Source organism: Mastigocoleus testarum BC008, from assembly GCF_001456025.1.
Lineage (GTDB): Bacteria > Cyanobacteriota > Cyanobacteriia > Cyanobacteriales > Nostocaceae > Mastigocoleus > Mastigocoleus testarum.
Window position 1 is genome coordinate 1 of the sequence record NZ_LMTZ01000119.1, and the last position, 57,671, is coordinate 57,671.

Here is a 57,671-nt window from a genome sequence, read left to right on the forward strand (position 1 = left end):
GCGTCATGGGTCATATTCTACGACACATGCTCTACTTTTGTTCCTTCTTCTTTTTTCTTCTTACCCCGACTTACTGAGCGGATACGGTAAATAGGTAATAGGTAATGGGTAATAGGTAATGGGTAATAGGTAATAATTAATAGAAAAGGAAATAAATTAAGTTTGTGCAGCGCGTACAAATTACGTTAGCGCCTAGCGACAGCGTACCGGACCCGTGGGTAGCGCAGCTATAGGTATTGCGTGTCCGTTAGCCCGCACCTGACGGTGTTCAGCGTAGCTGCGTCAACAAACGGCTCCGTCGCGTACAATAGGACACATTACGTTCGTCCGTCAGGATGCGTGTCACTACGAACTACGAATTATAAATTATGTATTCCAAAGAGATATGCCATAGCTTGGATAATACTTAGATAAAAATTTCCTTCCTTTTCACGGAATAATTGAAATGGAGAACCTGGAGTACCAAAAAATGGTCTCAATGTCCAACCTAATTGACTCCCAACAAATGCATAAAGAAATAACCAGTATTGAATGATTTTACTGCGGGTATTACTTCCTTCCCCTTCCTGTTCTATAACTATTTTTGCTGATTTGTACAAAAACAATATACCTATTAACCCAGTAATTGCAAACAGAATTACATTTAATAAGATTAGGAATTGGTAATTGCTGGTGCTAATCATAAAAAATAGCGTTATTGGTGCAAAACTAAATAGCAAGACGCTAGTGATTGCGATCGCAGTCATGACCAAAGCAAAGTATTGACCAAAGCTTCGTTTAGAGCCAAAAATAATATTGGCAAAAAACAAAGTAGGCAAACAAATTATTAAAGTAATTAAATACAATGCGGGTAATTTTACTGCTGATGCTAAGGCTTGCATCCAGCTATGATAAGCTCCAATAATTCCACCATATATAGCTAAAAACAAGGAACTACAGACTAATAAAGAAGTTATCTTAATCATTAATCTGTGTCCCTGACGGATTTCCTCTAAGAAACCCTGACGTTCCCGCAATAAACCAGTTAATACTGCAAAATATTTTATTCCTTGAGATTCTTTATCTGCCATTTGATTTTATTGTTTCTTATATTTATAGGCTAACAATGAGAATTTTGCAGTATTTTTTTGATAAAGTTTTACATCTTTATTAACTATATATATTTGCAAAGATAGTTAACCTAATTGTGAATCATTTACTATCCAAATGATAATCACTTCCCGAGCCATATTTCCAAGCATCAAACCAACGACCCAAGTAATATTTGGGGACTCCCGGTAAACTGTTCAATAAGGGTTTTAACATCAAACTTAGTTTAAATAAAACCGAATAAACCCCTAAGTTGATATAATGTATTATCCAATGTAATAAAGCTCCCAAACCCACTTGAGGAAAAATTTGCAATACCAATTTGGGATGAAATATTCCGATAGTAAGTAAACTTTTTGTAAGGGCACTAAACTGGACTATATCTTGCAAAAAAGGTTTGAGTACAGATTCACCTAGTTTTTCCATCCTTTGAAAAACAACTGATAGTAATTGGTTGATTTGTTCGGGGTTAATTTTTTGATTTGCACCCACACTCATTGCTTTTTGAAATAACCAAGTTACTGTTAAGCTTGGCTGATAAGGTTGTAATAGTTTTAAGCCTTTGGCTGATAGTTGTTCTGTTTGCAATGCTTCTTCAATTCCTGAAGCCAAACGCGGTAGATGACGCACCATAGCCCCAAAACCCCCAAAGCTTAGGGGAGATTGACTTCCACTACTATCCCCTATCGGTAAAATTCGATCCCAAGGTGTTCTGAGGGGACTTTGACGATAGGAAGGGAAAAAGCCAAATAGCGCCCGCTTAAATTTCAATTGCGACAATTTTACACTCTGATATTCTGGCATCAGGCGTAGATAATCCTCATATAGCGTCTCTAAACTCTGACGTTGGGGATTTGTATCCATATAGGTAAACATGTAGGTCGTTCTACCATCCTTGGCTGGAAAAGCCTCCCAAAAGTACTGACACTGTTTTTGCACGGGGGTAAAAGATACAAACAAGTCGCCGGTCTTGTTTTCCGGAAAACCTTCAGCACAACTTCCCACTACTAAACAAATTGCATCCGGTTTCTTTCCCTTCCGAGCTTGCTGTGCAATAGGTGAAAAATGTCCCATCGCATCTATCAATAGCCTGGTTTTAAATTGATTGTTAACATTGACGCCATTGGGATGAACTACAGCATCGACAAAAGATGTACTTTCAAACAATTTTCCTCCAGCCTTTAAAAACTTTTGTTTTAAGGTTTCTAGTAAGTACACCGGGTACACCCCAATATTAAGAACCCCTTTAACCCAAATATCTGGACTACCTTGAAAGCCAACCCTTGCTGGATTGTATTCGGTAACGATAGCTGTTTCCAATTCTTCCTTAGTGAGTAAATTTAATTGTAAAAATACTTCTAATTCCTGGCGAGATATATTCCACTCCTGCTCTCTACCTTGTAAAGTACCGCGTTCAATTATCGCTACTCGCCAACCTTGCATAACTAAAGCACAACCGATTAAAATGCCTAATGTGCCACCAGAAATCACAACATCCCAGCTTACTTGTTCTAAGGGATGTGGATTTTCCTTCACTACCATTGGCACGGGTGCGCTACCTTCCCTGATGGATTTTAATACGCGATCGCCTTGGCGTAACTTTCCTAAAATATCGCCTGGTAATGTCTTGAGAACTTCTTCTGTTAAAGTCATATTAGTTTTTGTTAAGTAAGTTTACTTATTTTTATCCTACGCTAACTGAATCTTCTAACTGCAACATCTGCCAATATAAATGTTATTTTCCAACTAAACTAAAAAGTAAACTCAGTATTAAACATCAATCAAATTACCTAATATAATTCACATTAATATATAAATTTGAGAACGTGATGTATATTCATGTGTAAGTTTCATGAGTAAATCATGAGTCAATCTGATAGCTTGAGAGTTGCTATTGATGTTAATCCGCCTTGCATATCATTGGAAACGACTGTAGCTGAAGTCGTTTTGAGAATGAATCAAGGTTCCCTACCCAGGTTACGAAAATCTTCGATACTGGAAGAAAAATCGACTCAAAAACGTTATAGTTATGCGCTGGTTATGGGTGATGGCGAACTTCGAGGTATTCTTACCGAACGTGACATTGTTCGTCTTGCAGTCCAAAATCTTGATTTCGAGGGTACTCCAGTTAATCGGGTTATGAGTTCCCCCGTTAAGACTCTCCTGTTTCATCATATAGATTCTTCCCTTGCGGTAATAAATTTCTTCCGTATCCATCGCATACGTCACCTTCCCATACTTGACAAACAAGGGAATTTGATGGGAACCGTCACACCAGAAAGTATTCGCGCAACGATGCAGTCAACTGATTTATTACGGCTAAGAACGGTAGAAGAATCAATGACTGGAGAAGTGGTTACTGTTTCTTCTAACGCAACTATCATCACCGCAGTTAGTTTAATGTTAAAAAATCAGGTGAGTTGTGTAGTAATCATTGAAAATCAAGGGATAAATATATACTCGGCTGGGATTATTACCGAACGAGATTTGAAGTTAGTTCGTGAAATCTTTACTAATTTTCTGGTACGCAAACAAACTGATGAAGAATTACGGCAATATCAACATCATTTGGAAAGCTTAGTTGACTTGAGAACAAAATTGTGGAGAAGAAGTGCCGCATGCTATCAGCACCTATATGAGAATACCCCAGTAATGCTGCATTCAATAAATATTAAAGGGGAACTGGTCAGTGTTAGTAATATGTGGTTGCACAATCTTGGCTATGAACATCACGAAGTTATAGGACGTAAATATCTTGAATTCCTAACTCAGAAATCACAACAATACGCACAACAAAAATTTCCAGAATATTTACAAAATGGTATTTGTATAGATATTCCTTATCAAATGGTTTGTAAAAATGGTAAGGTCATTGATATTTTACTTAGTGCAATCGCCCAAAAGGATGAAACTGGTCAAATTGTCCGTTCATTAGCTGTTATGACTGATGTTACAGAACGTAATATTGCAGAAAAAGCTCTTCAGGAAAGCGAGCAACGTTTTCGGCGAATGGCTGACGCTGCACCTGTTTTGATTTGGAGTTCGAGAGCAGATAAATTTTGTGACTATTTGAGCAAGGGATGGCTGGATTTTACTGGACGCACTTTAGAACAAGAAATGGGTGATGGCTGGACAGAGGGTGTTCATCCAGATGACTTAAAACGCTGTTTGGATACTTACCTGTTGATTTCCTGAAAATTGATGGAAAATTCATTAGAGATATTTCCCAAGATCCCACAACCTATGCAATTGTGGAATCTATTAACCATGTTGGACATGTGATGGGTTTAGAAACCATTGCGGAAAATATTGAGAATATACAAACTATTCATATGCTACAAAATATTGGTGTTGATTATATCCAAGGATTTGCTGTTGCACAGCCAAAACCTTGGATATAAGGAAACAGCAAACAGGTAACCAATAACTGGGGATTGGGGATAGCACTGCGTGCCACCTTGCGGCATATAGCGACTGGGGATTGGGGATAGAAACTCATTACTATGCGCAATACCTAGAGCTTTTATGGCGACGGCAGAGTCTCTAGCTATAGCTGCGCTACCTACGGAACTGCTACCTTGCGGTTAAGCCTTACGGCAGAGCCTATGACTACGTCACCTTACGGATTCGGCGACGACAAAGCCTCTTGCTGCGCTAACGTCGTCAGACGCGTGCATTCGTCTTTAGACGCGTCCAAACCGGTACGCTTACGCTAGGCGCTAACATTACTTCTTACTCCTTACTTCCGCGTAGCGTTATCAGTTGGGTTTTTTGGCGATAATTGTTCGATGTCGGGGATCGCTTGCAACTGTTACTGGCTCTTTAAAACCAACCGAGTGTAATGTTTCCTCAATATCAAAGGTGTAATAATCATCGCTCCAAGGTTCTGTACTTTTCATTAATGTAAACAGTACCGGTGGGAGGTTTTGAATTACGGGAGACTTGGGGTTATTATCTACCAAAGCAATACAACCACCCGGACGCAACAAACGTAAAACTTCTTGAAAAATTTGCTTGCTAGCAGTTCCAGGGAGTTCGTGGGTGACAAATTGTAGAGTTACTAAGTCAAAGGAATCATCTGGAAGTCCTGTGTTTTCTGCTCGGGCGTGCAACCATTGAGATATTTCACCTTTAACATCTATTTCTTTGGCAACGGCTAGCATATAAGGGGATAGATCTAAGCCAACTGTACGAACGGCATCGGTTTGCTTATCTTGATAGTAGCGATGTAAGGTCAAAGTCGAAATACCCACCGAACAACCAATATCTAAAATATCTTTAACTTGCGGGGGATGATATTTTGAATTTGCTAGAACCTGATGGAAACTCGATCTCAATCGCTCTTGAGCAACTTCCCAAGTCAAATCTTTTTCTTTTGGCCAAACTCTCAATCCCATTGAATAGGTAGCGCTGGGAGCTTCAAAAGCAGCTTTCCAGCACAGGTTACCTTCAGGGTAAGCGTGGAAAGGTACTTGATAGTAATCTGGGTAAACTACATCTGGGTTTATAACTTCCCCTAACTTTTCTTTGATTCCCGATGCTTGGAATTTTTCGTAGTTTTCCCGCCAGGGAACACCCTTCTTCTCGGCAGTTTTTATTATTACTTGCCTTGCTTGATGTTTCATCAGGGCATAGATTGGTTTGGTCTGGATCATTAAGTTGACGCAGCGCGATAGCAAGTCTTCACCAGCCCAGTCAGGTTTAAGTTTTGCGTTCATCAATTAAATCGTAACAGCAAGACAACTCCCTTATTTTAAGATTGAGATTCATGGGAATATTCAAACAACAATTGAAAAAATAATTCTTTACTTGTAGGGGCGCACCAACGTGCGCCCTAATGATTAAAATGCTTCTACTACTACACCACATTAATTTTGATAGGTAAATTAAGGTTCGTAGTAGCGCTTTAGCGCTTTAATATCAAGACTTTACCGGGGCTATTAGCGTTAGCGTGTCCATCAGGACATAGCCCAACTACAAAACCCTCAGAACTTATGTGGTGGAGTACTACTTCTAATTTTGAACCTTCTGGAATTTACGACCTTCACTTGAGGCAATCGCTCTCCTAGTTATTTAACATGGGTGATGATCCCAATTAATTTATCTTGTTGTCGTAAAGATTCTAGAATTTGGTGAACAGTTTCTAATGTTTCTCCATCCAAAGTACCAAATCCCTCATCCAAAAGTAAGCTACTTCTAGTTTAACTTTTTGATTGTTGTAGTCTGCGATTTGTTTTTGCCAGGTTTTTTGATGCTTGGAATTATCCAGGGCATGCTTAAAACTTTCTTCAGTAAATTCAGAACTGACAAGTGCAGCTTGCCAATTTTGTTCTAATTCTGACTTTCTGATGGCTGTTTCTTCTGCGGATTTACTCGCTTCTTTATCCTTTGTTTCGTACTGAATTACTGTTTTATCAGCAACTTGATAAGATTCGTTAGCTTTTTGGAGTTGTTTTTCAAGCTTTTGTTTATCTTTTTCTAATTCAGCTTTTAAGTCCGCACAAGTTTTACCACCGGTAAGCTCGTGAAGTTTGATTTCAACTTCCTGTAATTGTTTTTCCCGACGTTCTACTTCTTGGTTTACGTCGTAATATTCCAATAATGCTGTTTTATGAGCATTTCTGTCAGCTTCTAAAATTTGTTCGGCTTGGATAAATATTGCAGCTAGGTCTTTTTTCTTTGCTAATTCAGCTTTTTCGGCTTGTTTTTGAGTATCTTGCAATTTAATTTCAGTCTGTTCTAATGATTTCTCTAGTTTGAATAAATTTTCTTGTCTCGTTGACTGATTTTTCTTATTCCTTTCTAGTTTTCCCTGATATTGTTGTCTTTGTTGTTCGTAATTTTCGGCAGATTTGAGAGCTTCTTCTCGTATTTTTATTTGAGGTGCTATTTTTTGCTGATGGACTTTTATTTGTTCGAGTTTTTGCTTGTGTTTTTCTAATTCCTGTTGAGCTTGGTTTAAGTATTTTTCTACTGAAATAACAGCAGCTTGAGCTTTTTTATCCTCATCTCTTGCTGCTTTTAGCAAAGCATAATTATCCTTAATTTGGTCAGCTGCTTGCACTTGTTGTAATTGCAATATCAAATTCTCAATTTCTCTATCTTTAACACACAGTTTACTTAAATCATTTTGTAATTGAGACAGACGTTTAATATTTTCAAATAATTTCTCTGCTCGATCTAATTCCTGTTGTGCTTTTAATACTTTTTCTGTTAACAGAGGTGTTTCCTTTTCAATTGCTATTAAGTTCTGCTTTTTCTCTGTAATTTCAGAATCGCTAGGTATTTCTAAATCATTTTGCTGATTTTCTAGGATTTTATATTTACCTCTAAATATTTTTGCTTTTTCGCTAGCTTGCTTTCGCGTCCTTTCAAAAACTTCAAAACCAGCTAATTTTCGTAATATTGCACGACGCTTATCTTTTCTTCCTTTGATAAACCTATCAAGCTTACCTTGGGGTAATAAAATGATCCGTGTGAACTTTTTAAAGTCCATTCCCAAGATTTCTTCTACCCGCTTGGTGACAGCTTTTTCTTTAATCTCTAACTTTTCCCACTTATCATGATTTAGTTTCTCCAACACAACATCATTTTTTGCGGTTTTACCGCAGTTATACCAAGTTCGAGTGACTCTATATTCTACCTCTGGCACCTCAAATCGAAAACTAACTTTAAGATTATCCCTACATTGACTCACTATTTGACTAGCTTTTGCATTCTTACCGAAACGCGGCACATTACCGTAAAGTGCAAATGTAATAGCATCTAGTAGGGAAGTTTTACCCGCACCCGTCGGTCCTGTAATTGCGAATAAGTCCAGTTTGGAAAAATCTAAAGTTTGACGAGAACGAAAACTGGTGAAATTTTCTAATTCTAATTCAAGTGATCGCATTGTTCATCTCCTGATGTAATTGTTTAAATGCTTCTAAAACTGCTGTTGGTACTTCTTCTATCCCTTTGGTATAGGAATAATAATTCTGGAATTCTTTGACAGCATCGAATTTATAGTCTTCTTGCAATTCAACTCGTTTTTTTGGTTCAACTTTTGGGTAGCTAGGTTCAACAATCAAAGCTTGGGGACAAAGCTTACGTACCATTTCTGCTAAACCCATTTTGGAAATATTTAGTTTTACAACCACTTTTAAAAATCCTGGATGTTCCCCTTGAGCTTCTAAAGTTTCTTCTAAATTATCTTCATTACGTTCAATGACTTTTAAAGGTTTCTAACAAGGAATAGATATAAATTCAACTTTAGCCGGACGTCCAGGTTCTGCTTCAACTAAATTAAATCCTTTTTCTTCTTCTGCTTTTAAGTGACCGATTTCCTCGCAAATACTCCACAAACGACGCATTAAAGCTTCTGCGGTTGAAGGTGCATTTCTCCCTAACCAATTTAGCATTTCCGTTTGTACCAGCTTTCTGCGGATTTCTGGTTTATTATCCAAATGCGGTTTCACTGGTAGGTAAACCAATTCTGCTTTATTTCCCCATGGACAGGGAATAAATGTTTCTTTTGGTGCTTTTTGGTTACCTCCAAATCCTAAAATGCGATGGACTAAAATGCGATCGCATTTAGCTGTATGTCTATTTCTATCTACAACTACTGCACCAACAGCAATAGTACCAAAGACACATAATTTACAGTGTTTCCACTACCACCGACTAATACCAAATTCGATTCTTAAAACCCCTTTATATTTTTTGGGATTTCCTCCCACACTTCCCCTCTCAAGGGTAGGTATTTCGTATTTGGTCATTTTTTGGACGTTTTAGGCGATGTTTAAATCCTGAAACGACCAAACCACGTTAAGCAGTTGATAATTTTCTCAACTATTTCTGCAATACCAAAAAACCTACCCTTGAGAGCCACACTTCCCTCTCTCATTCTGAAAAGAGGTAATTAACCCAGATTTAGTATAAGGCTGCATCCATACGGCGACGACCATCAATAAAAACTAGTTTTTTTTGGTAATTCGGGTGGAACCCTTTTCTTACTGAAATCACTCCAGTTTGTTTCCTCTACACTATGGTCGACCTCACTCTCAGATGAAGAGAGTTCCTGTATTTCAATGGGAGGTTGATAGTCAGTACTCCAAGGGTCGAGTCGAAAGTTATTTTCTAGCCAAAAATAAAGTGACACATCAGTTTTTGCCCCCTTTTCCCCTTTTCCAAAATATTCCAAGTATTTATTGAATTAAAATAACACGTATATTTACTATAGCTTATTTGCTGTATACATTGATCGTCAAATCATAATTAAAATATTGTTGAAAACTTTAATTTTTTTTCTATCTATGAAATTATGAGTTTTTTTATATCTAATAATACTTTAAATCATCGAAATATCATCAATATGTGGTATTGTATTACCCCTGCGTTGCATGCTTATGAGCTTTAGCCGAAAGTTTTGTCAGTTCCGATTATGAATTTTGGTGAAATGTTTGAAATAGCAAGTTTTAAATTGAGTGGAATCGTTTTGATTTTTTCTTTGTGTTGACTAATATATCCAATCTATGTTGACAAGTTATGACTACAGGTTTAATCAAGCTATCTTAAAAATTTAAGGTTCCTAATGTGACACTTTAAAATGCAGAATATAAGATTTAATGGTTATCAATGATTATTAGTGATTATTGCCTGATGGAGAAGTAGTAAGTATGTGTAACCCATCAAACTACCACAAATGAAAAAAGTCGCAGTATTTGGTAAGCCAGGTGGTGGAAAATCAACATTTAGTAAAAACTTATCTGTAGCTACCGGTATTCCTTTGTACCAGCTAGATAAAATTGAGTATCTTACTGGAGGCGAAAAAGTTGCCGAAAATATTTACTTACAAAAGCATAATGAAATCTTAAAATCTGAAGCTTGGATAATAGATGGCTTAGGTACGATCGCAACATTTAGAGAACGGTTATCTGAAGCTGATACCTTAATTTATATCGATCTTCCCCTAAGAGTTCATTATTGGTGGGTAACAAAAAGATTATTTAAAAGTCCTCTTTTCAAACCTGAAGGTTGGCCTGATAAAAGTCCAATGATACAAAGTACCATTACAAGTTGGGTAAATCTGCGAAATTCTCCCAAACTATGGACACCTGAATTTAGCAAAAAACTTGCAGGAATGTCTGAATACAAGTCGGTGTATCATATATCTTCAGTAAAAGAGCTTAAGAATTTTATTGATAATTTTATTAATAGGAAAACCAGTTCATAACAATTAATCTTTGTGGATGTTCAGTAATTGACATCTCCCCCGGTTAAAACACGGGGGATTCTAAGCTGATGTTGCTACGTCGGATGGAATCCGGACTACGCAACTGTTGTGAGTGCGAGACGTCTTCAACAATTGTGAGTTTCTCGGATAGCGTCCGGCTTAGACAACGCTTACGATACGATTTAGTTAAATCATTAAATAAGTCATAACGTTGTGGGAGTGTCAAAGCTCCCCTAACCACCTTGGTTAGATCTAGATCTAACTGTGCGGCTACTTTTCTTGCAATATTCGCAGCACCATTGCAATCAGCATTAATCAAAAAACATGAGCCAGTTTTATACAATCCGCGCTTAACTCTTGTTCCCGAGGGCTTCCAGTTCTTGGGTTTTTCACCATATCTCGGTAAGGAGTCATTATCTAAAAATGATGCCTTGGATGTGTAAGACTCTTCAGTGATTGTTAAAACTATTCCATACTCTGGGCAAAATTGTTTTAAGCGCTCAATCAATCTCCCTGTTGGGATTAGAACAAAATTTTGATTACTGCGCTTACTCATCTTAGAACGCTGCTTCTGTCCGTCGTTCCAGCCAATAATCAAATTGCCAATACCATCATCCAAACAGCGGCTAACAATAAATCTAGCAGCTTTGTTGATGGCATCTCTCATTTGGTTGTTACGTTTGCGTTGCACTCTGTCAAGGTTGGCATCCCAGTAAAAATCTGACTTACCTTGCTTGTACTTGGCAATTAAACGGCAGTAGCCCTGGTTCATCGATCTAAGCTTACGACCATTGACAATTAAGCTTTTCCCTTGAGTTGAGATACCTGTTAACCAATTAGACCCACCGTGGTCATAACTCCAGGCTTGGGAATAATCAAGGTTAGGGTTATGAGTTATGGGCTGCTTGCCGTCATCAATAACCCAATCGATCCAGAATTCACCCAGGTTAGGGCGTATTGTTACTTCCTTTACCCAGTCAAAATCAATGAACTCTGGTAAGCAAAAGGATATCTGGTCGATTAAATGTGGCTTGGTTTCTTTACTCACAGATGGGTAAACTCGTCCATCTTTGTAAGCCAGTGCTTGTGCGGGAAATGTTACAGCCGCCAATCCTCCAGCCTTACGGTATCTAAGCAACCTAGGTCTATTAACTTCTCCCTTGTAATAAGCCCTTACCAACCCGTTATAAGAGGTTATAGACTCACCAACAGACTTTAATGTTTGTTGTGCTGCTTGTGCTGCTAGTGCTTTATAGTGTGGATTTTCCTTTAGGTCAGCACAAAGCTTCGCGTAACTTATGTCTTTGCATTGATAGGTTTTCCACCCATTACGCAACTCGTCACCTCGCCAATACAAGGATCGTGAATTATCCATCTCAGCCAGAGCAGCGTAATGTTTTTGCTTGACATAGTAGATTGCACAATTAATTAAACTGTTAGCGTTGCGACACTGGTCAGCCCAGTAATCATTCTCCCAGTCATTAAAATTACCGTTAACCGGAATTGTTTTGTACAAAGTTGACTCACCTCCTTGCCTTTGCTAATCTATACCTAGGTTATACGGCATAGCTAAAAATGTCAATAAGAAAAGGTCAGAAGGGTTTAAAAAATACTCCCTATATTTATGACGAAGTGAAGAAGAAGCACACGCTTGCATTTACCCCTACAGCCTGGGAATTGTTACAAGTTAAAGCTAAAGAACAAGGTGTAAGTGTGAGCGAAATGATAGAACAATGGATAAGAAAGACGGCAGGATGAATCCTACCGTTCAGTTTTCCCCACTGAAGTGGTGCGCTTTAGCGTACATCCCCTGGTTAAAACTCAGGGGCTCTCAACTTCTCGCTAATTTCTGGTAGTATCCTGGAATAAACATTAAATTATTAGGGTCTTAAGCGTTTCAGGTGATGAATAGAACAAAATGGTCACCTCTTTATAAGTCTGAAGATTGGTGGGCTGTGTGGCTTGGTTTGCTACTATCAGTTATCTACATGAAGAAAAGTAAATCTAGGTTTTTGATGTTTGCAACGATTATTGTGAGTGTACCTTTAGTTTTATGGTGCTTAAATACTTTGATTCAAAGTGGTTATTTTGGTCCTATAGTTCAGAAAATCTACACTGAGAATCGTGATGCTTCTGCTATTTTTTGGACTGATACGGAAACTTCACCGGAATAAAATCATCATGAACTGCAGTTAGATTGTAATATTTGACAAATCTTCCTACCTACTAGTAGGATAGTAATGTTAGAAAAATAAATTCATGAAACAGACAGATACCAAAACCCTAATTCTGGATGTAGCTCAAGAGTTAATTCAACGTCTTGGCGTAAATTGCATGAGCTATCAAGATATTAGTAACAGCGTAGGGATTCGTAAGGCAAGTATCCACACACATTTTCCTCGAAAGGATGATTTGTTGGCTGCTCTGCTAGATCGTTATAGCGATCGCTTTCTACGGATGGTGGATGGTATTCTTGCTTCTAGCGATACACCCGAAGTTAAATTAAGGCGTTATTGCGGACTGTTTGAAACTACCCTTAGTAGTGGCGATCGGGATAAAGTTTGCCTGTGTGCGATGCTAGGGGCTGAACTAAAAACCTTAAATCATCCATTAGTAGAGCGGGTTCGCTGTTTCTATGAAGCTAACGAGGAACGGCTAGTAACTCTACTGAATGATGGTCGTGCTGATGGTAGTTTTCGCATTGATGAAGATGTACAGACCACAGCTAGTTTGATTTTTGGATTGCTGGAAGGGGGTATGTTAGTTGCTCGGGTTCGAGGAGGTTCTGACCAGTTCCACCAGGTAATAGAACAATTAATGCAGTTTATCAAAGTCTAATTTCTCAGGAAAAACTAATCTTTGATTTTTTTTAACGTGTTACCATCCAACTAGTAGGAAGTAGGTCAATCGTTATATTAACGAGTGATAGGTTTCTTTGCAATTAGTTTGATTTTGACTAGTGTAATTCGAATTTCTCATCTAGTAAACATTGACTTAGTAAATAGCAGAGGTATTGGTTATGGCGAATGTAGAAATCTACACCTGGAGTACTTGTCCATTTTGTATTCGTGCAAAACAACTCCTCAATCGAAAAGGTGTTGAATACACCGAATATGTTATTGATGGTGACGAAACAGCCAGAGATCGGATGGTGGTGAGGGGTACGGATGGTAAGCGTTCTGTACCGCAGATTTTTATTAATAACAAGCATATCGGTGGTAGCAATGACCTCTATGGCTTGGAAAGACAAGGAGAGTTAGATGCGTTGTTGAACCAAGATCCGGTACAAATGTCGTAATGATTTGACTCAGCAATAATATTTAAAATATCTATTGCTGTAAAGGGTGGATTGATAATGCAATAAGGTTAATATTTAACTTTTAGTTTTCAAGACACCCATATTTATGTTTCACATTTGTATTTCATCTTTATATCTAGAGAAACTGTATTGGGACAAGCACAATGATTAAGCTCTATGGTCACGAAATGTCTGGTAATAGTTATAAAGTGCGTCTGTTACTGGAGCTTTTAAATATCGAATACGAGTGGGTTAAGGTCGATCTGATGAAAGGCGAACATAAGTCTACCGAATACTTGACACTCAATCCTTTTGGACAAGTTCCTTTACTAATTGATGGGGATATCCAACTTGCAGATGCTCAGGCAATTTTGGTTTACTTAGGACGACAATATGGTGGAGATAAATGGCTTCCCTCAGATGCATCACCTCTAGCACAGGTATCTCGTTGGTTATCGATTGCAGCGGGAGAAGTTCGTCAAGGTCCTGAGAATGCGAGACTTTACCATTTGTTTAGGGTGACCAATATCAATATCGATCGCGCGCATCAAAAAGCCAAATATATTTTGAGCCAATTGGAAAAGCATTTAAGTATGCGTAAATGGCTAGAATTTGAGCGTCCCACGATTGCTGATATTGCTGTTTTTCCCTATGTTGCTCTGGCTAACGATGGCAAAATCGACCTTAAACCCTATCCAAACCTACTGAATTGGATTGAGCGTATTAAAAAGTTACCCAATTATATTCCAATGACAGGAATCTAGAAAAATATATTTAATCCAAACAATTGGTTAATTTTCAATTGATTATCAATAAATATCCATAAGTCTATTCAAATTAAAAGTAGGTGAGTTATGTTTCAATAATTTGGAGACCAAAAGTTAATTGTAGTTGGTGGTACGAGTGGTATTGGCAAAAGCATTGCTAACCGATAAAGCCTCTTGGGTAACGGGTGCAGTTTGGGATGTTGATGGTGGTATAATGGCAGGTCGCAATTAATACGACTAGTTTAGGTCAAAGCGGATATTTTGAGATTAATAATCAGATTAATTAAAAGATGGTAGGTAGGAAAGATGAATAAATATAAGTTAGTTGACTGTAATTTTCACGATGAACTGGAAGCTTTAGCAATACTCAGGCAACTGTGTAAAATTATTTATCAAACAGAGGATGATACTATCTTAGAAGTAGACAGCCAAATTGTAGATGTATATGCTGCCAATCAAGAGGAATTTCTAAAATTGAAAGATGGCAACGAAATTAGGCTCGATCGCTTGATTTCAGTCAATGGTAAATCGATTCAGTTTGCCTGTTAATAATTTCAAAAACACAAAAAATACATAATATATCCACACAATAGATAGTACTACTCAAATAAAAAATATCTAATATTTAATACACCACTGGAGAAATCTATGAAACTTTCAACACACAATCTTTCTCAACGCGCAGACCATATTTACGATGTTCTAATTGTTGGGGGTGGTCCAGCTGGACTTTCCGCAGGTATTTATCTACAACGCTATTTACTCTCCACCCTCATCATCGACAAAGGTAAAGCTCGATCCTTCTGGATGCAGGAATTACATAACTATCTAGGCTTACCTCCGGACACCTCTGGTAGACATTTGTTGAAACATGGGAAAGATCATTATCTTTCTGTGGATGGCGATCATCTCAACGCTTATGTAGAGAGTGTTGTAGAAGAAGGAGATATTTTTGTGGTGAAAGTCCGAATTGGACGGAATAATCCCACCTACACAACTTTTCGCACTCGCTATTTGATTGCAGCCAGTGGTATTATTGATAATTTGCCCGTCCTCGATGATATGCAAAATGTTTTCGACTATGCAGGACATAACTTACATGTATGTCTGATTTGTGATGCCTACGAAATTCGAGGTCAACGCGTGGGTGTTTTTGGTAGGAGTGAAGGTAGCTTAGAAGTAGCATTCCCACTGGGTTGGTTTACACCTAACATTACAGTATTTACCAATGGAGGATTTGAAGTTGGAACAGAATTACGCTATCGCCTCGATGCTGAAGGTTACAAACTCGTAGAAAAACCGATTAAACAATTCCTTGGTATAAAGCATGAGCATCAAATGACAGGAGTTGAACTAAAAGACGGTACAGTTGTAGAACTTGATGCAGGTTTAGTATCTATGGGATCGAAGTATCATGCCGACTATCTGAAGGAGATTGAGTTAGACTATCAAGGTGGTAATCTAATTACCGACAAAATGAATCGCACATCTCATCCTCGCATCTTTGCAGTTGGAGATTTGAAATTAGGCATGAATCAAGTAATCGTTGCAGCTGCCGATGGAGCAGTTGCGGCGACTCAAATTTGGCGAGATATTCGTCGTAGTGAAGGGCGTCGCTCTTTTAATATCTCCTCAACTGAAAAGGTAGCTTAGGGTTTCTGCTATTGAGATAGTACTCATCTGAGGAAAATCATAAATCGATGCTCTCCTGTATAGTGTGCAGGGGAGCATCGATTAGCTTGGTTTCCTACAATATCCTTTCTGTATCGAATGGCACTAAGAAAAGCTGTAAGCTATGCAGAATAAGTACCACAGCTTTTTAAGGTATTGAAAATAAAAAGATGGCTAGTACGCACTAGGTAAACAAAAGATTATCCTTGATGTAGTGTCATCTAAAAGATGCGAACGGTACGCGCAGCAGGTCGGCAAAGCCTCTAGCTGCAATAAGCCCGGAGGGCTGCCTCCCATAGCGATCGTTCATCTTAGGTGCGGTTCAGTGCATGGGGCATGCGCCATAAGCGAACTCAAACAAGTATGTAAGAGCGTTGTGAGAAAAATTTGTTGTGGGTAGAAAAGCTTACCAGGAAAGGCAGAAGTTCGTAGGCAGAAGGCAGAAGGCCGGTGCCGTAGAGCTTCTGGCGACCGGAGGGAGCAAGGGTTTAAGGCCCCCACCAAATTTAAAATTTGGTGGCCTGCAATTGGTAGCGGGTTGGAAGCCCCTACCATATTGCTCCCTTCTGCCTTCTGCCCTCTGCCCTCTGCCTTCTTCACTCGTTCATGAAATACTTTCTTTGATACGAGCAAGCCAACAGATAAATACTACTGTGACACTACGAGTACAAATCCTCAAGAATAAGTTTAATCAAAGTCTGGGATTACCTTTTAAAGAGTTATTACCATCCTCAGCAATCGAGCAAGCACTCGAGGAACTAAAAATAAAATACAAAAAGCGATTATTTGACCCATTCGTAACATTATGGGCATTTTTATCAGGAAAGGCAGAAGTTCGACGGCAGAAGGCAGAAGGACTATGCCGTAGAGCTTCTGGCGACCGGAGGGAGCAAGGGTTTAAGACCCCCACCAAATTTATTTTGGTGGCTTGCAATTGGTAGCGGGTCGGAAGCCCCTACCAATTGCTCCCTTCTGCCCTCTGCCTCCTGCCTTCTGCCTTCTTCACTAAACTTTATGGTAAACGTTGGCATGCAGAAATAGATTTAAAACATATCAAAACTACTCTGGGGATGGATATCTTACGTTGTAAAACTCCTTCTATGGTACGCAAAGAAATCTATGTTTATTTGCTAGCTTACAATTTACTTCGTAGCTTAATGTGGTCGGCAGGTACTACTCACGCTACTCCTCCATTACGCTTGTCATTGCAAGGTACTCGCCATCATTTAAATAACTTTATTCCTCAATTGCTAACCGCTTATTCTAAAAAACGTCTTCAAATTTATTCCACTTTACTTAAAGTTATTGCTCATAAGGCTGTTCCAGAACGCCCAGGCCGTAGTCAACCACGAGTCCGCAAACGCCGTCCAAAAGCTTACCCCTTAATGACTAAACCCCGGCATGAATTAAATAAGCAATTACAAACCGCTTAAACCACAAGGGTTCCAGCTTTTCTTAGTGCCATTCCTTTCTGTATCCTTTCTGTAGTTCTAGCCGCCATGAGAAGTGTTCGCGCGCGGTATTAAAAAAATTCAGCAAGAAGTTTCAAGCTATTAGGATTTACTCACTCGTTACTAATTTCCATTAGCGGATCCGTAAGGTAGCGGCTCCGCAGGTAGCGCAGCTATAGCTATAGCGTGACCGCAAGGTCATTTGTTTGGGGTGAACCGCACCTACGGTGAATGCTATTTCTTTGCGGAAACGTTAAACCGCGCTTATGGCGTAAGCGGAGTAATTCCGTTTACGCTTAAAGCTAGCCTTACGTCACAATAACCGTAATTACGTTACTGTGGTGTTAATTGCTGTTCTGTCTTACAATGAACGAGTAAAACAACATTTTTATATATCAATTGATATGATTAGGCACTAAAATTCAAGTGATCTACTCAGTGACTTAAGTTAAAAACAGTCAGGAACAAGATATGGAATTAGAAAACGAGTCGCAAAGTTTAGATACTTTAAATGCATCACCAACGAAAAGCTTTTTTGTGGAGATGCTTACTCGTGATATTGAGCTTCAAGATGCGATTCTTGATCTTCTAGATAATTGTGTAGATGGTATACAAAGAACTATTAGAGATACTCAACAGTTTGAAGACTCAGAAGAACCTTATAGAAAATTTTGGGCAAAAATAAATTTTTCATCAGATAATTTTACAATAGCAGATAATTGTGGTGGCATACCAATTGATACGGCAAAAAAGTATGCTTTTAGAATGGGAAGACCTGATAATAATTTTGATAATGATGTCTATACCATCGGAACTTATGGTATTGGAATGAAAAGGTCCATCTTCAAAATGGGACGTTCCAGTGAAGTAGTATCTCAAACAGAAAGTATACAAGCTTTAGCAGGTCACACCAATACAGTATGGTCAGTAGCATTCGCAAGAGATGATTCCATATTGGTTAGCGGTAGCTTAGATGAAACAATCAAAATTTGGGATATAAAAACGGGTGAATGCTTAAAGACATTAAGATACAGACCCTACGAACGCATGAATATCACAGGTGTTAAAGGCTTAACATCAGCCGAAATTCTCAGCCTAAAAGCACTAGGAGCAATAGAAAAAACCCGATAAAGCATTTATAGAATGCAAATATCAGGTTGATTTAATGACCCATAAAAAGTTTGTTTCGCACAACATCAATTAACCACTACACCAAGCATCAAAAACTCTACCTTGCATAGCTTCAGGAAACTCTTCACAGTATTCTTCAAAAGCAGTTTTGAATATTTTCTTTGATTGTTGATGGGCGATTTCTGCTTGTAGTTCATCAACTGTATCCCAAGCTGCTCCACATTCTCTCGAATTCGGTGAAGTGCGATCGCAAATACTGCGGGCGTTTTCCACTGCATCGTGTAGTTCTTCTTCTAAAAGTACCTCTTGGGGTTCTTCAACAAATTTACTTTCACTAATAATATCGCTAAGGGAAATAATACCTAATAGTTTTCCTTGAATTACAGGTGCTCTGAGTAAGTGATATTCGGCAAACAAACGCGCCACATATGCTACACCGAGATTAGGGTTAATTGCCATACAGGGCTTGCTCATTATTTCATGTACGCGCAATTTGGCAGGATCTTTACCAAAAGCAATTACCTTGTAAACTATATCAGCTTCGGTAATAATGCCATAAGCATCCTGGTCGTGGCGACGTTCTACAATTAATGCACGCCAACCTCTGGAATTCATTAACTCAACCGCTTGTGCTACAGTTGCCGAACTGCGAATAGTTGCAACATCTTTAGTCATTATGTCTGCGGCTTTTAGCATAACTACCTTCCCGTATTGCTTTGTAATTACGTTGTCTTGCTTTCCATCGCAAAACTCAGACCGTACCTGTAATAGAAGGGATTACAGTTGTTTAAAAAATTATTCTGGTTTGTAAGAACCAATATTGTTTGATTCCTGATAATTGACCTTTAGAATCCTTTAAACTCGACACCTTCCTTATAAACAAACAATTTGAGGAAATTGTGAGGTTTTTCTACTAAAATCAACTCCGGTCGTAATATTTCCAAGAATAAAGAGCCCGTAATTGGGGCATCTTTTTCAATTGATGTTCCTGTATCCTTTTGAGGATATCATCTAATATTCTTACTGCTTCTCCTTGATAACGTCCTTTATTTAACATGACGCATTCAGCCTTTTCCGACATAGCAGTATCAGTCATTTCAGCACGAGAAGGAATTCCTTGTTTCACCAGTTTTTCTAACACTTGTGTAGCCCAAATCACTGGGACATGAGCAGCTTCACATAGCCAGAGAATTTCCTCTTGCATTTCTGCTAAACGCTGATAACCAATTTCTACAGCTAGATCACCACGAGCAATCATCACACCAAAAGGATACTTACCTGCAGCATGAACTATTAATTCTGGAAGGTTTTGTATTGCTTGAGGTGTTTCAATTTTTGCAATTATTGCTAAAGGATTGGATCGTTTAATCTGACGAGTTTGTAACTCTTGCTCTAAAAGATCGATATCTGAAGTATTTTGAACGAAAGAATATCCCACAATATCTGCGTGGGATACAATAAAATCCAAATCTTGTTTATCTTTTTCTGTAAGGGGACACAAATTAAGTAAAGTATCAGGAAAATTGATTCCTTTATCTGGCAACAGTTTACTACCCTTATGGCTAGCATGGGTAACTTTTACCAGTACTCCCTCACCACTTAACGACTCAACACAAGCACCGATTCGTCCGTTATCAATCCAAACATTAGCACCTATTTTTAAACTATCTAGCACTTCTGGTATTGTGCAAGTTAATTGTGGATATCCAGTATCGCCAAAACTAGAATTATTTGCAGATTCTGCACCCAATAAATCGCGTCGTAAGAATAAATAATCTCCTGGGAATAAACGGTCAGACTCACAGAAGTTAATAGTTTGCTCGATACGAGGTTTTGGTCCAGCTAAATCCATCATAATTTTACAGGGTTGTCCTGTTTCGCCCTCCGCACGATGTACGTGATGAATCATTGCCTCCCAGAGTTCTGGTGTATCATGGGCACAGTTTATTCGGACACAATTAGTTCCTTGTTGTAGTAAACTTCTAACATACTCATAACTGCTAGCTGCTGACTTGGGTAATGTAACCATAATCCTTACCCAACGGTTATTCCATGGTTTTCCCAATACATCTTGTGTATGACGTCTGAGCAGACGATGTCCTTCTAAAAAAGATTGTATTGAAGGACGAGGTGGAAGAGGATATGATTCTGTTTGACAAATAGCAGCTAAAGTTGCGATCGCTGCGTCCAAGTTAGGTAGTACTCTGGCTTCAATTCTCCCCAAAGATGATAGTCCCCAGGGAATCAAAGCTGCTTGTAAAGGGCGTAGATCGTGACTTTGCAAAGCTAGATAGTATGCTAAATTTTGAGCACTTTTTCGGAAGGATCGACGTTTAATAAGGGGTTCCCATCGTTGAAAAATTTCTTCTCCCTGTTGATAAATTGATTGCCGAAGTTCTTGTAAAGTAGCAAGTAAAACTTCTGGGTTTTTTAAATCTATTGTTTTTATATCGGTTGTATTACTTTGAAGGGAGAACATAAAATCATCTCCTAGCTCGAAATCCAAAATTCAAAAATTACAATTCAAAACCTACAATTCAAAACCTACAGTTCAAAACCTAAAATTCTAAATCCCTATGTTAAACATCAGATTTACTTAGGCAACTGTATAAAACATGGACCATCGTTATGCTGTTTCATAAACACTCAATTTATGAAAACACTGGTAGTAAATTTAAAAATCTTGTAATCTGTACGTAAATAAAAACTCTTCATTTTTATTTATAAGTAAAAAACTTGAGAAACTTGTGAGGTCGCAGACGGAGTGATGAACTCACAAATTCCTCATTTTTTTAACCTATAAGAAAATTAGCCAATAATTATTGAGTATTCTGAATTTAATAAATTTAATAATTAATAAAAGGCATCCTTAAAATGAGACAACAACAACTCAAAGCTTATCTACAACTAATTCAAGAATTGCTAAGCTGTGCTCATGGAGAAGAATGGACGTTGCTAGAACGTAACGAACAACTAGTTACTCCCGATCTAGTACAGGTGATGGAAGAAATCGCCATGCAGTTAAAATCAGACGGAAGGTTGGATGCAGCCAAATACCTCCAACATTGGGCTGGACAAATCAACCATCTGTTTGAACAAGCAGTTCACCACCAAAGTAATGATGAAAAATCCCAAGCCTATCTCCAGCTTATTCAAGACTTATTGGATTGTCCCAGTGGTTCAGAAGCCGATATTTTAGAATCTCATCAAAATTTAATTGACCCCAATTTGGTGCGAATGATGAAACAAGTAGCAGTTCAAATGGCTACACGTCAAGAAAAGGGAGCAGCTCGTTTCTTAAGTAATCTAGCTGCAGAAATTAGTCGAAATCTAGTACCGGTAAAGAATTTCAAAGCAAACTTACAAAAGGATGCCAAAGAGGCTATTTTAGATACAAATCATCATTTTCCAGATTTTAAATTAGATGATGAGTCTGCCTTAGAAGATATTGATGGAGAAATTCCACAATTTGACCCACTCAATGAAACCTTTGCCAAAACTGAGAATATCACTCCACAATCTATCCATTTTGAAGAACGTTTAACGGAAATCACTCAGTCATTAATTAATCTACAAGAAATATTATTTTCACGATTGCAACCAGTAAACCCACTTTGGTACATGGATATATTAGAACGCGCCTATACTTTGGGTTGGGTACTAACTACCGAAGAAGTGGAAGAGTTAATTGGGGTCAAGCCTAGATGTGAAGCCGGTAAAAATTCTTATCAACGTGGATGCTGGATGTTTGTGAAAGCCGGTAAGATGGGTTTACATACAGGTTGGCGCGTTATTAAGGAAGAAGTTGAGGTTTCTGAAGAAGTTTAAAAATAGCTTGGTATCGAACAAATTAGACGCTTTTCCCAAATATTAGTAAAGTGCGATTGAATTAAATCCAATCGCACCCACTTACAAGTCATGTTTGCAAGTCATTGACAACTATGATTAACAACACGAACAAAGTTAAATCCTTTTCTCAAAAACGGAAACCAACTCCTGCTTGCAAACTCACAGCATCAGCAGAACTGTCTTCATAAGCATCAATACCCCATTTCGCATCACCATATACGACGACGCGATCGCTAACTTCTGATTCTGCACCAAGAGTAATCACAGCTGCATCCCTATTACCTAAAGGGCTATTTTCGCCTTCATCTGTGACAAAGGAATAACCAGCACCAATATAAACATTAGTATTATCAGCAATGGGTACATCGTAAGTTAGCATTGGCATGATGGCTGTAGAGTCGCCACCGAATAGAACTGCACCCCTAGCGGAAACTGGTGTTTCAGGAATCGCATAACGTCCTTGAACATTACCACCTAATACTGCTGCATCGTTATCTTGTCCACCATTGGTAACGCCAGCAGAAACACCAGCACCAATGTAACTACCATCCATACCTGTTGGCTTTGCTGCTGCAATTCCGCCCGAAAGAAGAATGGAGGAAGCAACAAGCGTACTCACCATTACACTAGTAAGTCTCATATTACCCTCCTAATAAAAGTTAAGCGGAAGATTTTCTATATCTGCTTATCTTTTACTTGGTGTTAACTCTTAAAATATTGTTTTTTTGACAGAAGTAATGTCTACTACCTATCTATTTTTAGGTTAACAATTTAATGTGAGGAAATTGTGATTATTGTAATTAAAATTAATTTTTATAGTGCATTTATATGCATTGAGCCATAAAATATGAATCCAGTTCAGGAAACTCTTTAAAAGTCATTCAACTCCTAGAGAAAATCGTTAACATTTCTTCACTTTGCGATTACGGAGTATAATTTATCCGATACAAGACTGACTGACTAAATTTGTATGAATACTTAATTATTTATAGTATCTACAAATACTCGTAAAGCTCGAGCGTGAAAAAACTATGTTATGTAAATATTAATACTTGCTTGTGTTTTAACTTAATTATATTTGAACCCGATCAATTATTTAAGTCACGTTAATGTTTTGAAAAACCCCTTTCCCTTTTTTACTTAAATGTGGGAAAAATATAACAACCGGACATGAACTCAGCAGGATATGAGATTCAATTTATCGTCCTTACTTTGACTCGTAAGCACCCACATCAATGGCTTTACCTTGATTTCGTTTTTTACCATCTTTGTCAAACTCTACGTCTGGGTCAATCCTAAAACCACTATCAACTGCTGCTGAATCAGATTTGAGATGGAAATCATGACCGGAAGAATCCATAAATCTGATTGAGTTAACTTCAGTATTATCAGAAGATTTCACGTTTGTGGTTCTCTTACCACCATCGTAAAGGTTACTAAACCGATCTGTGAATAAGTTATTTTTCAAAGTCACATTCTTCGCATCTTCGATAAACCCATTTCGATAAGTGCTATCAGCAAAGATATTGTTAGTAACCGTTATATTACGAGGTTGATAGCCTCCAGTGTAGCTCTTACCGTTTATGGTAATTGCTTGGACATTATTGGAAAAAGTATTATTGAAAATCTCGACATCACGAACATTATTGCTGATTCCAATTCCTTGTCCACCATTTACTCCTTGTTTACCGTTGTCGTAAACAACATTATTGAAGACGCGGATATCAAATACATCACCTCTACTGGGGTCTTCGTCTGCGATCGAAATCGCATCAGCAGTGTTTCCATAAACTTCATTGTTGTAAATATCAATGTTGAAGGACCTAGCACGACCACCATCAACATAGATTGCAGAACCTCCATTGTAGCCACCAGGTGTACCAGAAACTAAAGAAGTACCAGTTACCTTATTGTCATGAATAGAACCATTGCGAGAACCAGTTTTTGCATCTATTCCTTCACGGTTACCCTGATCTACGGTGTTACCAGCTACTTCGAAGCCATCTACACCCCATATACTTAGAGCTTCTTGAGTTCCATTTGTGTCGCCACGACCTTTCCATCTCCAGTTTGCTCGTTCTATAGTATTGTTAAGAACTTTAATGTCTTTACTAGTGACCTCTTGTTCTCCGCCATCATAGTAAGTGTCTGGTAAGACGATAATACCGGAGGCTCCAGTTTCATAGGTGTGATTATTTTGAACTGTTATGTCTTCTGCATCACGTAAAGAAATTCCAGCCCAGGATGTATTTTCAATACGGAAGCCATCAATCACCCAATGACTCTTACCAGCTGACTGAATAACACCTTCACGGAAACCTCCTTTAGTTGGATTCGGGTCTTTCAGTGTGACATCACCGTTAGCTTTAAGGGTGATTCTACCCGAACCACTTTCGCCAGATTTACCAAGAGTAATTAATTCTGTATAAGTACCAGGTTGCACCAAAACAGTGTCACCAGCTTTTATTGGAGAGTCTTTACCGACTGCATGGTCAATGGTTTTCCAAGGTTTATCTTTTGTTCCTGGATTATTATCACTTCCATTTACAGAAACGTAGTATTTATTTCCAAAGGAGTTATTTTCTTCTAAAGTTGTATCACCAGAAATCTTATCAGAAGAATTCACCTCAGAAGAGTTTTGTTTTTCTGAAGTGACATCTGGGGAGATGCTATCAGAAGATTTTTTCTGTTCTGAGTCAACGTCAGGAGACATCTTATCAGATGAATTTTTATCAGAAGAAGAAGTTACTTCGGAAGGGTTTTTATCCTCTGAAGTTAGATCGGGAGACATTTTATCGGACGAATTTTTATTTTCTGAGTTCATATCAGGAGACATCTTATCAGATGAGTTCTTACCAGAAGAATTTACTTCGGAAGAATTTTTCTCCTCTGAAGTCAGGTCGGGAGACATTTTATCAGAAGAATTTTTATTTCCTGAATTCATATCAGGAGACATCTTATCAGATGAGTTCTTACCAGAAGAATTTACTTCGGAAGGGTTTTTATCCTCTGAAGTCAGATCGGGAGACATTTTATCGGACGAATTTTTATTTTCTGAGTTCATATCAGGAGACATCTTATCAGATGAGTTCTTACCAGAAGAATTTACTTCGGAAGAATTTTTCTCCTCTGAAGTCAGGTCGGGAGACATTTTATCAGAAGAATTTTTATTTCCTGAATTCATATCAGGAGACATCTTATCAGATGAGTTTGAAGAATCGACTGGTACAGATTTTGGCTCTGGATTATAGGTTGGTAAAGGATTTTCGACAGATTCTTTCTTACTACCTAAACCAGTCAATGTATCAACATCACCTTTTCCTGAGTCACCAACGAGGATGTCTTTAGTACCATTGAGGTTGTCATTCCCATTATGTTTACCAAGAAGTTCATCGCCTTGAACATCATGATTATATTTTTTAAAAATGTCTTGATATCTGCTGAAAATATCGTGATGTAGATCGTGGATGTCATATATATGATCTGTTGAATCACCTAAAAGCTTTTCTCTTCTTTCTAAGAATCCATCAATATGATCTTGAATTTTGAGAGTAAGTGCTTTATGTCCCTTATCCGAACTGAAAGGCTTATCTTCTAAAGGATTACCTGAATCAGTGAATACATCTAAACCTTGATGTAGGGTATGGACGTCGGGGGTGTGAGAATGTGTGAAATCCAAGGCTTTTCCTCAATTAATTCCTTAGTTAGCTTAGTTATCTTTGCAACCGAGAACGATACGACTGAAGCTATCATTCTGTGTCAAATACAGAAAAACTGAAAAGCAATTCAGTCGTCATTAGACTTACCTCTTTCGGGAATACACCACATGCTTATTTCACGTCAGAAAACTATATTGTAGACGCGATATCACTCCTCTTCACAGGATTAATACTGTTCGTCAACGACGACCATTATTAATATTTGCCATCGTAAATACATGAATAATTAGCTTGAACACAAACATCTATAAATCGTAGGATTTTCCGATCTCATAATCGTCACATACTCCCAAAAAAAACTAGGCTGTTTGGTATGCAATTTTGGTAGATGTGTATCCTAGCAGATGTTTCCTTTTTTGTGAAACCGACTAACTAATTTTCATCGTATTTCTGAGTACGGCTGAAAATTACACACCAAGATTGCAAGATTTAACTGTGGTTAAATCTATCTTTAGTATTAGCTAAGAACAAGCATTTGTGAAGATAGTTTATTGTTTTTTTTAGATTAAGATGAAAATAAAATTTTTATACAAAATTCATTACAGGTGTTAGTTAAAAACTTGACATTCCTTAGCTGCTCCCAAAATCAAATTTATATTGGCTAGTCAGATAATATATTTTTAAAACTCTATTGAATTTTAATTATTTTGTTGGAACTAAAAATTTTCGAGCACAAAGATAAAAATACTACATCTGTTTGTAGTTTGATGAACCTATAAATCCAGGAATAAAATTCTCATTAAAAGCCTGAAACAACCTCCATATATAGTTATGGACTTTTATTTAGTGTTGAAATGAATTAATCAATTACATAATCAGAAGTTATGTAAGCCTGCGTCAAATCTAAATATAACTTTTAATAGATTTTTCTTTAAATCAAAATTCGATCAAAGTCTATGTATTTTAGGTGACAATTTTTGATCAAGGTTCGCCAATTAAACTCATTAGCTTTATTTATTTTATTTTATATTTTGATTGTTAATTTATCTCTTTAAAAAGTAGTTTGTATTTGTAGTTACACTATTAATGGTGATATAAATATACATATACTTAGCTTCAGGATTATATATTTTTTACATTATAATTAATTTTGCTATAGAAGAAACTAGATATTTAGTGGATCCATTGTATATTCTCAGGCATTTTAGTTAAGTTTTATTAATCAATGACTCTAAGAGCAATTAAAATCTACTATTTGTCAGTTGTTTAATTCTTTAGGTTGTTATGGTTGATTGACAATTTTCGTAACAAAAATGTTAAAAACTAGGAGCAAAAAATTATTAATGCATCTAAAGGTAGAGGACTGACAAAAAGTTTGATAACAAAAAGTTTGGTAAATAATTAAAAACCATAACCTAAAGAAAAAGTCACTCCATTTTCTTGTAGGCTGTTTCCATTAATTTTGGTATTAGTCAAGGGAATACCATAATCTATACGAGCATTGAACCTGTCTCCAGCATTAAAATTTAATCCCATCCCAACTGAGACTAAAGAGTCAATATCAACTGCTTCATTGTTTCTATTCCAAGGTAAGCCTAGATCGATAAAAGGGATTATTTGTAATAGACCGTCTAGTTTATTCATTCGCAGGACTGGAATTCTTAATTCAGCAGAAGCAAATAATCCACTGTTGGACAAACTGACATCTCTTCGATAGCCTCTGACACTAGTTGCACCACCCAAACGAAATTGCTCTAGAGGAACTAATTTATCTGCAAGTTGAATCTCTCCTCGTAAGATAAAAAGAAAATCTTTATCTAGCTGACGCGCCCATTGATATTGTCCTCGCCAAGCAACAAAATTACTATCTGGAGGATTATCATTAATAGTGGCATCAAAAATATCTACTCCCACACTAAGCTGCGATCGCAATGCTAAAACGCTACGGTCGCTGCGTTCTGTATATTCTTGGAAAATTCGCAAAGCACTAATATTAGTATTACCAGAATCATCTGCACCTATGGATAAAGGAAAAGGAATATCCAGTAAAGAAGTCTCGCTGTGCTGACGAGAAAAGCTAACTCCTAAGGCTAATTCGCGATTGGGTTTATAGATAATTGGCTGTCGAAAGCTAAGTTGGTAGTAGTTTGATTTAGTTTCGATATCTAAGGGTGTGAAAGGATTTTCGACAATGTCATTAGAATTGAAACCATAGGCAAAACTAATAGTACCGTTTTTCGCATTAATTGGAAATGTATAACCAATATCAAATCCGTTACTACCTTGAGTATTTGTATAGTTTAGTTGGAACTTATCCCCAAATCCCAGAAGATTAGAATGGTTTAAAGCGATATTACGACTATTAGATCCAATTGAAGGTGATTTATGGTTGTCTAAAGAGGAGGATAAACTAAAAGCATTAGCTTCTTTAAGTTCTATATCTAGACGACTCATACCAGGAGCTAAACCTGCAGATAATTCTGCTGAAATATTGTCAATGAGGGGGTCGAGGCGCAATATTTGCAAACGTTCTAACAGTTGCTTTGTTTGCAGTGGGGTTGGAAGAGAACTAAGACGAGAAGCTATGTAGCGATCGCTCAGGCGCTTATTACCATTTACCTTAATAGATTCTATTCCACCTTCCAATACTTCTATTTTGACTATACCATCTTGTAATTTTTGGGCTGGCAAATAAGCACCGGAATTTACATAACCATTATCTATATACAGTTTGGAGATAGACGAGCGCAATTCGTATAGCTCTGCTATTGTAACTGACTTTCCTTGAAATTTTTTAATGAGTTGGGAAATTTCACTTTGAAATAGACTATTACCTACAACTTCAATCTTTTTGACTTTAATCGGGTCAAGAACAATATTAAATTTTGAGTATTGAGAAGCTTCTTGAACTTTTTGATTCTCTATAGCTGTAGGAAAATTTTGATTGGAGATATCTAGATTAATAGGAGAATTTTCCAGCTTATTTGGGAAAAATTGTCGATTTTCTTGCTCTATATGATTATTGAAGTCTATAGGATTAAAATCTACAGCAGTTTGCGCTTGAGAAGTTTTAATATTACAGATATTAACAATAACAATAAGACTTAAACTATACCCAAAATTTAAAAAGTATTTGTGTAGAAGATTTTTGTATAAAAAGTATTCACAAATGCTCATATTAACTTTATTGGAAGATGCAATACTTGAGTTATCCCTACTTCTCCAGTCAAGACATTGCGTTAGAATTATTTCCCATCTTCTTACAAATTCTTTAGAGAAAGAGAAAGGGAATAATTTGAGAGTTACTTTCCTCAGAGAAGGTGTCCCCTGATTTTGTCTTGAGTTTATAAAGTCATCACCTACTAAAACATTGGAGGATTCAAGATTACTCTTTAACTTCATAGTTAGTTGAAGCTAAGCCTCATTGGTAAGACACCCTATTTTAAGTAACCAATAAGTAAAGCACCTGAGTAATTTTGACTAGAAGAAATTCAATTATGTATTTCAATGATATAAAAATACACTCAAGTTGAAGAAGCAAATAAAAGTGATAATGGAGTTTTATTAAAACAAGGTAAGAATCCCTGTATTGACCATAAGTACAGCGGAAAATCCTCACGACTAAAGAAAATTTTACGATTTAAATTATTGATTTAAAGTGAAAAAATTACTTATTCCCACCCTTGACATTACTCATTTTGCTATAGCTCCCGCAAAGGAAAAAATAACAAAGCTTCAAGAAATAGCTCATTCTATTTGTACAGCATTAAGTACTTATCCTCATTTTGTGGTTGTCAACGGCTATGCTCCTATTGAAGATCGCACCAACTTGGTCAACCTGTCCCAAGCTATTTATGCAATTTGTTCGGGAAAATCCACTTTAAATTTTAGTTATGAAAACCAAGTAAAAGTTTCCTTTACACAAGTGCGAATTAATCAAACAAAACCTACAACAAGTGGAAAAGTTACCCAGTATAGCCGAACTCACCTACCTTTAGCACTCCATACCGATTCATCTTACATGGATAGGCCCCATAATTTGGTTGCATTTCAGTGTATCGTTGCAGATAATAGAGGTGGTGAGTCTATTATGATTCCCATTGAAGATATCTTACGACAAATTGATAGCGAGAATCTTGAATTATTGAGAGCTTCAGTATTTCCGTTTGGGGATAATATATATCCCATTATTTCTGGTGTCGCAGGAGATGAGCAAATTCGTTACTATCGATCGCAAATCGACCGCACCCTAGAAATTAAAAAATTATCTTTATCTAGAAAATATCGTAGTGCGATCAATAATCTAGACACCGTGCTTCAGAAGTCTGCACAATTGATGCAGTTTTCTCTGCAACCAGGACAAATTGTGTTTATGCACAATAAAAAAGTACTACATGGACGGACTGGATTTCCTCTAGATAGCGATCGCTTACTTTACAGAGTTCGCCTCCATGTCAACAGTTTTGAATTTGAATCTGCTAATCAAACTCAGACATCAGAATATATTCGCGACTCAAAGACATCTATTTTAAAGGGTCAGAGTAAGCAAGAAGATTTAGTTTACAAGGATAAGGATATTGATTCTTCAACTATCCAAGAAATAAAAGATTTCCACGAATTTACAAAGGTACTCAAACCGAGTAATCATCCTAGTGGTTCACCATTTAATAATGCAACTCTACTCAATATCTATGGTCAATTTTTACTGAGTAAAGGAAAATTTCCACAAGCAGCTAAAGCTTTTCTCCGTTGCTTAAAAATTTCTCCTAATGATTACGAAAGTGGTCTAGCCTTGTCTAGTCTTGCTGATGCTAGCGGAGACTATAATGCAGCCCGCGCTATATTAAATCAGGTTGCTCGAAGTCATCCTCTGATTTGGGAAGGAAAACCAGATCCTCAGAAGTCAACATTATTAAGAATTCGAGGAATAGAAGGATCGGCTTATCGCATTATTCAACAATATGACGGTACTTACAAAAACCTATTGCGAGGTGGTCATTTCTCTATTAAGGACTTTGTCAACCGGAAAAGATATAACTTGATGACTCTCAATCTGTTGGAAAATAATATTGACGAGTTAAAAGATATTTCCAACTTTGATCTAATTCTCAACACAATTGCTTGTCCAGACTTGAAACGAGTATCACTAATTACTGCTGCTAGATTTTTAGATCGCTATCCTAATATTCCTGTCATTAATCATCCTCATCAGGTTCTGGAAACAACCCGCGAACGTAACGCATTGCGACTTAACTTGATTCCGGGTGTCAAATTCCCCAAAACAGAAAAACTCAAGTGGGATGGTGTTTCTGTAGATGCGATCGCAAACGAAATCTTTGGTTTGGGGTTTGTTTTTCCTGTTATCGTTCGTCAAGTGGGTTCCCAAACTGGATCTACAGTTAAACTTGTTAATAATAAACAAGCACTTTGCTCTCATTTCCAAAATATACCAGCTAACAGAGAGTACTACATCATTCAATTCCAGGATTACCGTAATGAGCAGAATGTTTTTAACAAAATCCGAGTGTTTTTTATCGATGATAATTTCTATCCAGTAGCAAACTTATTCAATGATTCTTGGAATGTTCATTCGGGAGACCGTTATAGCATCATGGACAAAAACCAATGGACACAAGATAAAGAACAGTCTTTTTTGAACGATCCTGTCAGCTATATCAGTAGGGAAAACTTTGATAAACTCTGTAAAATTCGCGATCTAGTTGGTCTTGATTTCTTCGGAATTGATTTTACAATTCTCCAAGATGGAACATTATTTATCTTTGAATTGAATGCTGCGATGAGACATAACTTTGACCATGCGAAGAATTTTCCTTATACAGAACCTCACTTAAGGAAAATATCTAATGCTTTTGATGCTATGGTTCAAAGGCGTTTAAAAAAATCTAATGAAAAGGACTACTAGAACCTGAAGATGTTAAAAATAGATTTCTATGTTATTAGATATGCTGGTTTTATATATTGCTGCTTAATAGATTGCTTAGGCTATTATGATTACTGGAATTAATCATCTCACCTGGAATGTCAAAAATATAGATGTCGCTTTTGACTTTTATGTAAATATTCTGGGTTTAAAACCAATAATGAAATCCAACAAGAGTGCATATTTTTTAGCCGGAAATGTTTGGTTAGCTGTGACTAAAGGCGAAAAATGCTTAGATCGAGGATACGACCATATAGCTTTTGATTTGGATAAGAATAATTTTGATTCATTGGTTGAAAAGTTGAAGCAAAACAATATTCCTGAATGGAAAGAAAACAATTCAGAAGGAGAATCATTTTACTTTCTCGATCCTTCTGGTAATAAATTTGAACTGCATTACTCGAATTTAGAATCAAGAATTAAGTACGGTAAAGAAAATTGGGGGAATGATATTGAATGGTATGTATAAAGTTATTTTTAGCTTTAAATCTGCGACTTAAGCAATCAACACCTGATATTTGTTATGTAAAACTATCGGGAAAGTGAAATGAACACTTTCCCAATTAATTTTTTTAGTTGTGGTAAATGCAATAATTTTGATAATCCTGTAAACATTCTTAGCTAGTTTTCCCTGAATTACTTCAGCAAATCAAAGTGTAACTTTAGTTAAATTTTGTAGCCTGATAGTTAAAAAAGAATTGAAAGTTTCGAATTAGACATACTCAAAAGCACTGTCACTAAGATTTAAGGTGATGTTATCTTCTAGAATTGCTACTAAATCTCCATCGCGGGAAAGGAAGATATTATCTCCTTGCTGCTGTTGTTGATAATCTTCAGCAACTCCATGAAGTTGGAGAAAATCAACTGTAGAATCAAAATCTTTGATTAGAGCATAATCTTGATGACCAGCTGTAGCATAGTAGGCTTGGTTTGCATCTCCCAAGATAAACTTATCTGCACCATCAACACCGGTTAAGATATCTTTTTCATAGTAACCAGCAACTACTTCATCAGTACCATTGATGACGTCATTACCAGCACCGCCAGAAATAGTATCATTACCACCATTACCAGTTATATGGTCGTTACCAGCGTCAATATTATTACTACCATTAGCGGTAGATAATTTAATCTCAATAATTCCTCTTAGAGGTATATTTTTCTTATCACCCCATTGATTTTGATAATTCATCCTGACATAATCGCCACCATTGACATTATTCGGTTCTCCAGGGACCCAATTAGTATATGTAAGAGCTTCTCCGCTGCTCCACTCAAATTGTCCTTCGACATTTTTGTCGGTTAGACCAATCCACAATTCTTCGGTACTACCAAAAGTTGTTTTCAACCACTCTTCTTCTGAAGCATCATTGATTGTGACTAAGTTACCACCAATACTTTCCGCATAGGCTTGTGCTACATTCCAAGTCATTGCAGTATCAGTAACAATATACTTACTACCGTTATACACTGCACCATCAATTCCGGAAGTAGAAGATGAAACCTGCTCAACATCTACCACTAAGCGAGGAGCCTTAGCACCTTCTGCAGAGTCAAAATCAACTCCATCAGATCCTGTGGGTAGAAAAGCCCATCCATAATTACTAGTGGGGTCCGTTTGCCAAGATTTTAAGCTTTCTGTAACATCAATTCTCAAAATACCTGCACTAACAGAACCAGTAGTAGCAACTGCTGTATTAGATGCTTCTACACCATTGGCTGATACTCCGTTATCATAAGTGTCCCAAGAATACCAAGTAACATTATCTGACCAGCTTTTAAGCATTTCATGGACCTTAAAACTACTACCCGGATCAGAAACATCAAGTTCTAAGAAGGCAGAGTTAATGGTACCGTCCAGAGCAATTTGACCTTCTTGAGCACCAAAGATATCTTCAAAGCGAATTAAACTATGAATTGGATAACCCAAGTCATTGCTATCTATATTGAGGGAAGTTGCATTACTATAGCTTGTGGTCCAATAGTACCCATTTAACTGAGTGTCAACTGTTCCGTTGTAGCCATTAACTCCTTGCTGGAAAGTTAAGGTTTGAGGAGTTTTAACAGCAATACCATCGTCTATATCATCACCATAGATTGAATCATTACCAGAGTTACCGTAAATTTGGTCATCTCCTGATCCACCGACAATAGTATCATTACCACCAGCGCTAGACCAGTCAATTTCAATAATGCCTCGGAAAGATGCATTTGTGGTTACATCATCCCACTTATTTGTATTAGGATCCCAGATATGACTCAAGATAGCGTAGTCTTGGTTTCCTTGAGAATCATCCGGTTGATTGGGAGCCCAATCGGTATAGATGCCATCATTGGTATTACCGAGAACCCAATCTACAACTTGACCGCTAGCCCATTTCCAGGTTCCTTCAGTTTCCGCATCAGAGAAACCAATAAAGAGAGCTTCTGTAGTACCAAAGGTATCTTTCAACCATTGGTTTTCAGCAGCATCGTTAATAGTAACTAAGTTACCACCGTAACTTTCAGCTTCAGCTTGTGCTTCTGTCCAAGTACCAGCCTGACTTAAGATATAAGTACTCCGACCATAGTTAAAACTACCAGCAATATTAATTGGGGCAATATTACTCGAATCGTTTGCCTCATCTTCCCCGAAGATAATATCATTACCTTCACCACCATCAATCCCATCATTACCATTACCACCTCTGAGGATATCGCTATTTGCTCCCAGTTCTATTGCAGTAGCTGTTGTATCAGTGGCGTTGGAAGTAGTATTAGAAGTATCGTTAGTATTAGGAGTGTCAGTAGTATTGGAATTTCCAGTGATATCGGAAGTATCAGTAGAAACTTCCACAGGAACAAACTCAATATAGTCAATAAAACCTTCTGGAGTAAAATCTGCCAAACTATCAATACCGAAGGTGTCACCTTGACTCAATTGAACGTTATTAATAGTGCGCTTAGTAAAGTTTCCTGCTTCTAATTGAGAATCATAAAGAACATCATCAAGTTTCCAGTTATCAATTTCAACTCCGTTTACTTTAACTTTTATCCTGCCCTGATTATATTTTGATTCGCCAACTTTCCCGATATCATGATAACCAACAATTACATTATAGAGTCCAGATTCCAGATTAAAAGTTGTATTTCCGTAAATCCATTGGTTATCTGAATTGGGTCCAATTAACTTACCACCAGAGGCGTAAGTTTTACTTTCTTCCTTATACACTCCCGTCCAATTCATTTCTTCAGCTTCAAGTCGAACAGGGTCTTTTTCTAAAGTTACATTGTTGTTGTTAACGATGGGAACGAAATCAACATAGTCGATGTAAGCTTTATCGTATACGACACTGCCACCATCGTCATCATCATCACCACCACTACTAGCTGCGTAAGCAACTGTATTTAGAAATAAAGATTCACCACCGTTAAGACTAACTTCACTGGCAATAGTCCTGGTTTTAAAGTTGGAAACACCAGGAGATGTACTTCCCGAAGTTTGATTTAAATACCAATCATCTATTGTACTGGATCCTAAAGAAGCTGTAATCCTAGCATTACCATAAACATCGTGATAGCCAATCACAATATTGTATAGTCCTGCTTGTCCGTTAAAAATGGTACTGATGTTAGCTGTAGAATTAGTCTGAACCAGAGTCCCACTAGAAGCTAGATTGTAGTTTCCAGACAAGGTCATATTTTCTGCTTCGATTCTCATTGGGTCTTGAGCAAGTTCGACAGTAATGACTTCTTCAGTTGTAGTATCAGTTTCAGGAGTAAATAGACCGATCAGAGGAGTTAAATTATTGCCAAAGGCTTTTTGTAATATCGCAGAGTAGCGATCGCCGAAGATAAAATCATCACCGCTACCACCATTTCCAATATCTTTTCCTTCTCCCCCAACCAATAAATCTTTTCCTGCTCCTCCTTCTAAAGCATCATTTCCTTTTCCGCCGATTAAAGCATCGTGTCCTGTATCTCCATTGAGGAAATCTCTACCTTCTCCTCCGTCCAAGTAATCATCATGTTCGCCGCCCATCAGGACATCTGCGCCAGCTTCGCCAAGCAATACATCTTCACCAGATTCACCAGATATCAGGTCATCTCCTTTCCCACCTTTGATCGAATCATTACCATCAAAGCCAAAGATAGTGTCATAACCTTCGCCACCAATTATAGTGTCGTCTCCTTCGGCTCCATCAACTAAGTCATCACCTTTACCAGAAACTATATTGTCGTTGCTGGTGTCCCCACCAATGATGTCATCTTCATGACCTCCAGTAATGTCTCCGTAAATAACATTAGTTATCTCACTGTTATTCTGTCCTGGTAATCTAATGTCTGTGAAGTTTCCATTATCTTGACTCGCAAAGAATACTTCTTGCCACCAAGAGTTACCTCCCTCATTATCTTGCGACCACCATTCATAGAGTTCTTGCCAGGAAGAATTACCTCCCTCATTATTTTGTGACCACCATTCATAGAGTTCTTGCCAAGAAGAATTACCTCCTCCGTTATTTTGCGCCCACCATTCGTAATGTTCTTGCCAGGAAGAATTACCTCCCTCATTATTTTGTGACCACCATTCATAGAATTCTTGCCAAGAAGAGTTACCTCCTTCATTATCTTGCGCCCACCACTTATAGCTTTTCTTCTTCATTTTGCGTAAATCTTTGAAGAAGTCTTTGTCTGGCTCATCCTCATTCGTGGTGTTATCTGTGGTGGTAGATTCAGAAGTAGTTTCGGTTGTAGTGGATTCGGAAGTTGAATCTGTAGTATTAGATTCAGAAGTAGTTTCGGTTGTAGTGGATTCGGAAGTTGAATCTGTAGTGTTAGATTCAGAAGTAGTTTCGGTTGTAGTGGATTCGGAAGTTGAATCTGTAGTGTTAGATTCAGATGTAGTTTCGGTTGTAGTGGTAGATTCAGATGCTGCAGCTGCAATTTCTGCCTCTATTTGCGCTATTAAATCTAAAGAAGATACTGGAACGTTTGCATTTTCTTCTATCCACTCAACAGAAACACCGAGTTTTTCAGCTAGTTGAATCTTGGCTTGGGCTAGTGTTAATTCTAATCCTTGTGTGGTGAATAACTGTTCCACGTCACCAGCACTTTCACTTAGATCGTAACCCATGACATCAAAAGCTAAGACATCCAAGTCAGTAATAGATGCTCGCTCTTGATACCACAGAGTCGGATCCATAATCCCTAGAGGGTCGTAACGTCTTTCCCAGTGGCTAGCTTGATAACCGTCTCCTTCTTTACCTGTAGACATCTTGGCTGTTAAAGTTTCTCCACCGTCAGGCGAGAACCAAGCTACTCCACCGATTGATAAATCACTTACGCTCCCGTCAGGGTTGTTTTGAGCTAAACTTTGCGCGGAGAAACGGAATAAGTCTAAAGGGCTAAAATTTGTTAACTCCGTACGACCAGAATAAAGAGTATCTTGTTGCAAGGAGAAATCTAAACTGCTGGTAAAACCTAGAATATGTCCCGTTTCGTGGAGCGCTACACTCAAAAAATCGAGGGTATTTTCTGCTGCTTCACTATCCCTTAAGTAATTGAAATCCCAGGAAAAATCCTGGTTCATCATAATTGTGCCATCGAGGAAATGAATTGAATCGTCGAGAACATAACGATCCAAACTAATTGCTTCATTCATTCCCAAGGCTTGAGCTAAGGCAGTGGTTAACTTTATTTTGGTATTACCGCCAATTAAATCGCCATTAAGTAAGAAATCAACGGTATTTCCTTGTTGTAAAGCATCATAAGCAAGTTGGTCTTCTTCCGAAGTGATGTCTGCAGCAAAATATTCTAAAAATAAGGCGTAATGTTGTTCGTGATATTCGGGAACTGCTCCACCAATTATATTTGCATCTAATTGGTCTGTACATTTGGCAAAGATATTGATTTCAATGTCATCTGCAAATAATTGACCCCAAAGAAGAGATGTCATCTCGTAACCAATCATTTGTTCGAGACTGACATTCATATCGTAAAGAAAGTTTATTTGCATATTCTGATGTAATTTAGAGTAAATAAACGTTTTTCAAATTTTTGTACTTATCTTCTCAAGTTTAAAAAACCTATTATTGATTTGGGCAAAATCGATATTAAACTTTGATGAAAGTATCAATAAAAATAAGATTTTAAAATAAATTGGCCTCAGTATTAAGACTGAAATTACTCAAATTGTTTAGCGATCTACATTATTTTATTTAGCTACTTGCTTGTTCTATTAATTTTGATTCATTTATCTTTGGGTCATCTTTCTCAGGACATGTCCTAAATATAATTTTCTTGAATTTATAAATGATTTTTCGTAAAAATTAATGCATGATTAATTTATCAGTAATTTTTGGGAATAATTAATTTGGAAATGCGGTTAAATGTTTTTATTTAACTCTCACTAACTTTAAATGTTAGAGATCTAGGGTGAGCCATGAATAACGTTTATTTTTCTTTATCACAACTGGAAATCAGAAAGAAAAACAAAAACCTTTATCTGATATTATGCTTGGTATTTTGTTCGTTATTTGGCAATACACCAAAAGTCTCAGCACAATCAACACAAATTCAAATTATCCCGGATACTACTCTTCCCATCAATTCTGTAGTGTCCCCCGATACTAGTGGAAATTTGATTGAAATTACTGGAGGAACAGCTGCAGGAAATAATCTTTTTCACAGCTTTCAACAATTTTCTGTTCTTGATGGTCAAACAGCTTTCTTCAATAATGGATCGAGTATAGGAAGTATTTTCAGTCGGGTTACTGGTAGCTCAGTTTCTAATATTGAAGGGATAATTCGTGCAAATGGGACAGCTAATCTATTTTTTATTAACCCCAAGGGCATTATTTTCGGTCCCAATGCAACTCTGGAGATTGGTGGTTCATTTTTAGGAAGTACTGCAGAAAGTATTAAATTCAGTGATGGTAATTTTTATAGTGCTGTTGACCCCCAAGCACCACCTTTACTAAACATCAATATTCCCGTTGGTTTGCAATATGGTACTGAGCCAGGAAATATTATTGTTGAGGGGACTGGGAATAGTACGGGTTTTGCTGACCCCAGTAATAATGATTATTCTCTAGTTAAAAACTTTCGTCCTTCTGGATTACAAGTAGACCAGGGAAAAAATTTAGCTTTGATTGGAGGTAATATCGCTTTAGATGGGGGAAATCTAACCGCAGCAGAAGGACATATTGAATTAGGTAGTGTTAAGCAGGGTTTAGTTGGACTTAATACTAGTAGTGAAATTTGGACATTTGACTATCAAGGAGTAGCTGGTTTTACAGATATTGCTTTAGCAAATGCAGCTTCAGTGGAAGTTAGTGGTAATAGTAGTGGTACGGTTAACGTTCGCGGACAAAATATTTCTCTAACAGACGCTTCCGCCATTCTCTCTAACACTTCAGGAAATGGAACGGGAGGAAGTATTACTCTTAACGGTGCAGATTCCGTCAGAATTACAGGGGTATCTCAAAACCAAATTCCTTTTGTTTCCTATGTTTCCACAGATACTACAGCAGGTTCAACAGGAGCAGGGGCAGATTTAAATATTGATACCAATTATTTATTAGTTGCTGGCGGCGCTCAAGTAGCTAGTGCTATTTTTGGCAGTGGTAAAGGTGGAAACTTAAGTGTAAATGCAGAGCGGGTAGAGTTAATTGCAGGTTCCCGCGTAGCTGGTTCGAGCGGTCTGTTTGCTCCCATTGTCCCAGGAGCAACTGGTGATGGGGGAAATATTAATGTAGACACCGATAGTTTATTAATCGCTGGAGGAGCCCAAGCTTTTACTCTTTCATTTAGTAATGGTAAAGCAGGGGATTTTAATATTAAGGCACAAGATATTGAACTTAATGGAACTTCTCCTAATGGGACTCCTAGTGGTTTATTTAATAATACTTTTGCCGGTGGAGATGGAGGTAACTTAAGTATTAATACTGATACTTTAAAAGTTATAGACGGTGCTGATATTGGTTCTACCGTTGGAGGCTTAGGAAATGCTGGAAATATCGATATTAAAGCAAATAATATTGAATTAAGCAGCGTTGATTCTTTAACAGACCCCAGTCAAATTTCTGCTTCCGTCCAATCGAGTGCGACAGGAACAGCTGGAGATATTAACATCGAGACTAACAGCCTCAAGCTTAGTGGTGGAACCCAAATAAATTCCAGTGTACTCGGTACCGGACAAGGAGGAAATCTTGCTATTAAAGCCAGCGAGATTAATTTAACTGGATATTCTGCAGTTGCTAACAGATCTACTGGTTTATTTGCAACTGTTATTCCCGGTGCAACCGGTAATAGTGGTAATTTAGCGATCACAACCGATAATTTACAGGTATCAGATGGAGCACAAATTGCTGTTAGTACTGGTGGTTCTGGATCTGCTGGTAATCTTACAGTTACAGCATCCAACTCAGTAGAATTGAGCGGTAATGCAATTCAAGCTGGTGGTGGTAGTAGTGGTTTATTTTCCAGTGCGGTTTTGGGGAATGGAAACGGTGGAAATATAAATTTAACAACCGATAGACTAACTGTAAAAGATGGTGCAACTATTAGTGCAAGTAACTTCTTAAGTGGTAGCAATGCAGATATTTTAGCAGGAACAGGAACCGGTAAAGCAGGAAATATCAATATTAACGCCCCAACCATTGAACTAGATGGAGTAGATACTGATACTCCTGCTAGCATTACAGCTTCAACTTTTGCAGGGGGTGGGGGAAATATTTTTCTTAATAGCAACACAATTACCGCTCAAAATGGCGCTCAAGTAACAGCAGAAACTTTAGGAGAAGGTGCTGGTGGTGCTATTGAAGTTTTTACAAATAATCTAAATCTTACTAGTGGTGCAACTTTCAGTAGTAGTACTGTTGCAGCAGGAGATGCGGGAATAATCTCTGTAAATAGTAACTTGCTGGATATCTCTGCACAAGGAAAAATTACTACTAGCAGTACGGGGACAGGTCAAGCTGGCAATATTAATTTAAATAGCGATCGCATTCAAACAGATGGAGGCTTTATTACTGCAACTTCAGAACAAACAGGTGGTGGTGATATCAATATTTTCAGCAATGAAATTCTATTACGAAATAATAGCTTAATTAGCACCAGCGTTTTAGATAGTAATGGTGGTGGGGGAAATATTTTTATTGATAATTCTAATTTTATTTTGGCACTCAATAATAGCGATATTAGAGCTAATGCTGTATTTGGACCAGGAGGTAATATCGATATTACAACCGAACTTATTTTCACCGATTTAACCAGTGATATTGATGCTTCATCTCAGTTTGGACTTGATGGAGTTGTTGAGATTAAAAGTCCCGAATCAGAAAAAGACTTAGGTACGGGTATCTTACCTGAAGATATTACAGATCCTAGTGGTCTGATTACAGCAGCTTGTCCAAGTAGTGGCGAAAATATTTTTGCAGTTACGGGTAATGGGGGAATTCCCAATAGTCCATATCAGAGTCATTCTCTTAGTTCAAATTGGCACGATCTGCGTCCAGCTACACAACAAACAACCAAAGTAAATACAGCAAAAGTCGCTCCCTCAAGAAAGCCGATTAAAGAAGCTACAGCAACTATCATCAATTCAGATGGTGAGTTAGAATTAGTCGCTTTGAGCCCTTTATCCACACACAATTGGATAAAGTCTAGTTGTCGAGGCTAACCATCTCCTAACCTCCCCTTGGTGAGGAATATCAGTTTTTATAGATTACTAAATTATTTAGCAGTTAGGATTGCCATATCCAAATTTAAGACTATTGAAAATTTAAAAGTATTGAGAAACTTTAATGAAATTAATATTTATGCGTAATTTTATCTTAGGAATTTTGATTGGCTTAGGAATTGTTTGTACTCCCGTAGCAGTTGTTCGTGGTTTACCCCCAACAATAGAACAAAAAATAAATACTGGAAGAGAAGCGATGTTGCGCGGTGATTACTTAAATGCGATCGCCCAATGGGAGAAAGCTAAAAATGAAACATCACGCTTAGAAGCTAAAGATCTAAAAATTGAAGACCTGGAGAGCAAAATACTGATTGATGTTTTTTTGTCCTTGGGCTATCAAGAAATAGGTGATTTAGTCCAAGCACAAAAAGCTATTACTTCAGCAATTAAACTATCAGATAATCAAAAATTAAACTCCACTCTCGTCGCTAAAGTTCTCAATACTCAAGGTAATCTCGAACTCAAACAAAATAATCCCCAAGCAGCAGCTTTAAATTTTCGCAAAGCAAAAGAAATATATCAACAAGAACGAGATACTGAAGGAGAGGTTGGTGCTACAGTTAATGAAGCAATAGCTTTACAAAAACTGGGTAAATACCGCACAGCAAAAAAAAACCTTCAAGAGTTGGAAACAAAGTTAAATTCAATACCAAAACTACTACAGGCATCAGTATATAAAATCTTAGGAATAACCTACGCCACTATTGGAGATTTTCCCACAGCAATCGAAAAACTCGAAGCCAGTATTGCTTTAACCCAGGAAACAGATATAGAAGCAACAGCTAAAACTGGAATTGACTTAGCTGCGGTACTTCAGTTTTCTGAGCCCCAAACTGCTACTAAATTATTGCAAGAAGTCGCATCGGTGTCGAAGAATAGAGAAACCCAAGCTATTGCTTTGCTTAATTCCATTGATATTGACATTGAAAGTCAAAATTGGGAGCGAGCTATTACCACTGCAAATCAGAGTCAAGATTTAATTCTGAACTTACCAAACAATGATTTTGCCAAAATCGATTTAATCAAAAAAATGGCAAAATTAGAGTCTTATACATCTCCTAATTTTAGAGCTTCTCGTCAAAATAAAAGCTCTAGAATTATTGCTTCTAAATCTATCTCTAACAAGCGATCGCAACCCTTAATTAATAACCGACACAAACAGTTGTTAGAAAAAATAGCCCAATCCGCACGATCTAAAGGTACTGCGAGGACAGAATCTTATGCTATTGGGACTTTAGCTTATATAGAGGAACAACAAGGAAATTTAAATCGAGCCATCGAACTCAATAAATATGCTCTCAGCTTAACTGATGCGATTGCTGCTGATGATATAGCTTATCAGTGGGAATGGCAATTAGGAAGAATTTTTAAAACCCAAGGGAAAATCGAGAATGCGATCGTATCCTATCAAAAAGCCGTAAATAATTTGGGTAAGATTCGAGAAGATTTAGTGACTTTCAACCCAGAATCACAGTATTCATTTCGTGAAAGTGTAGAACCTGTCTATCGTCAGTTAGTTGAGTTATTAATTTCTCAACCGACCCAAGATAATCTCATCCAAGCGAGAAAAACTGTAGAATCTTTGCAGATGGCTGAGATGGAGAACTATTTTCGACAAGCTTGCTTACAAGCTAAACCTGAAAAAATCGAGCAATTCGATCCCAAAGCTGCAATTATTTACCCTATAGTCACAGAAAACACTCTTGCAGTTTTAACTTCTATTCCAGGTCAACCGATTAAGCTGCAAATTCAACCAATAACAGCTGCTGACCTTGAAAGTAAAATCATGGGATTAATGGCACAATTTAACCCAGTTTCTTCCGACGAAGAAAGAAAAACTCAGTCTCAAGAATTTTATAATTGGTTGATAAAACCTACACTTAATGACTTAAAAGCAGCAAAAATCAAAACTTTAGTCTTTGTTCTCGATAGTGCTTTGCGTAATCTTCCCGTAGCTGCTCTTTACGATGGTGAAAAATATCTGGTAGAAGATTATGCGATCGCCCTTACCCCAGGGTTACAATTACTACCTTCCAAAGCAATAAATAATAAACGCGTTGAAGCAGTGGTAGGAGCTTTGAGTGAAGCAAATCAGGGATTTTCTGCTCTACCAGCGGTAGAAAATGAAGTGCAAGACATCGCAAACAATGTTAATTCTCAACTTTTACTCAACCAGAAATTTACTAACAATCGTCTTCGTAAGACTTTAAAAGAAACAACCAGCGCACCCATCTTACATTTAGCAACTCATGGTCAATTTAGTTCTAAACCAGAAGAAACATTTATTCTGACTTGGAACGATCGTATCGGAGTTAATGAACTTGAAGAATTACTCAAAGTGCGAGAAGAAACCCCCAAATTAATTCCTATCGAGCTTTTAGTACTGAGTGCTTGTCAAACTGCCGAAGGAGATACTAGATCCGCTTTGGGTATTGCGGGAATTGCCCTCAGGTCGGGGGCAAGAAGCACAGTTGGAACTTTATGGCCAGTATCAGATGAATCAACTTCTATCTTGATGAATGAATTTTATCAGCAAATCAAGAAAACTTCTCAAAATAAAGCCCAAATATTGAGACAAGCGCAGTTAAGGCTAATTAAATCCAAAAAATTCAATCATCCTTTTTATTGGGCTCCATTTGTATTGATCGGAAATTGGACTTGACATCTCCCCCGGTAAAACATGGAGGATTCTAAACTAGTGTAAAAATTTTTACCTAAACATCTTGAAAATTAATTCATAACAATAACCACCCAATAATATACCGAATGCTCCAATTAAACCCAAAAGTGGAGGAACTGGTGCAGGAAGCCTAATCCCAGCAAATACAACACCAATTATCCAGCCACCAAGTAATGCCATTCCTGCCTGTCTAAAGAATTCACTCATAATCTTTCTCTTTATATAACGTTTTATCTTTAATCTGCTAAAGTGCAAGTTTTACTTGAGTTTTAATATCAGTGATTAATATGAGCAGTTAGTGATACATTACTGAGAATTAGCTAAGAATTACCCTCAGAAAGCTTAAGCAATGTAGATTTATTTCTTCTCATAAAAAATAGATATTGCTTCTACCAGGTTTACCCGATAAAATCATCTAGTTAAGAGCATCCCATTGTCAGGGTATGATTGAATCGCTTTTGCAGTCTAATTCACCACAAAATTCAGGAAAAGACAGGAAAGCCATTATTGTTGGTGCAGGTCCAGCAGGAACACTGATGGCATTGTATTTAGCACAGATGAATTGGAGAGTAACCGTATTTGAGCGGAGAGACTTCTATGAAAAAAGTACAGGTAATTTGGGCGGAGTAAACAAATCAGGGCGTTCCTATAACATTGTTCTCACTGAAAGAGGTATATTTGCGCTGCAAGAGGTTGGTGTTGAATTACCTCCTGACCTAAGCGTTACTTTAGCTGGTAATGTCAGACACACAAATAAAGGCATTCGCTTCAATCAACCATTTAATAAAGCTATCTCCGTAAATCGTAATGTTTTGGCAAAGCAACTATTTCAGGAAGGGCGCTGTAGATTTCCAGAACACATAGAATATTACTTTGGTTATCGTTTAGAAAGTATTGATTTCGAGCAAAAGTTAGCAACTTTTCACAAAGAAAACGATTGTATAGAGCGGAATTTTGACTTACTTGTAGGTGCAGATGGGGTTTTCAGTACCGTTAGAGTATTGATGGAAAAATACTTTGACGGCTTTAGCTGCCAGCAAAACTTTGATAAAATGATGTTTAAAGTTTGTCCATTAGGAAAAGTAACAGAATTACCTGATGCTCAACCTCAATGGGATAAATGTTTTCATACCTGGCCTAGTCATGAGCCTGTAACTATTTTAGCTCCGCCCAGTTCCGATGGGTCGCTAAACGGAATTTTAATTATGCCACCAGAGGGAGAATTCACCTTTGATAAACTTAAAACTGAGGCAGAACTAGAAGCTTTATTTCAAGAAAAATTCCCTGATATCTTAGCAGGGAAATCATTACCAGAAGATTGGGCAAAATACTTGCTTGAACAGAAGCCATCCTATGGTGGTATCACTACTATATGTAGTAGTTTACATGGAGGAGATTGTGTCGTACTTGTTGGCGATGCAGGACACTCTGTATGGGCATCTCTCGGACAAGGTTGTAATGTAGCCTTGGAAAGTTGTGTAATTTTGGCACGAACTTTAGAGAAGTATAATGGTGACCTGACTAAGGCTTTACCTGCCTACACTATCAAACGCAAACCAGATACAGATGCGAACGCTAGAATGTCGGAACAGGGATTGGGGAATAATAAGCGGGTAATAAAAACTTTATTTTTCACCAAATTGATGGCAATTTCCCTCTTTCATCAAATTTTACCAAGTTTATTTAAAAAGCCTGCTATTTTTCAAATAGGTCAACCAGATGTCCGCTACAGTGAAATTGAACAGCAAATGCAGATACAAAACAAGCAATTATTAGGAGTGATGCTGTTTTTAATCGGATTTGCAATAATTTTGTCATTATTTGGTTTGAAGCTATTCTGAGTATAGCGAACGACTCTGTATTTCAGTCCCGAGCGGAAAAATTCTGGGAATTTGGCACATATCGCTACAGTAATATTCTAATGCTTCTGCCGTTCGGCTGTCTTTGTAGTGACGGTTTGTGAATTGCGAGATTACCCCAAAAATAATTTTTACGAGATTTGCCAAAACCTTTTGGAAATTTCCTGGGCAAAATGAGTAGTAAAAAATATATTCATTTTGTACAACTAAGGATAATTAAAGAGATGCATAAAGCTAAATCTGTAACAACTAGACCCAATAATAAAGTGATGGCTGCAACATTTGCCTCTGCAGTTGGTTCAATTGGTGGAATTATTGTTACTGCTTCCACACTTCCAGCACTGGAAAATATTGGGATCGTAATTCCCCAACAAGACCAACAAGCTTTCAAAGTTGCTGTTGCTAGTGTATTTACTGCCGGTGCGACATTTACACTTGGTTATCTTACACCTCCAGGATTAGAAGATGGTATAAAGGTTGATCCTGAAGATGGGTAAAAATATACCTGTCTTGTAAATAAATAAACAATAGTTCAGCAAGTAAAATTATTTATACACTTAATCCTAAATTATATTAAATCCCAGTCTTATCAACAAAGAGTTCTCTGAGCAAAACTGTTTGGGAAAATATATTTGATGGACAAAGACTAGAATCAGGATGGTTCAACAAATAATCCCATCTATAATTATGATTCGGTTATTACTAGCAGATGACCAACCACTATTTAGACAGGGACTAGCTTCTTTGCTATCCCTAGAAGAAGATTTAGAAGTTGTGGGAGAAGCCAATCACGGGAAAGAAGCTATTACCCTAGCTGAAACTTTACAACCTGACGTAATTCTAATGGATGTAAGGATGCCAATTTGTGATGGGGTGATAGCAACACGCGAAATTCACAATCGTTTTCCCTGGATTAAAATCTTGGTGCTCACAACTTTTGATGAAGATGATTATATTTGGGAGTCTTTACAAGCCGGAGCACTTGGTTATCTCCTTAAAAGTACTCCAGCTTTACAACTTGCAGCAGCCATACGAACTTTATCTCAAGGACATTCTCAACTTGGTCCAACCATAGCACCTAAAGTTTTTGCCCAGCTACGTCCACCCGTAGTAAGTAAGCAAAATTCCTATGAAAATCTTTTTAGCGAACGAGAGTTGGATGTTTTGCGCTTAATTAGCCAGGGTAAGAATAACCGTGAAATAGCTAAAGCACTGTATCTGACTGAGGGTACCGTGAAGAATTATGTGACGCAGATTTTAGGAAGACTTGAACTTCGCGATCGCACTCAAGCAGCTCTATGGGCCAAAGAGAATATGAATATTTAAATTAAAATAATAATTCAATATAATTTTTTGATATTTACCAATTACCAATTACCAATTACCAATTACCATTCGCCGTTAGGCGCGGGCGTATACCAATTCTCAAATAAATAATGTAGAGACTTAGCTATTTGCCTTTGCCCCTACATTATCATTTTATTTTGGCAGCAAGCTCGATATCACTGCACGGGTAATGCTCAAAATATGGCTAGATATAGCTGTAACCTACATCATTCCCATACCGGGCATACCCATACCCATGCCACCCATGCCGCCCATGCCGCCCATGCCGCCCATGCCGCCCATATCGGGAGCGCCAGCAGCAGGTTTCTTCTCAGGTTTTTCAACTACGATTGCTTCGGTGGTCAAAACCATTCCAGCAATAGAAGAAGCATTTTGTAGAGAAGAACGAACAACTTTAGCAGGATCGATAATACCTGCAGCAATCAAATCTTCAAACTCACCGGTCGCAGCATTGTAACCAATGTTGAATTCAGTTTCTTTGACTTTAGAAACGATTACTGAACCTTCTACACCTGCATTATCAGAAATTTGGCGTAGGGGAGCTTCCAAACAACGAGCAACAATATCTGCACCAATTTTCTCATCTTCAGAAAGTGTAGCTTTGATTTCTTCTACTTTCTGGGAGAGATGGATTAAGGTTGTTCCACCACCAGGGACAATACCTTCATCTACTGCAGCTTTGGTCGCATTTAGAGCATCTTCGATGCGGAGTTTGCGATCTTTTAGTTCGGTTTCAGTGGCTGCACCAACTTTAATGACTGCAACTCCACCTGCTAATTTGGCAATGCGCTCTTGCAATTTTTCGCTATCGTACTCAGAATCAGTTTGTTCCAATTGCTTGCGGATTTGCTCGATTCGCTTTTGTACGTCTTTTTTGGTGACATCGCTAGCAGCAACGATGGTGGTATTTTCCTTATCGATTTCGATTTTACGGGCAGTTCCCAACATCTCTAAAGATGCGGTATCCAAACTCAAACCGATTTCTTCGGAAATCATTTGTCCGCCAGTTAAAACCGCGATGTCTTGTAACATTGCTTTGCGACGTTCGCCAAAACCTGGAGCTTTAATTGCACAACCAGATAAAACACCCCTTGCTTTGTTAACAACTAAAGTTGCTAAAGCTTCTCCTTCGACATCTTCAGCAATAATCAACAAAGGTTGACCGCTACGAGCAACTTTTTCCAGTACTGGAACTAAATCTTGAATGTTGCTGATTTTTTTGTCGGTAATTAAAATACGGGCATTTTCAAACTCTACTGTCATCCGCTCGTTATTGGTGATGAAGTAGGGAGAAATGTAACCCCGGTCGATTTGCATCCCTTCAACTACTTCTAATTCAGTTGAGAGAGATTTTGATTCCTCAACGGTAATGACACCATCTTTGGTGACCTTTTCCATCGCTTCAGCAATCATGCTACCGACTTCTTCATCGTTTCCAGCCGATACAGTGGCAACTTGAGCGATCGCACTACCTTCTACTGGCTTAGAAATCTTGGCAATTTCTTCTACCAAAATTTCAACAGTTTTATCAATTCCCCGTTTTAAACTGATGGGGTTGCTACCAGCGGCTACATTTTTCAAGCCTTCTTTAATCATGGCTTGAGCCAAAACTGTGGCGGTGGTTGTACCATCTCCAGCCACATCCTTAGTTTTGGATGCCACTTCCTGGATTAATCTTGCACCAGTATTTTCCAAAGGGTCTTGAAGTTCAATTTCTTTGGCAACAGTGATACCATCATTAACAATTTGGGGGGAACCAAATTTCTTTTCGAGAAGAACATTACGACCTTTAGGTCCTAGAGTGATTTTAACAGCATCAGCAAGAGCGTTAATTCCGCTCTCTAATGACCGCCGAGATTGTTCGTCAAAAGAAACTATTTTTGCCATTCTTTCATCAAAGAGTGCTTTCTGTCTAACAATTTAGCACTCAGAGGCGAAGAGTGCTAACTATAATTTTGACTTTTTTTCCTGTGAACCCGTAAATAACGGATGAATTAAACAAGAAAAGGAGATTATATCTTTAATATTCTTTTTGTACTTTGGGATTTATCCTAATTCTCAGACTCACTTGTAAGAAATATAAATTCAGATCGAGGTAGAAAATACAATATTCGCGGAACAAACAGACTAATATATCAGTTAATATTCATAGAAATTGACAAATATAGTTGATTTGGGGGATGAAATTATACGACTCCCTGCAGGCAATCGGAATTGCCGATCCCTACGGTTCCGGCTGGTTGGCAGTAGTTTTCACTTTTTTCTTGGCTTGGTTGGTAACATGGCGTCTAATGCCAATAGTACGTAAATTTGCTTTGCAGGTTGGTTGGGCTGACCAACCAAATGCAAGACGATTAAATCGAGAACCTTTGCCTAATGCTGGCGGTTTGGCTATTTATGCTGGAGCGATCGCTGCTATTGTTTTGGCAACTCTTTTACGTCCGATCGAACTACACAGTGTTTTGGCACAAGTGTTAACGATTTTGTTAGGCGGTTCCATCCTAGTTCTGGTTGGATTCATTGACGACCAATTCAGTTTGCCAGCATCATTTCGCTTATTGATCCAAATTTTAACTGCTTTGTTGCTGTTTGCTAATGGTATTAGTTTTCAGTTAACCTTTGGTACTCCTATAGATCCATTCCTCTCAATGCTGCTAACAGTATTTTGGGTAGTGGGAATCACCAATGCGATCAATTTAATGGATGGTATGGATGGTTTAGTGGGAGGGGTCAGTTTTATTACTTCGATTAGTTTATTAGCAGTTTCAGCACAATTTCCCAACCGCGCTGCAGCGACTTTAATACTTGCTGCTTTATCTGGCGCTGCGCTGGGATTTTTACGACATAATTTTCATCCTTCCCGAATTATTATGGGTGATGCTGGTGCCTACTTTTTTGGTTATGTGCTAGCAGCCACAAGTATTTTGGGAGAATTACAAACCACAACAGTTGTTACCTTGGTACCGCCAGTTTTATTTTTGTTGTTGCCGGTACTAGATACATCTCAAGTATTTATCCGCCGATTAATGGCAGGAAAAAACCCATTAACAACACCAGGAAAAGATCATTTACATCATCGCTTATTAGCTTGGGGATTATCCCAACGTCGTGCTGCTTTTGCATTGTGGTTTGTAACTTGGATTTTTAATTTACTGGCTATGAGAATCAGAGGTATGAGTATCAGTGTAATACTTGCAACTACAGCTAGTATTCTTATGTTATTAGGATTTGCAATTTGGCAAAGAATGCACAAAGTTTGACAAACGTCAGTGAACAGTTAACAGTTTATGGCTAATGCCACGCCCTCGCGGGCTACAGGGAACAGTTAACAGCAAATACAAAATAAATCAAAAAAATTGATAACTGTTAGCGGATCCGTAGGTAGCGTAGCTATAGCGTGCGCGTTCCTAGCGTAAGCGTACCGTAGGTATTGCGCATTAACTGTAGCCCGTAAGGGCGTGGCGTAAGCCATAAACTGTTAGCGGATCCGTAGGTAGCGTAGCTATAGCGTGCGCGTTCCTAGCGTAAGCGTACCGTAGGTATTGCGCATTAACTGTTAGCGCAGCGTGCGCGACAGCGCATTAACTGATAACTGGTAACTGACAACTGACAACTGTTTTAAGCCATCACCATTCCACCATCCACATTAAAAACTTGTCCTGTAATGTAAGCAGCGGCGGGGTCCGAGGCTAAAAAGCGCACCATCCCCGCCACTTCTTCTGGTTTTCCAAAGCGACCGAGAGGAATATATTTGAGAATTTCATCATTTTTGAGGTCATTAGTCATATCAGTAGCAATAAAACCTGGCGCGACTGCGTTGACTGTAATTTCACGAGCAGCAAATTCTTTGGCGAGGGTTTTAGTTAAACCAATCACACCTGCTTTCGCCGCGCTATAGTTAGCCTGTCCCGGATTACCCATTTGTCCGGCAACCGAAGCTATATTAATAATCCGCCCAGAACGTTGCTTCAGCATAATCTTACTAGTCGCACGGGTGCAGAGGAAAACACCAGTTAAGTTGAGGTCAATGACTGCTTGCCAATCCTCTGGTTTCATTCGTAATAGCAGTGTATCGCGAGTAATACCTGCATTATTTACCAAAATATCAACACGCTTGAATTTTTCCATTACAGCCTTTATTAGTGCATCCACTTGTTCGGCTTTGGAAACATCTGCTTGAAGAGCGATCGCACTTCCGCCAGCCTTAGTAATTGCTTCGACTAATTCTTCAGCCGCACCACTAGAAGATGCATAGTTTACCGCAACTGTAGCTCCCATTTTTGCTAATTCTAGGGCGATCGCCCGTCCGATTCCCCGTGATGCACCGGTGACAACAGCCACTTGGGAACGTAGGGTTTGTAAATTTTCTGGTAATACTTCCGATAATTCAAGCACTGCCATTTATCTGTTCCTATTAATTTTCAATCATTGCGTTCTAATCGCTATCATCATAGAGCGATTATTCATTAAAAATTAAGATTATTTTAGAGATTAGCGACTAGGGATTAGGGATTGGGGATAGAAACTAAAGATTAGTAATCCCAGTCGCCAGTCGCCATATGCCGCTTGCGGCGGCACGCAGTGCTATCCCTAATTCCAAATTCTTGATAAACACACTACTATTAAGCAGTAGTATTAAAGCGGTAAGAACATATGTCTGTGAAAAAGAAATTTAACAGCTTTGAGGAAATGCTGTCTGGTTCTGACTTACCAGTACTAGTGGATTTTTATGCGGCTTGGTGTGGACCATGTCAAATGATGGTGCCGATTTTGGAACAAGTAAATGCTCAACTTCAAGGAAAAATGAAGATAGTAAAAATTGATACCGACAAGTATCCCCAACTAGCAAGTCAGTATCAAATCGAAGCTTTACCCACTTTAGTTTTATTTAAGAAAGGTGAAGCTGTAGAAAGAATTGAAGGTTTACTTCAAGCACCACAACTGGTACAGCACCTTGAAAGACTACTTTAGCTAGAAACGAATAAATTTTAAGCAAAATCCAATCATTACTAGCTCGTCAATTGTTTATTATTTGTTTTAATTTAAGCTTCCCCGATTCTTGTATACGGGGATACTTTTATTTATTATTTTTATTTGTCTCCCCACTGGTATGTGTGGGGCACATAATCAACGATGGCAGAAGTTGAGAATTCATATTTCAAATTTGAAATATATCTTAACATATCTAATTAAAATCAAAAAATAAAAAAACATAGACAAATTTAACTGACAACATGTAGCTTTATTGCTTGATAGTTTGTTATTAACTGTCTAATATCAATTAATTATAAACAATTAATCAAATAAGTAAGCAATGTATTAGTGAGTACTAATATTTTCAGCGTGTCAAAAACATAAAATGCCTTTGCCTAGAAAATTTTTAGAGTATCAAAATTCATAATTTACGCTGTATTTAGCAGAGTCTATTGTAAGTATTAATTACCGTATATTTTTGCTACATCAAGTATTGCATTCTATTTAAAGGAATATCATAAATACAGGCGCTGATATAGCTTATACAATATCTAGTTTAGCCACGCAAGCAGAGTGATTCTGTCAAGCTTGACCTTAGTGTTGCTAAATTCTATAAACTGATGGTCGTGTTCCTAGGCTATAAGTTAAAAATAAAAAAAATTCAATGAATACTAAAAATAATAAGTGTATATTTAATCTTATTGAAAGAATAAGTATTTTTATAAGTATAGTTGCTGGTGTAACCGGAGTTGTAACTTTCTGGTGGATATTGGATGAGAGAAAAGAAGAAAGAATATTTAAAGCTTGGGAAGTAGTTAGAGAGGGTAAAGGCTCTCAAAGTGGAGTGGTGCGGTTAGCACTTGAAAGACTATATAAGGAAGATTTTAGTCTTGCAGGGATTAATGTTAGTAAAACTAACCTATCCAAAATTCAATTAAATAATGCTAACCTCAAAAACTCCTATTTTGAAGGTACGAACCTTAAGGGTGCGAACCTTAGGAATTCCTATTTTGAAGGTGCAGACCTGAGGAATACGAATCTCAGTGGTGCGGACCTGAAAGATGCAAACCTCACTTTTGCAAAAATAGATGGTGCAAATATGATTGGTAGTAATCTCGAGAACTCCAATCTCAGCAATATCAAACTCCCAATTAGTGGCGAACTCAAAATAACTATAACCAATCTTAGTCAAGCTAACCTCATTAACGCCAATCTTAGCAGCGGAAATTTTAGTGGTGCTGACTTCAGCAGCGCCAACCTGAGCAGAGCCAACCTCCAAAGTACCAACCTCACCAAGAGCAACTTCAGTGGTGCTAATCTGCAGAGTAGCAACCTGATGTATGCCAACCTCAGTAATGCAAACCTAAGTAATGTGGAACTCTACGGTGCAAATTTCAGTGGTGCGATTCTTTTGGAGACCAATTTTAGTAGTACTAAGCAACTCAGAAATGCTAACTTTGGAGATGCTAATCTCAGCATTGTTAACCTCAGTCATACCGATCTCAGTGGTGTAAATCTAAGCTATTCCAACCTATATCGTGTCAACCTCAATGGAGCTAATATGAGTAATACAAATCTTAGTGGAGCAAATATTATTGGAGCCAATCTGAGTAATACTATCTTTGAAGGTGCAAATGTTAAAAATGCTAAATTTAGGAATAACTTGGGAATCTCTGAAAGAATAAAGCTGGATTTAATTCGACGGGGTGCAATATTTGAAGAGTCTGCAGATAAACCCATACTACAGAAACTTCAAAAATGAATTATCCCTCATGCACCTAAAACTAATGGAGTTTAAAAATAGGATTTTTCTATCATTTTTTCGGATAAATCTTTCAAAGATGGCGAATTATCTCGACGCACAAAATGGCATACAATATTTATGGGATTTCCACATGTAAATAAGAATTATCAATATAAACCATCACTTTGATCTACAGGGGGAGTAAATAGCCATGATGAAAGCAGAAGAAATCATGACCAAAGAGGTGGTGACTATTACTGGTTCAGCAACGGTTGCTGAAGCTGTGACTTTAATGAAAGACAAAGGGCTACGTGCCTTAATAGTTGAACGTCGTCACGATAATGACCCCTACGGAATGGTAACAGAAAGCGATATTATTTATAAAATCGCTGCATATGGTGAAGATCCAAAAAAAATCCGGGTCTACGAAATTATGACCAAGCCCTGCATTACCGTAAACCCTGAGTTGGGAGTAGAGTATGTCGCCCGTTTATTTGCTAATACCGGAATTCGCCGTGCTCCTGTGATAAAAGATACTTTGCTTGGCATTGTTTCTATTACAGATATTCTCAAAAAAAGTGACTTTGTTGAGGAACCCCGAAGAATTTATCTCGAAGATGCAATTGAAGCAGCAAGAGATGATGCAAGAGCTATTTGTGAAGCGAAGGGACCAACCTCAAAAGAATGTGCTGCAGCTTGGGATGTTGTAGAAGAGTTGCAAGCAGAAGCAGCAAGTAGAAGAGCAAAATAAAGTACAATCTAAGTTAGATATTAAGTCAATAACTCAGGGCTAAAGCCACTGAGCTTGTAAGAGACAGTTCTTACTGAGAATTGACTAGGCTATAAGCCGTTAACTGTAATTCGTCGCCCTCCCGTCAGTCGTCGTCAGTTGCATTTACTGCAATTTAGTAAAGGTGCTAAACGTCGCAAGTATGGTGGGACTGTTACCAAGCACGGATTCAGGAAAGGTGATTATGCTGAAGCGACCCAAGGAAAGAAAACCGTTAGGGGCTGGGTTAGTGGTGACACTAAAACGCAAGTTTCTGTTAGCAATTCTGACTGGAAACGGCTTGGTCAGTTTTCTAGAAATAAAGTTCAACTACTTAAACGTTCCACTGGCTTAATTGTTCAATGTGGTTAAAACCACCGGGGCGTTTTTCCTCCCAGTTATGATGAATAAGCTGGGTTTCCTTAGCGCAGCGACGCGTTAGCATAAACTACCGAGAAATTTTTATGAAATAAAAAAGGGGTGTTTATTTTGAAATAATGACCAACAAAGTTCTAATCTTAGGAGGAAATGGGCGCATCGGTGGTAGCGTCGCCCAAGATATTGCAACTAATACAGACTCAGAAGTGATTCTTACTGGGCGTAGCACTGCAAGTAAAATTAGAGATATTCAATTAAACCATCAACCAAATCATAAATTAAATCCTCAATTGCGGTTCCTCAGTTTGGATTTAGCGAATATTGACAAATTGGCATCAGAAATCGCTAAATCTAATTTAGTAATTCACTGTGCTGGTCCTTTTCATCACCGGGATACTAAGGTTTTAGAGCTATGCATTAAGCAGGGTGTGAATTATCTGGATGTTAGCGACCACCGTTCCTACACTATTAGAGCCTTAGAACACCACAAAGATGCAGTTAATGCAAATGTGACTGCAATTGTAAACACCGGGATATTTCCAGGAATATCTAATAGTATGGTGCGACAATGCGTTGAGCAGTTCGATGAACCGGAGAAAATTCATTTGAGTTACGTAGTTTCTGGTTCCGGTGGAGCTGGTGTCACAGTAATGCGTACAACATTTTTAGGTTTGCAAAATTCCTTTGAAGCATGGATAGAGGGTGATTGGAAAATCATCAAACCATATACTGATCGCGAAATTATTGATTTCCCATCACCCTACGGAGCTAATGGTGTGTATTGGTATGATATGCCGGAGACCTACACTCTTCCGAAGTCTTTTCCCCGTGTGAGTAGTGTTATTACTAAGTTTGGTTCTGTTCCTGACTTTTATAACCATTTGACCTGGATCGCCGCACATGTTTTCCCTCGCTCGTGGCTGAGAAATTCGAGGGGAATCGAGTTTTTATCCCATGTTAGTCATTTGATGACAGATGTCACTGATCGCTTTAGTGGAATTGGAGTTGCAGTTTGTGCAGAAGTAACTGGAACCAAAAATGGTAATTCTCTTGTCTGTAGGGCAAATTTAATCCATGAAAATACAGCGATCGCAGCAGGGTGTGGTACCGGTACCATAGCTCAATTATTATTAGAAGGTAAATTGAGAAAAGCTGGAGTTTTTCCGGTGGAAGAAGCACTTCCAACGAATCTGTTTTTGGAAAGTATGGAAACTAGGGGTATTAATATTAATCAAGACTGGATTTAAATTTATTGTTTCAACCTAATTACTCGGTGTGATATTTAAATATTTAATAATGATGTTCAAATAAACCAGCTTTATTTTGATAAAGTTATGAACTGTTAGATTTATTGGGTAAATGGTTAAATACAAACCCAATTGACAAACATGTTTGTCGTATAAGTAGGAACTTGTATAGATGAGGAGTTTTGGTTTGTTTCAGCAGTTTATAGATATATTGAAGCGATTTAGTTGGAGTATATTACTCGCAGTAGTATTAATATTAACATCAGTTTTATTTACACCAGGTGTACTTAATTCCCCAACTTATGCTACAGCTTCAACTCAGCCTGTAGAGTTAGATTTATTGGTGAAGTATTTGAGTATTAGTCGCCCTCAAGATTTAGTGAATCAAGAGTTGAAAAATGGAGTCAATACTGATATTACAATCAAAAACCAACCTGCTGGTCAAATGCAGATCAAATCTGTTCAACTAATACCAATTACTACTGCTGTAACTCAACCAGATGGTTCGGTCAAAGAATTAGAGGATCCTACGGCTCGTTTTCTAACAAACATGTTAGTAACTTTATCAAGTAGCGCTGAAGTGAAAGATGATGCTTCATTTGTAGGTGATAGTAAATTAAAAATAGGTATGCCTGCCACAATGGAAGGTTTTAATTACTATTTCCGAGGCAATATCATTGATGTCAGATTGGATAAATAATTATGAGTAATGAGTAATAGTAATGTTAGCGGCTCTGTAGGTAGCGCAGCTAGAGGCCGGAGGCTAGAGGCTATGCCGACGCCAAAGGCTCTGACTAACGTCACCTTGCGAATCTGCCGATGCCGTGATATGCGCCAGAGGCGTTAGTACGCATCCTACGGATGTTAGCGTTGCTAGCGTAG

At 37.8% G+C, this 57,671-nt stretch carries 45 protein-coding genes; 28 read left to right on the top strand and 17 right to left on the bottom strand.

All coding sequences use genetic code 11. The features are described 5' to 3' along the window. Window positions 1-359: 359 nt before the first annotated feature. Together BC008_RS30665 and BC008_RS30670 are read right to left on the bottom strand one after the other, a co-directional pair. The gene (locus tag BC008_RS30665; RefSeq protein WP_027846298.1) at window positions 360-1,070 is read right to left on the bottom strand and encodes a hypothetical protein; all 711 of its coding nucleotides are present in this window, start codon (window positions 1,068-1,070) and stop codon (window positions 360-362) included. 121 nt (window positions 1,071-1,191) lie between these two features. Then, the gene (locus BC008_RS30670) at window positions 1,192-2,742 is read right to left on the bottom strand and encodes an FAD-dependent monooxygenase family protein (protein ID WP_027846299.1); all 1,551 of its coding nucleotides are present in this window, start codon (window positions 2,740-2,742) and stop codon (window positions 1,192-1,194) included. Between the two features lie 210 nt (window positions 2,743-2,952). On the opposite strand from BC008_RS30670, the gene BC008_RS30675 reads away from it, so the two are divergent. Next, window positions 2,953-4,284: a PAS domain S-box protein gene (locus BC008_RS30675; RefSeq protein WP_058183519.1), complete on the top strand. Its 1,332-nt coding sequence runs from the start codon at window positions 2,953-2,955 to the stop codon at window positions 4,282-4,284. A 26-nt stretch (window positions 4,285-4,310) separates the two neighbouring features. Beyond that, entirely contained in the window at window positions 4,311-4,490 is a 180-nt protein-coding gene (locus BC008_RS46895) for an EAL domain-containing protein (RefSeq protein WP_235595850.1), read from the top strand. A gap of 357 nt (window positions 4,491-4,847) precedes the next feature. On the opposite strand, the gene BC008_RS30680 is transcribed toward BC008_RS46895, so the two are convergent. From BC008_RS30680 to BC008_RS30700, 5 genes are all read right to left on the bottom strand, one after another. Further along, complete coding sequence (locus tag BC008_RS30680) at window positions 4,848-5,807, bottom strand: class I SAM-dependent methyltransferase (protein ID WP_027846301.1); 960 nt, start codon at window positions 5,805-5,807, stop codon at window positions 4,848-4,850. A 425-nt stretch (window positions 5,808-6,232) separates the two neighbouring features. Then, window positions 6,233-7,981: an AAA family ATPase gene (locus tag BC008_RS30685; protein ID WP_027846828.1), complete on the bottom strand. Its 1,749-nt coding sequence runs from the start codon at window positions 7,979-7,981 to the stop codon at window positions 6,233-6,235. Continuing rightward, window positions 7,968-8,228: a hypothetical protein gene (locus BC008_RS30690; RefSeq protein WP_027846829.1), complete on the bottom strand. Its 261-nt coding sequence runs from the start codon at window positions 8,226-8,228 to the stop codon at window positions 7,968-7,970. The genes BC008_RS30685 and BC008_RS30690 overlap by 14 nt, the downstream gene beginning before the upstream one ends. 84 nt (window positions 8,229-8,312) lie before the next feature. Next, the gene (locus tag BC008_RS50795) at window positions 8,313-8,546 is read right to left on the bottom strand and encodes a hypothetical protein (protein ID WP_058183518.1); all 234 of its coding nucleotides are present in this window, start codon (window positions 8,544-8,546) and stop codon (window positions 8,313-8,315) included. Window positions 8,547-9,034: 488 nt separating this feature from the next. Beyond that, window positions 9,035-9,229 carry a hypothetical protein gene (locus BC008_RS30700; RefSeq protein ID WP_153009563.1) on the bottom strand — a complete coding sequence of 65 codons (195 nt, stop codon included), beginning with the start codon at window positions 9,227-9,229 and terminating at the stop codon, window positions 9,035-9,037. A 543-nt stretch (window positions 9,230-9,772) separates the two neighbouring features. On the opposite strand from BC008_RS30700, the gene BC008_RS30705 reads away from it, so the two are divergent. Beyond that, window positions 9,773-10,303: a P-loop NTPase family protein gene (locus tag BC008_RS30705; RefSeq protein ID WP_027846986.1), complete on the top strand. Its 531-nt coding sequence runs from the start codon at window positions 9,773-9,775 to the stop codon at window positions 10,301-10,303. A 43-nt stretch (window positions 10,304-10,346) separates the two neighbouring features. On the opposite strand, the gene BC008_RS30710 is transcribed toward BC008_RS30705, so the two are convergent. Continuing rightward, complete coding sequence (locus tag BC008_RS30710; RefSeq protein ID WP_235595849.1) at window positions 10,347-11,819, bottom strand: RNA-guided endonuclease InsQ/TnpB family protein; 1,473 nt, start codon at window positions 11,817-11,819, stop codon at window positions 10,347-10,349. Window positions 11,820-11,878: 59 nt separating this feature from the next. On the opposite strand from BC008_RS30710, the gene BC008_RS30715 reads away from it, so the two are divergent. From BC008_RS30715 to BC008_RS52235, 10 genes are all read left to right on the top strand, one after another. Beyond that, on the top strand, window positions 11,879-12,061 hold the full coding sequence (locus tag BC008_RS30715) for a hypothetical protein (RefSeq protein WP_027846391.1): 183 nt from the start codon (window positions 11,879-11,881) through the stop codon (window positions 12,059-12,061). 146 nt (window positions 12,062-12,207) lie between these two features. Further along, window positions 12,208-12,477 carry a hypothetical protein gene (locus tag BC008_RS30720; protein ID WP_027846390.1) on the top strand — a complete coding sequence of 90 codons (270 nt, stop codon included), beginning with the start codon at window positions 12,208-12,210 and terminating at the stop codon, window positions 12,475-12,477. A gap of 85 nt (window positions 12,478-12,562) precedes the next feature. After that, complete coding sequence (locus tag BC008_RS30725) at window positions 12,563-13,141, top strand: TetR/AcrR family transcriptional regulator (RefSeq protein ID WP_027846389.1); 579 nt, start codon at window positions 12,563-12,565, stop codon at window positions 13,139-13,141. Between the two features lie 181 nt (window positions 13,142-13,322). After that, window positions 13,323-13,601, top strand: a complete 279-nt coding sequence (grxC, locus tag BC008_RS30730) for a glutaredoxin 3 (RefSeq protein WP_027846388.1) — start codon at window positions 13,323-13,325, stop codon at window positions 13,599-13,601. Between the two features lie 164 nt (window positions 13,602-13,765). After that, complete coding sequence (locus BC008_RS30735) at window positions 13,766-14,365, top strand: glutathione S-transferase family protein (RefSeq protein WP_027846387.1); 600 nt, start codon at window positions 13,766-13,768, stop codon at window positions 14,363-14,365. Window positions 14,366-14,674: 309 nt separating this feature from the next. Continuing rightward, window positions 14,675-14,917 (top strand): hypothetical protein, encoded by a 243-nt coding sequence (locus BC008_RS30740; protein WP_027846386.1) that lies wholly within the window; start codon window positions 14,675-14,677, stop codon window positions 14,915-14,917. Between the two features lie 99 nt (window positions 14,918-15,016). Next, entirely contained in the window at window positions 15,017-16,021 is a 1,005-nt protein-coding gene (locus BC008_RS30745) for an NAD(P)/FAD-dependent oxidoreductase (RefSeq protein ID WP_027846385.1), read from the top strand. A 638-nt stretch (window positions 16,022-16,659) separates the two neighbouring features. Next, window positions 16,660-16,980 carry a hypothetical protein gene (locus BC008_RS50800; RefSeq protein ID WP_201026193.1) on the top strand — a complete coding sequence of 107 codons (321 nt, stop codon included), beginning with the start codon at window positions 16,660-16,662 and terminating at the stop codon, window positions 16,978-16,980. Window positions 16,981-17,001: 21 nt separating this feature from the next. Further along, window positions 17,002-17,472, top strand: coding sequence for a transposase (locus BC008_RS30755; RefSeq protein ID WP_072207791.1), 471 nt, complete (start codon window positions 17,002-17,004; stop codon window positions 17,470-17,472). A 561-nt stretch (window positions 17,473-18,033) separates the two neighbouring features. Then, a complete protein-coding gene (locus BC008_RS52235; RefSeq protein ID WP_082650675.1) occupies window positions 18,034-18,621 on the top strand; it encodes an ATP-binding protein in 588 nt (195 codons plus the stop codon). Between the two features lie 69 nt (window positions 18,622-18,690). Here the strand turns inward: BC008_RS52235 and BC008_RS30765 are convergent, their stop codons facing one another. Then, window positions 18,691-19,317 (bottom strand): CP12 domain-containing protein, encoded by a 627-nt coding sequence (locus BC008_RS30765; RefSeq protein ID WP_027845908.1) that lies wholly within the window; start codon window positions 19,315-19,317, stop codon window positions 18,691-18,693. A 223-nt stretch (window positions 19,318-19,540) separates the two neighbouring features. Continuing rightward, on the bottom strand, window positions 19,541-21,100 hold the full coding sequence (locus BC008_RS30770) for a pyruvate kinase (RefSeq protein WP_027845907.1): 1,560 nt from the start codon (window positions 21,098-21,100) through the stop codon (window positions 19,541-19,543). Window positions 21,101-21,495: 395 nt separating this feature from the next. On the opposite strand from BC008_RS30770, the gene BC008_RS50805 reads away from it, so the two are divergent. Continuing rightward, window positions 21,496-22,449 (top strand): hypothetical protein, encoded by a 954-nt coding sequence (locus BC008_RS50805; RefSeq protein ID WP_027845906.1) that lies wholly within the window; start codon window positions 21,496-21,498, stop codon window positions 22,447-22,449. Between the two features lie 148 nt (window positions 22,450-22,597). Here the strand turns inward: BC008_RS50805 and BC008_RS30780 are convergent, their stop codons facing one another. From BC008_RS30780 to BC008_RS30790, 3 genes are all read right to left on the bottom strand, one after another. Beyond that, window positions 22,598-23,110 carry an outer membrane beta-barrel protein gene (locus BC008_RS30780; RefSeq protein ID WP_027845905.1) on the bottom strand — a complete coding sequence of 171 codons (513 nt, stop codon included), beginning with the start codon at window positions 23,108-23,110 and terminating at the stop codon, window positions 22,598-22,600. Between the two features lie 567 nt (window positions 23,111-23,677). Further along, complete coding sequence (locus BC008_RS30785) at window positions 23,678-26,149, bottom strand: right-handed parallel beta-helix repeat-containing protein (protein WP_235595961.1); 2,472 nt, start codon at window positions 26,147-26,149, stop codon at window positions 23,678-23,680. A 1,381-nt stretch (window positions 26,150-27,530) separates the two neighbouring features. Then, window positions 27,531-29,531 carry a ShlB/FhaC/HecB family hemolysin secretion/activation protein gene (locus BC008_RS30790; protein WP_082650673.1) on the bottom strand — a complete coding sequence of 667 codons (2,001 nt, stop codon included), beginning with the start codon at window positions 29,529-29,531 and terminating at the stop codon, window positions 27,531-27,533. A 256-nt stretch (window positions 29,532-29,787) separates the two neighbouring features. On the opposite strand from BC008_RS30790, the gene BC008_RS30795 reads away from it, so the two are divergent. Then, on the top strand, window positions 29,788-32,052 hold the full coding sequence (locus BC008_RS30795) for a TauD/TfdA family dioxygenase (RefSeq protein WP_027845359.1): 2,265 nt from the start codon (window positions 29,788-29,790) through the stop codon (window positions 32,050-32,052). 85 nt (window positions 32,053-32,137) lie between these two features. Next, on the top strand, window positions 32,138-32,539 hold the full coding sequence (locus BC008_RS30800; RefSeq protein ID WP_058184167.1) for a VOC family protein: 402 nt from the start codon (window positions 32,138-32,140) through the stop codon (window positions 32,537-32,539). Window positions 32,540-32,782: 243 nt separating this feature from the next. Here BC008_RS30800 and BC008_RS30805 read toward each other — a convergent pair whose 3' ends face one another. Beyond that, window positions 32,783-38,065, bottom strand: coding sequence for an NF038122 family metalloprotease (locus BC008_RS30805; RefSeq protein ID WP_082650674.1), 5,283 nt, complete (start codon window positions 38,063-38,065; stop codon window positions 32,783-32,785). 426 nt (window positions 38,066-38,491) lie between these two features. Between BC008_RS30805 and BC008_RS47740 the strand changes: the two genes are divergently transcribed. Both BC008_RS47740 and BC008_RS30815 read left to right on the top strand, forming a co-directional pair. Then, window positions 38,492-41,731: a two-partner secretion domain-containing protein gene (locus BC008_RS47740; protein WP_027845302.1), complete on the top strand. Its 3,240-nt coding sequence runs from the start codon at window positions 38,492-38,494 to the stop codon at window positions 41,729-41,731. Window positions 41,732-41,870: 139 nt separating this feature from the next. After that, entirely contained in the window at window positions 41,871-44,453 is a 2,583-nt protein-coding gene (locus BC008_RS30815; RefSeq protein ID WP_161938184.1) for a CHAT domain-containing protein, read from the top strand. A gap of 48 nt (window positions 44,454-44,501) precedes the next feature. Here the strand turns inward: BC008_RS30815 and BC008_RS30820 are convergent, their stop codons facing one another. After that, window positions 44,502-44,678, bottom strand: coding sequence for a DUF1427 family protein (locus BC008_RS30820; protein WP_027845303.1), 177 nt, complete (start codon window positions 44,676-44,678; stop codon window positions 44,502-44,504). Window positions 44,679-44,914: 236 nt separating this feature from the next. Between BC008_RS30820 and BC008_RS30825 the strand changes: the two genes are divergently transcribed. The 3 genes from BC008_RS30825 (at window position 44,915) to BC008_RS30835 (ending at window position 47,656) form a co-directional block, all read left to right on the top strand. After that, window positions 44,915-46,312 carry an FAD-dependent oxidoreductase gene (locus BC008_RS30825; protein WP_027845304.1) on the top strand — a complete coding sequence of 466 codons (1,398 nt, stop codon included), beginning with the start codon at window positions 44,915-44,917 and terminating at the stop codon, window positions 46,310-46,312. Window positions 46,313-46,554: 242 nt separating this feature from the next. After that, window positions 46,555-46,827, top strand: coding sequence for a hypothetical protein (locus tag BC008_RS30830; protein ID WP_153009694.1), 273 nt, complete (start codon window positions 46,555-46,557; stop codon window positions 46,825-46,827). A gap of 190 nt (window positions 46,828-47,017) precedes the next feature. Further along, window positions 47,018-47,656: a response regulator gene (locus tag BC008_RS30835; RefSeq protein ID WP_027845306.1), complete on the top strand. Its 639-nt coding sequence runs from the start codon at window positions 47,018-47,020 to the stop codon at window positions 47,654-47,656. Window positions 47,657-47,878: 222 nt separating this feature from the next. Here BC008_RS30835 and groL read toward each other — a convergent pair whose 3' ends face one another. After that, the gene (gene groL, locus BC008_RS30840) at window positions 47,879-49,564 is read right to left on the bottom strand and encodes a chaperonin GroEL (protein WP_058184170.1); all 1,686 of its coding nucleotides are present in this window, start codon (window positions 49,562-49,564) and stop codon (window positions 47,879-47,881) included. 293 nt (window positions 49,565-49,857) lie between these two features. Here groL and BC008_RS30845 point away from each other — a divergent pair, with 293 nt between their 5' ends. Further along, window positions 49,858-50,937: an MraY family glycosyltransferase gene (locus tag BC008_RS30845; RefSeq protein WP_027846783.1), complete on the top strand. Its 1,080-nt coding sequence runs from the start codon at window positions 49,858-49,860 to the stop codon at window positions 50,935-50,937. Between the two features lie 358 nt (window positions 50,938-51,295). Here the strand turns inward: BC008_RS30845 and fabG are convergent, their stop codons facing one another. Next, window positions 51,296-52,078 carry a 3-oxoacyl-[acyl-carrier-protein] reductase gene (gene fabG / locus BC008_RS30850; RefSeq protein WP_027845210.1) on the bottom strand — a complete coding sequence of 261 codons (783 nt, stop codon included), beginning with the start codon at window positions 52,076-52,078 and terminating at the stop codon, window positions 51,296-51,298. A 252-nt stretch (window positions 52,079-52,330) separates the two neighbouring features. Between fabG and trxA the strand changes: the two genes are divergently transcribed. From trxA to BC008_RS30880, 6 genes are all read left to right on the top strand, one after another. Further along, window positions 52,331-52,648: a thioredoxin gene (gene trxA / locus BC008_RS30855; protein ID WP_027845209.1), complete on the top strand. Its 318-nt coding sequence runs from the start codon at window positions 52,331-52,333 to the stop codon at window positions 52,646-52,648. 667 nt (window positions 52,649-53,315) lie between these two features. Then, a complete protein-coding gene (locus tag BC008_RS30860; RefSeq protein WP_058184171.1) occupies window positions 53,316-54,413 on the top strand; it encodes a pentapeptide repeat-containing protein in 1,098 nt (365 codons plus the stop codon). A 193-nt stretch (window positions 54,414-54,606) separates the two neighbouring features. Continuing rightward, window positions 54,607-55,146, top strand: coding sequence for a CBS domain-containing protein (locus BC008_RS30865; protein WP_036267078.1), 540 nt, complete (start codon window positions 54,607-54,609; stop codon window positions 55,144-55,146). A 138-nt stretch (window positions 55,147-55,284) separates the two neighbouring features. Continuing rightward, window positions 55,285-55,536: a hypothetical protein gene (locus tag BC008_RS30870; protein WP_058184172.1), complete on the top strand. Its 252-nt coding sequence runs from the start codon at window positions 55,285-55,287 to the stop codon at window positions 55,534-55,536. A gap of 125 nt (window positions 55,537-55,661) precedes the next feature. Next, complete coding sequence (locus BC008_RS30875) at window positions 55,662-56,789, top strand: saccharopine dehydrogenase family protein (RefSeq protein WP_027845208.1); 1,128 nt, start codon at window positions 55,662-55,664, stop codon at window positions 56,787-56,789. Between the two features lie 172 nt (window positions 56,790-56,961). Further along, entirely contained in the window at window positions 56,962-57,489 is a 528-nt protein-coding gene (locus BC008_RS30880; protein ID WP_027845207.1) for a DUF4330 domain-containing protein, read from the top strand. Window positions 57,490-57,671: the final 182 nt, after the last annotated feature.

Bases quoted from the DNA above. Each gene is read 5' to 3' on its own strand.
- BC008_RS30665 (WP_027846298.1), bottom strand. From the start codon at position 1,070: ATGGCAGATAAAGAATCTCAAGGAATAAAATATTTTGCAGTATTAACT.
- BC008_RS30670 (WP_027846299.1), bottom strand. From the start codon at position 2,742: ATGACTTTAACAGAAGAAGTTCTCAAGACATTACCAGGCGATATTTTA.
- BC008_RS30675 (WP_058183519.1), top strand. From the start codon at position 2,953: ATGAGTCAATCTGATAGCTTGAGAGTTGCTATTGATGTTAATCCGCCT.
- BC008_RS30680 (WP_027846301.1), bottom strand. From the start codon at position 5,807: ATGAACGCAAAACTTAAACCTGACTGGGCTGGTGAAGACTTGCTATCG.
- BC008_RS30685 (WP_027846828.1), bottom strand. From the start codon at position 7,981: ATGCGATCACTTGAATTAGAATTAGAAAATTTCACCAGTTTTCGTTCT.
- BC008_RS30705 (WP_027846986.1), top strand. From the start codon at position 9,773: ATGAAAAAAGTCGCAGTATTTGGTAAGCCAGGTGGTGGAAAATCAACA.
- BC008_RS30715 (WP_027846391.1), top strand. From the start codon at position 11,879: ATGTCAATAAGAAAAGGTCAGAAGGGTTTAAAAAATACTCCCTATATT.
- BC008_RS30720 (WP_027846390.1), top strand. From the start codon at position 12,208: ATGAATAGAACAAAATGGTCACCTCTTTATAAGTCTGAAGATTGGTGG.
- BC008_RS30725 (WP_027846389.1), top strand. From the start codon at position 12,563: ATGAAACAGACAGATACCAAAACCCTAATTCTGGATGTAGCTCAAGAG.
- grxC (WP_027846388.1), top strand. From the start codon at position 13,323: ATGGCGAATGTAGAAATCTACACCTGGAGTACTTGTCCATTTTGTATT.
- BC008_RS30735 (WP_027846387.1), top strand. From the start codon at position 13,766: ATGATTAAGCTCTATGGTCACGAAATGTCTGGTAATAGTTATAAAGTG.
- BC008_RS30740 (WP_027846386.1), top strand. From the start codon at position 14,675: ATGAATAAATATAAGTTAGTTGACTGTAATTTTCACGATGAACTGGAA.
- BC008_RS30745 (WP_027846385.1), top strand. From the start codon at position 15,017: ATGAAACTTTCAACACACAATCTTTCTCAACGCGCAGACCATATTTAC.
- BC008_RS52235 (WP_082650675.1), top strand. From the start codon at position 18,034: ATGCTTACTCGTGATATTGAGCTTCAAGATGCGATTCTTGATCTTCTA.
- BC008_RS30765 (WP_027845908.1), bottom strand. From the start codon at position 19,317: ATGCTAAAAGCCGCAGACATAATGACTAAAGATGTTGCAACTATTCGC.
- BC008_RS30770 (WP_027845907.1), bottom strand. From the start codon at position 21,100: ATGTTCTCCCTTCAAAGTAATACAACCGATATAAAAACAATAGATTTA.
- BC008_RS50805 (WP_027845906.1), top strand. From the start codon at position 21,496: ATGAGACAACAACAACTCAAAGCTTATCTACAACTAATTCAAGAATTG.
- BC008_RS30780 (WP_027845905.1), bottom strand. From the start codon at position 23,110: ATGAGACTTACTAGTGTAATGGTGAGTACGCTTGTTGCTTCCTCCATT.
- BC008_RS30790 (WP_082650673.1), bottom strand. From the start codon at position 29,531: ATGAAGTTAAAGAGTAATCTTGAATCCTCCAATGTTTTAGTAGGTGAT.
- BC008_RS30800 (WP_058184167.1), top strand. From the start codon at position 32,138: ATGATTACTGGAATTAATCATCTCACCTGGAATGTCAAAAATATAGAT.
- BC008_RS30805 (WP_082650674.1), bottom strand. From the start codon at position 38,065: ATGCAAATAAACTTTCTTTACGATATGAATGTCAGTCTCGAACAAATG.
- BC008_RS47740 (WP_027845302.1), top strand. From the start codon at position 38,492: ATGAATAACGTTTATTTTTCTTTATCACAACTGGAAATCAGAAAGAAA.
- BC008_RS30815 (WP_161938184.1), top strand. From the start codon at position 41,871: ATGCGTAATTTTATCTTAGGAATTTTGATTGGCTTAGGAATTGTTTGT.
- BC008_RS30820 (WP_027845303.1), bottom strand. From the start codon at position 44,678: ATGAGTGAATTCTTTAGACAGGCAGGAATGGCATTACTTGGTGGCTGG.
- BC008_RS30825 (WP_027845304.1), top strand. From the start codon at position 44,915: ATGATTGAATCGCTTTTGCAGTCTAATTCACCACAAAATTCAGGAAAA.
- BC008_RS30830 (WP_153009694.1), top strand. From the start codon at position 46,555: ATGCATAAAGCTAAATCTGTAACAACTAGACCCAATAATAAAGTGATG.
- BC008_RS30835 (WP_027845306.1), top strand. From the start codon at position 47,018: ATGATTCGGTTATTACTAGCAGATGACCAACCACTATTTAGACAGGGA.
- groL (WP_058184170.1), bottom strand. From the start codon at position 49,564: ATGGCAAAAATAGTTTCTTTTGACGAACAATCTCGGCGGTCATTAGAG.
- BC008_RS30845 (WP_027846783.1), top strand. From the start codon at position 49,858: ATGAAATTATACGACTCCCTGCAGGCAATCGGAATTGCCGATCCCTAC.
- fabG (WP_027845210.1), bottom strand. From the start codon at position 52,078: ATGGCAGTGCTTGAATTATCGGAAGTATTACCAGAAAATTTACAAACC.
- trxA (WP_027845209.1), top strand. From the start codon at position 52,331: ATGTCTGTGAAAAAGAAATTTAACAGCTTTGAGGAAATGCTGTCTGGT.
- BC008_RS30860 (WP_058184171.1), top strand. From the start codon at position 53,316: ATGAATACTAAAAATAATAAGTGTATATTTAATCTTATTGAAAGAATA.
- BC008_RS30865 (WP_036267078.1), top strand. From the start codon at position 54,607: ATGATGAAAGCAGAAGAAATCATGACCAAAGAGGTGGTGACTATTACT.
- BC008_RS30875 (WP_027845208.1), top strand. From the start codon at position 55,662: ATGACCAACAAAGTTCTAATCTTAGGAGGAAATGGGCGCATCGGTGGT.
- BC008_RS30880 (WP_027845207.1), top strand. From the start codon at position 56,962: ATGAGGAGTTTTGGTTTGTTTCAGCAGTTTATAGATATATTGAAGCGA.